This is a genomic window from Escherichia sp. E14V7, assembly GCF_004212225.1.
GTDB lineage: Bacteria > Pseudomonadota > Gammaproteobacteria > Enterobacterales > Enterobacteriaceae > Escherichia.
This window is the reverse complement of record NZ_RHJJ01000014.1, coordinates 57,672-113,188: the sequence shown is the minus strand read 5'-3', so window position 1 is coordinate 113,188 and position 55,517 is coordinate 57,672. Positions and strand designations below refer to the sequence as shown.

At 49.9% G+C, this 55,517-nt stretch carries 63 protein-coding genes (1 of these 63 only partly in view); 36 read left to right on the top strand and 27 right to left on the bottom strand.

The genetic code is table 11. The features are described 5' to 3' along the window. Positions 1-144: 144 nt before the first annotated feature. From ybiJ to mcbA, 6 genes are all read right to left on the bottom strand, one after another. Positions 145-405 carry a DUF1471 family protein YbiJ gene (gene ybiJ / locus D9741_RS16515; RefSeq protein ID WP_000849307.1) on the bottom strand — a complete coding sequence of 87 codons (261 nt, stop codon included), beginning with the start codon at positions 403-405 and terminating at the stop codon, positions 145-147. A 264-nt stretch (positions 406-669) separates the two neighbouring features. Continuing rightward, positions 670-936, bottom strand: a complete 267-nt coding sequence (gene ybiI, locus D9741_RS16510; protein WP_130214871.1) for a C4-type zinc finger protein YbiI — start codon at positions 934-936, stop codon at positions 670-672. Between the two features lie 73 nt (positions 937-1,009). After that, positions 1,010-1,687: a PKHD-type hydroxylase YbiX gene (ybiX, locus tag D9741_RS16505; RefSeq protein ID WP_130214869.1), complete on the bottom strand. Its 678-nt coding sequence runs from the start codon at positions 1,685-1,687 to the stop codon at positions 1,010-1,012. Between the two features lie 49 nt (positions 1,688-1,736). Further along, entirely contained in the window at positions 1,737-2,054 is a 318-nt protein-coding gene (locus tag D9741_RS16500; RefSeq protein ID WP_130214867.1) for a hypothetical protein, read from the bottom strand. 55 nt (positions 2,055-2,109) lie between these two features. Beyond that, on the bottom strand, positions 2,110-4,392 hold the full coding sequence (locus D9741_RS16495) for a catecholate siderophore receptor Fiu (protein WP_130214865.1): 2,283 nt from the start codon (positions 4,390-4,392) through the stop codon (positions 2,110-2,112). 264 nt (positions 4,393-4,656) lie between these two features. After that, complete coding sequence (mcbA, locus tag D9741_RS16490; RefSeq protein WP_010347475.1) at positions 4,657-4,917, bottom strand: DUF1471 family periplasmic protein McbA; 261 nt, start codon at positions 4,915-4,917, stop codon at positions 4,657-4,659. A 275-nt stretch (positions 4,918-5,192) separates the two neighbouring features. Here mcbA and rlmF point away from each other — a divergent pair, with 275 nt between their 5' ends. Further along, on the top strand, positions 5,193-6,119 hold the full coding sequence (rlmF, locus tag D9741_RS16485; RefSeq protein ID WP_001275941.1) for a 23S rRNA (adenine(1618)-N(6))-methyltransferase RlmF: 927 nt from the start codon (positions 5,193-5,195) through the stop codon (positions 6,117-6,119). On the opposite strand, the gene ybiO is transcribed toward rlmF, so the two are convergent. From ybiO to rhtA, 6 genes are all read right to left on the bottom strand, one after another. Beyond that, positions 6,116-8,341, bottom strand: a complete 2,226-nt coding sequence (gene ybiO, locus D9741_RS16480) for a mechanosensitive channel protein (protein WP_130214863.1) — start codon at positions 8,339-8,341, stop codon at positions 6,116-6,118. The two genes, rlmF and ybiO, sit on opposite strands and share 4 nt — an antisense overlap. A gap of 260 nt (positions 8,342-8,601) precedes the next feature. Further along, on the bottom strand, positions 8,602-9,324 hold the full coding sequence (gene glnQ, locus D9741_RS16475) for a glutamine ABC transporter ATP-binding protein GlnQ (protein WP_032302757.1): 723 nt from the start codon (positions 9,322-9,324) through the stop codon (positions 8,602-8,604). Continuing rightward, positions 9,321-9,980, bottom strand: a complete 660-nt coding sequence (gene glnP, locus D9741_RS16470; protein WP_061090926.1) for a glutamine ABC transporter permease GlnP — start codon at positions 9,978-9,980, stop codon at positions 9,321-9,323. The genes glnQ and glnP overlap by 4 nt, the downstream gene beginning before the upstream one ends. A 107-nt stretch (positions 9,981-10,087) precedes the next feature. Continuing rightward, the gene (gene glnH / locus D9741_RS16465; protein WP_130205139.1) at positions 10,088-10,834 is read right to left on the bottom strand and encodes a glutamine ABC transporter substrate-binding protein GlnH; all 747 of its coding nucleotides are present in this window, start codon (positions 10,832-10,834) and stop codon (positions 10,088-10,090) included. Between the two features lie 403 nt (positions 10,835-11,237). Continuing rightward, positions 11,238-11,741 carry a DNA starvation/stationary phase protection protein Dps gene (dps, locus tag D9741_RS16455; RefSeq protein WP_064530112.1) on the bottom strand — a complete coding sequence of 168 codons (504 nt, stop codon included), beginning with the start codon at positions 11,739-11,741 and terminating at the stop codon, positions 11,238-11,240. Between the two features lie 298 nt (positions 11,742-12,039). After that, positions 12,040-12,927, bottom strand: a complete 888-nt coding sequence (gene rhtA, locus D9741_RS16450) for a threonine/homoserine exporter RhtA (RefSeq protein ID WP_130205141.1) — start codon at positions 12,925-12,927, stop codon at positions 12,040-12,042. A gap of 233 nt (positions 12,928-13,160) precedes the next feature. Between rhtA and D9741_RS16445 the strand changes: the two genes are divergently transcribed. Beyond that, positions 13,161-13,226, top strand: coding sequence for a protein YliM (locus D9741_RS16445; RefSeq protein ID WP_120795379.1), 66 nt, complete (start codon positions 13,161-13,163; stop codon positions 13,224-13,226). A gap of 52 nt (positions 13,227-13,278) precedes the next feature. Further along, entirely contained in the window at positions 13,279-13,794 is a 516-nt protein-coding gene (gene ompX / locus D9741_RS16440; RefSeq protein WP_105289445.1) for an outer membrane protein OmpX, read from the top strand. Positions 13,795-13,842: 48 nt separating this feature from the next. Here the strand turns inward: ompX and opgE are convergent, their stop codons facing one another. The 5 genes from opgE to D9741_RS16415 all read right to left on the bottom strand — a co-directional run bounded on the left by opgE (position 13,843) and on the right by D9741_RS16415 (position 18,199). Next, on the bottom strand, positions 13,843-15,426 hold the full coding sequence (gene opgE, locus D9741_RS16435; RefSeq protein WP_130214861.1) for a phosphoethanolamine transferase: 1,584 nt from the start codon (positions 15,424-15,426) through the stop codon (positions 13,843-13,845). A 270-nt stretch (positions 15,427-15,696) separates the two neighbouring features. After that, positions 15,697-15,825 carry a manganase accumulation protein MntS gene (gene mntS, locus D9741_RS16430; protein WP_001001761.1) on the bottom strand — a complete coding sequence of 43 codons (129 nt, stop codon included), beginning with the start codon at positions 15,823-15,825 and terminating at the stop codon, positions 15,697-15,699. A 167-nt stretch (positions 15,826-15,992) separates the two neighbouring features. Further along, complete coding sequence (locus D9741_RS16425) at positions 15,993-17,033, bottom strand: tyrosine-type recombinase/integrase (protein ID WP_130214859.1); 1,041 nt, start codon at positions 17,031-17,033, stop codon at positions 15,993-15,995. A 3-nt stretch (positions 17,034-17,036) separates the two neighbouring features. Then, a complete protein-coding gene (locus D9741_RS16420; protein ID WP_130214857.1) occupies positions 17,037-17,606 on the bottom strand; it encodes a PH domain-containing protein in 570 nt (189 codons plus the stop codon). A 14-nt stretch (positions 17,607-17,620) separates the two neighbouring features. Next, positions 17,621-18,199, bottom strand: coding sequence for a phage repressor protein CI (locus D9741_RS16415; RefSeq protein WP_130214855.1), 579 nt, complete (start codon positions 18,197-18,199; stop codon positions 17,621-17,623). Between the two features lie 119 nt (positions 18,200-18,318). On the opposite strand from D9741_RS16415, the gene D9741_RS16410 reads away from it, so the two are divergent. From D9741_RS16410 to D9741_RS16380, 8 genes are all read left to right on the top strand, one after another. Further along, positions 18,319-18,540 (top strand): regulator, encoded by a 222-nt coding sequence (locus D9741_RS16410; RefSeq protein WP_130214853.1) that lies wholly within the window; start codon positions 18,319-18,321, stop codon positions 18,538-18,540. Between the two features lie 30 nt (positions 18,541-18,570). Continuing rightward, positions 18,571-19,074: a phage regulatory CII family protein gene (locus tag D9741_RS16405; RefSeq protein WP_130214851.1), complete on the top strand. Its 504-nt coding sequence runs from the start codon at positions 18,571-18,573 to the stop codon at positions 19,072-19,074. 9 nt (positions 19,075-19,083) lie between these two features. Further along, positions 19,084-19,257, top strand: a complete 174-nt coding sequence (locus D9741_RS23380; RefSeq protein ID WP_165383455.1) for a phage filamentation protein Fil family protein — start codon at positions 19,084-19,086, stop codon at positions 19,255-19,257. 229 nt (positions 19,258-19,486) lie between these two features. Further along, entirely contained in the window at positions 19,487-19,903 is a 417-nt protein-coding gene (locus D9741_RS16400) for a hypothetical protein (RefSeq protein ID WP_130214849.1), read from the top strand. 11 nt (positions 19,904-19,914) lie between these two features. Beyond that, complete coding sequence (locus D9741_RS16395) at positions 19,915-20,316, top strand: hypothetical protein (protein WP_130214847.1); 402 nt, start codon at positions 19,915-19,917, stop codon at positions 20,314-20,316. A gap of 67 nt (positions 20,317-20,383) precedes the next feature. Beyond that, positions 20,384-20,617 carry a DUF2732 family protein gene (locus D9741_RS16390; protein WP_130214845.1) on the top strand — a complete coding sequence of 78 codons (234 nt, stop codon included), beginning with the start codon at positions 20,384-20,386 and terminating at the stop codon, positions 20,615-20,617. 46 nt (positions 20,618-20,663) lie between these two features. Further along, complete coding sequence (locus D9741_RS16385) at positions 20,664-22,685, top strand: replication endonuclease (RefSeq protein ID WP_130214843.1); 2,022 nt, start codon at positions 20,664-20,666, stop codon at positions 22,683-22,685. Positions 22,686-22,810: 125 nt separating this feature from the next. Next, entirely contained in the window at positions 22,811-23,017 is a 207-nt protein-coding gene (locus D9741_RS16380; protein WP_130214841.1) for a hypothetical protein, read from the top strand. Here D9741_RS16380 and D9741_RS16375 read toward each other — a convergent pair. The 3 genes from D9741_RS16375 to D9741_RS16365 are packed head-to-tail and all read right to left on the bottom strand — an operon-like array spanning position 22,991 to position 26,144. Continuing rightward, entirely contained in the window at positions 22,991-23,314 is a 324-nt protein-coding gene (locus tag D9741_RS16375) for an ogr/Delta-like zinc finger family protein (protein WP_130214839.1), read from the bottom strand. The genes D9741_RS16380 and D9741_RS16375 overlap by 27 nt on opposite strands. Beyond that, on the bottom strand, positions 23,311-24,372 hold the full coding sequence (locus tag D9741_RS16370; RefSeq protein WP_130214837.1) for a phage portal protein: 1,062 nt from the start codon (positions 24,370-24,372) through the stop codon (positions 23,311-23,313). The genes D9741_RS16375 and D9741_RS16370 overlap by 4 nt, the downstream gene beginning before the upstream one ends. After that, on the bottom strand, positions 24,369-26,144 hold the full coding sequence (locus D9741_RS16365; RefSeq protein WP_130214835.1) for a terminase family protein: 1,776 nt from the start codon (positions 26,142-26,144) through the stop codon (positions 24,369-24,371). Before D9741_RS16365 ends, D9741_RS16370 begins: the two co-directional genes overlap by 4 nt. A gap of 161 nt (positions 26,145-26,305) precedes the next feature. Here D9741_RS16365 and D9741_RS16360 point away from each other — a divergent pair, with 161 nt between their 5' ends. From D9741_RS16360 to D9741_RS16260, 22 genes are all read left to right on the top strand, one after another. Beyond that, the gene (locus tag D9741_RS16360) at positions 26,306-27,109 is read left to right on the top strand and encodes a GPO family capsid scaffolding protein (protein WP_130214833.1); all 804 of its coding nucleotides are present in this window, start codon (positions 26,306-26,308) and stop codon (positions 27,107-27,109) included. Positions 27,110-27,171: 62 nt separating this feature from the next. Next, the gene (locus D9741_RS16355; RefSeq protein WP_040080377.1) at positions 27,172-28,194 is read left to right on the top strand and encodes a phage major capsid protein, P2 family; all 1,023 of its coding nucleotides are present in this window, start codon (positions 27,172-27,174) and stop codon (positions 28,192-28,194) included. A 3-nt stretch (positions 28,195-28,197) separates the two neighbouring features. Then, entirely contained in the window at positions 28,198-28,899 is a 702-nt protein-coding gene (gene gpM, locus D9741_RS16350) for a phage terminase small subunit (RefSeq protein WP_130214831.1), read from the top strand. Between the two features lie 96 nt (positions 28,900-28,995). After that, on the top strand, positions 28,996-29,448 hold the full coding sequence (locus tag D9741_RS16345) for a head completion/stabilization protein (RefSeq protein ID WP_170283460.1): 453 nt from the start codon (positions 28,996-28,998) through the stop codon (positions 29,446-29,448). After that, positions 29,445-29,951, top strand: a complete 507-nt coding sequence (locus tag D9741_RS16340) for a phage tail protein (RefSeq protein WP_130214829.1) — start codon at positions 29,445-29,447, stop codon at positions 29,949-29,951. Before D9741_RS16345 ends, D9741_RS16340 begins: the two co-directional genes overlap by 4 nt. Further along, positions 29,948-30,652, top strand: coding sequence for a hypothetical protein (locus tag D9741_RS16335; protein ID WP_130214827.1), 705 nt, complete (start codon positions 29,948-29,950; stop codon positions 30,650-30,652). The genes D9741_RS16340 and D9741_RS16335 overlap by 4 nt, the downstream gene beginning before the upstream one ends. After that, positions 30,649-31,776 (top strand): DUF2586 domain-containing protein, encoded by a 1,128-nt coding sequence (locus D9741_RS16330; RefSeq protein WP_130214825.1) that lies wholly within the window; start codon positions 30,649-30,651, stop codon positions 31,774-31,776. The genes D9741_RS16335 and D9741_RS16330 overlap by 4 nt, the downstream gene beginning before the upstream one ends. Further along, the gene (locus D9741_RS16325) at positions 31,773-32,228 is read left to right on the top strand and encodes a phage protein (RefSeq protein ID WP_000166744.1); all 456 of its coding nucleotides are present in this window, start codon (positions 31,773-31,775) and stop codon (positions 32,226-32,228) included. Before D9741_RS16330 ends, D9741_RS16325 begins: the two co-directional genes overlap by 4 nt. A gap of 9 nt (positions 32,229-32,237) precedes the next feature. Further along, on the top strand, positions 32,238-32,540 hold the full coding sequence (locus D9741_RS16320) for a phage holin family protein (protein WP_001155239.1): 303 nt from the start codon (positions 32,238-32,240) through the stop codon (positions 32,538-32,540). Then, the gene (locus tag D9741_RS16315) at positions 32,527-32,868 is read left to right on the top strand and encodes a M15 family metallopeptidase (RefSeq protein ID WP_052912098.1); all 342 of its coding nucleotides are present in this window, start codon (positions 32,527-32,529) and stop codon (positions 32,866-32,868) included. Before D9741_RS16320 ends, D9741_RS16315 begins: the two co-directional genes overlap by 14 nt. After that, positions 32,868-33,206 carry a hypothetical protein gene (locus tag D9741_RS16310; protein ID WP_130214823.1) on the top strand — a complete coding sequence of 113 codons (339 nt, stop codon included), beginning with the start codon at positions 32,868-32,870 and terminating at the stop codon, positions 33,204-33,206. Before D9741_RS16315 ends, D9741_RS16310 begins: the two co-directional genes overlap by 1 nt. 144 nt (positions 33,207-33,350) lie before the next feature. Then, positions 33,351-33,608, top strand: a complete 258-nt coding sequence (locus D9741_RS16305) for a putative phage tail assembly chaperone (protein ID WP_130214821.1) — start codon at positions 33,351-33,353, stop codon at positions 33,606-33,608. Between the two features lie 23 nt (positions 33,609-33,631). After that, complete coding sequence (locus D9741_RS23375; protein ID WP_165383454.1) at positions 33,632-33,799, top strand: hypothetical protein; 168 nt, start codon at positions 33,632-33,634, stop codon at positions 33,797-33,799. Beyond that, positions 33,796-35,763, top strand: coding sequence for a phage tail tape measure protein (locus tag D9741_RS16300; RefSeq protein WP_130214819.1), 1,968 nt, complete (start codon positions 33,796-33,798; stop codon positions 35,761-35,763). Before D9741_RS23375 ends, D9741_RS16300 begins: the two co-directional genes overlap by 4 nt. After that, positions 35,760-36,089, top strand: a complete 330-nt coding sequence (locus tag D9741_RS16295) for a DUF2590 family protein (RefSeq protein ID WP_130214817.1) — start codon at positions 35,760-35,762, stop codon at positions 36,087-36,089. Before D9741_RS16300 ends, D9741_RS16295 begins: the two co-directional genes overlap by 4 nt. Next, the gene (locus D9741_RS16290; protein WP_130214815.1) at positions 36,086-37,270 is read left to right on the top strand and encodes a baseplate J/gp47 family protein; all 1,185 of its coding nucleotides are present in this window, start codon (positions 36,086-36,088) and stop codon (positions 37,268-37,270) included. The genes D9741_RS16295 and D9741_RS16290 overlap by 4 nt, the downstream gene beginning before the upstream one ends. After that, positions 37,263-37,850, top strand: a complete 588-nt coding sequence (locus tag D9741_RS16285) for a hypothetical protein (RefSeq protein WP_130214813.1) — start codon at positions 37,263-37,265, stop codon at positions 37,848-37,850. Before D9741_RS16290 ends, D9741_RS16285 begins: the two co-directional genes overlap by 8 nt. A gap of 10 nt (positions 37,851-37,860) precedes the next feature. After that, complete coding sequence (locus tag D9741_RS16280) at positions 37,861-39,435, top strand: phage tail protein (protein WP_130214811.1); 1,575 nt, start codon at positions 37,861-37,863, stop codon at positions 39,433-39,435. After that, positions 39,435-40,022 carry a tail fiber assembly protein gene (locus D9741_RS16275; protein WP_130214809.1) on the top strand — a complete coding sequence of 196 codons (588 nt, stop codon included), beginning with the start codon at positions 39,435-39,437 and terminating at the stop codon, positions 40,020-40,022. The genes D9741_RS16280 and D9741_RS16275 overlap by 1 nt, the downstream gene beginning before the upstream one ends. Beyond that, complete coding sequence (locus D9741_RS16270) at positions 40,012-40,737, top strand: hypothetical protein (protein WP_130214807.1); 726 nt, start codon at positions 40,012-40,014, stop codon at positions 40,735-40,737. Before D9741_RS16275 ends, D9741_RS16270 begins: the two co-directional genes overlap by 11 nt. Continuing rightward, on the top strand, positions 40,709-41,254 hold the full coding sequence (locus tag D9741_RS16265; protein ID WP_130214805.1) for a hypothetical protein: 546 nt from the start codon (positions 40,709-40,711) through the stop codon (positions 41,252-41,254). The genes D9741_RS16270 and D9741_RS16265 overlap by 29 nt, the downstream gene beginning before the upstream one ends. Further along, a complete protein-coding gene (locus D9741_RS16260) occupies positions 41,254-42,957 on the top strand; it encodes a hypothetical protein (RefSeq protein WP_171020892.1) in 1,704 nt (567 codons plus the stop codon). Before D9741_RS16265 ends, D9741_RS16260 begins: the two co-directional genes overlap by 1 nt. 54 nt (positions 42,958-43,011) lie before the next feature. Here the strand turns inward: D9741_RS16260 and D9741_RS16255 are convergent, their stop codons facing one another. From D9741_RS16255 to D9741_RS16245, 3 genes are all read right to left on the bottom strand, one after another. Beyond that, complete coding sequence (locus tag D9741_RS16255) at positions 43,012-43,608, bottom strand: serine acetyltransferase (protein WP_130214803.1); 597 nt, start codon at positions 43,606-43,608, stop codon at positions 43,012-43,014. A gap of 816 nt (positions 43,609-44,424) precedes the next feature. Beyond that, a complete protein-coding gene (locus D9741_RS16250; protein ID WP_130214802.1) occupies positions 44,425-45,051 on the bottom strand; it encodes a DUF6338 family protein in 627 nt (208 codons plus the stop codon). A 57-nt stretch (positions 45,052-45,108) separates the two neighbouring features. Beyond that, on the bottom strand, positions 45,109-45,366 hold the full coding sequence (locus D9741_RS16245; RefSeq protein ID WP_240725949.1) for a hypothetical protein: 258 nt from the start codon (positions 45,364-45,366) through the stop codon (positions 45,109-45,111). Positions 45,367-46,201: 835 nt separating this feature from the next. On the opposite strand from D9741_RS16245, the gene mntR reads away from it, so the two are divergent. Beyond that, positions 46,202-46,669, top strand: a complete 468-nt coding sequence (gene mntR / locus D9741_RS16235; RefSeq protein WP_130214798.1) for a manganese-binding transcriptional regulator MntR — start codon at positions 46,202-46,204, stop codon at positions 46,667-46,669. Beyond that, positions 46,666-47,784 carry an anion transporter gene (locus D9741_RS16230; RefSeq protein ID WP_130214796.1) on the top strand — a complete coding sequence of 373 codons (1,119 nt, stop codon included), beginning with the start codon at positions 46,666-46,668 and terminating at the stop codon, positions 47,782-47,784. Before mntR ends, D9741_RS16230 begins: the two co-directional genes overlap by 4 nt. 214 nt (positions 47,785-47,998) lie before the next feature. Here the strand turns inward: D9741_RS16230 and ldtB are convergent, their stop codons facing one another. Continuing rightward, positions 47,999-48,919, bottom strand: coding sequence for a L,D-transpeptidase (gene ldtB, locus D9741_RS16225; RefSeq protein ID WP_001056384.1), 921 nt, complete (start codon positions 48,917-48,919; stop codon positions 47,999-48,001). Positions 48,920-49,137: 218 nt separating this feature from the next. Between ldtB and D9741_RS16220 the strand changes: the two genes are divergently transcribed. Next, the gene (locus D9741_RS16220; RefSeq protein ID WP_130214794.1) at positions 49,138-50,730 is read left to right on the top strand and encodes an ABC-F family ATPase; all 1,593 of its coding nucleotides are present in this window, start codon (positions 49,138-49,140) and stop codon (positions 50,728-50,730) included. A 221-nt stretch (positions 50,731-50,951) separates the two neighbouring features. Here the strand turns inward: D9741_RS16220 and D9741_RS16215 are convergent, their stop codons facing one another. The 3 genes from D9741_RS16215 to D9741_RS16205 form a co-directional block, all read right to left on the bottom strand. Further along, positions 50,952-52,211, bottom strand: a complete 1,260-nt coding sequence (locus D9741_RS16215) for a DUF1479 domain-containing protein (protein ID WP_130214792.1) — start codon at positions 52,209-52,211, stop codon at positions 50,952-50,954. A 151-nt stretch (positions 52,212-52,362) separates the two neighbouring features. Continuing rightward, the gene (ybiV, locus tag D9741_RS16210) at positions 52,363-53,178 is read right to left on the bottom strand and encodes a sugar-phosphatase YbiV (protein WP_130214790.1); all 816 of its coding nucleotides are present in this window, start codon (positions 53,176-53,178) and stop codon (positions 52,363-52,365) included. Positions 53,179-53,323: 145 nt separating this feature from the next. Then, a protein-coding gene (locus tag D9741_RS16205) for a glycyl radical protein (RefSeq protein WP_130214788.1) crosses the window boundary here: on the bottom strand, positions 53,324-55,517 show its 3' portion. 239 nt of this gene lie beyond the right edge of the window; the window shows 2,194 of its 2,433 coding nt (coding positions 240-2,433); its start codon lies off the right edge, out of view; its stop codon occupies positions 53,324-53,326.

Genomic DNA, 55,517 nt, shown 5'->3' with positions numbered 1-55,517 from the left:
AGACAGGGAAATACTTTTGCTGGATGTAGCGTAAACGCCATATCCGACCAACGGTTCGGATTTTGTAGGCCTGATAAGACGGGGTTGCGTCGCATCAGGCATCTGTTGTCGGATGCGGTGTAAACGTCTTATCCGACTTACGAATTACTTATAGATAACCGCAGTTCCGCTTAATTTATTGTTGTTGGTGGCGGAAGTAATGCTGTATCCACTAGCCCCAGCAGCTGCCGCTTTCTCAGCCAGTTTCGCTTCCAGGGCATCGAGGGTGGATGCGCCATCGGCAGAAACTACGCCGATTTTGTTCATGCTCTGTGCCTGGGATGCCGTTACCGGTTCCGCGGCAAACACGCCAAATGACAGAGTTGAAAGAGCCATAGCAGCAACAACAGTATTGATAGTTTTCATAATTAATCTCTCGCAGGTGATTTTTGTTTAAGTGACGTTGTTTCGTCGATGTGATGAGTATCACGTTTTTTTACGAGAGATAAAATCGAAGAGAATTGACCGCCTTGTTCAAATAAATTGATTGATATCTAACATATTGATAAACCATTTATTTGTTGTACTTATGGACCCGTTTTATATCGCGTGGCAGTCACGGCAGCGTTAAAGGCACGGAATGCCACGAAAAATACAAATTATACTCGCTATACATCCCGGCAGTTGCAGTTAACGTAACTGGCTGTCTTTCGAACCTCTGCGATTATATCCTGTATAAGCTGGTTTTTGTAAATCTTTCTCCTGCTGACAATGAATGCATAAGCGCACGCCAGGAATGGCTTCCCGACGGGCCTGCGGGATGGGGGCGCCACACTCTTCACATTCATACAGGCTTTCGCCACGCGGAATTTCACCCCGAGCGCGAGCGATCGCATCTTCAATTGTACTGTTGATCTGTTCGTTGACGGCGTCATCGCTAGCCCAACCGGATGCCATATCGTCCTCCCCATATCAATGCTTGTACAGTTAAGTGTAGCTAATATAGGGTCGAACTCTGGCAGTTCAAGCGTCAGATCTCCGACCATTCCCGCAGCAGATTATGATAAAGATTGAGCAGCGACAGGATCTCTTCACTTTCGCCATAGCGGCTTTTCAGCGACTGAATATTGTTGTCCAGTTCAAACAGCATGGCGCGCTTTTTATCATCGCGGATCATCGACTGGATCCACATAAATGATGCCACTCGCACGCCGCGGGTTACGGGTGTCACGCAATGCAGGCTGCTGGAGGGGTACAACACCAGATCGCCAGCCGGAAGTTTAACCCGATGTTGTCCGAAGGTATCATTTACGACCAGTTCGCCGCCGTCGTAGCTTTGTGGATCGCTCAAAAACAGCGTGGCAGAAAGGTCAGTACGCATCCAGCCGTTTTGTGGATGGCTGCGTACTGCGCCATCCACATGGAAACCATAGGTTTCATTGTTCTGATAGCGATTAAACAGCGGCGTGGAAAGGGTACGCGGCAAGGCAGCGGCAAAGAACAAAGCATGTTGGTTAACCGCGTTCAGCACCTCATTTTGCAATTCGGCGTACAGGGCGCTGCGGATATCAACTTGCTGATTGTTCTTAACTTGTGCGCCTTGTGCGCCGGTGGTGACGCGTCCATCAACCCATTCGGCTCGTTCCAGTTGTTCGCGAAACCGGGCGACGTCCTGTGGCGATAACACGCCGGGAATGTGGTACATCATACAAGTTCTCCAAAAAGTGGGGCCAGCGCCCCACACCGATTTTTAACAGTCATGCCGGATGCGGCGTGAACGCCTTATCTGCCCTACCAAATGATGTGAATTCAATGTATTGCACAACCTTGTAGGCCTGATAAGCGCAGCGCATCAGGCAATGGTACTCAGGTGCCGGATACGGCGTGAACGCCTTATCCGGCCTACAAAATGATGTGAATTCAATGTGTTGCACAACCTTGTAGGCCTGATAAGCGCAGCGCATCAGGCAACGGTGTTCAGATGCCGGATGCGGCGTGAACGCCTTATCTGGCCTACCAAATGATGTGAATTCAATGCATTGCACAACCTTGTAGGCCTGATAAGCGCAGCGCATCAGGCAGACCTGTTCTCGCCATCAACATTAGTGAGCCTTGCGCCCCACATCTGAATCAGAAATGCATATTGGCGGTGAGCAGGAACGTTCTTGGTTCGCCCGGGTGGTAACGGTAGCCGCTCTTGTTGATTGAGGCGACGTAATCGGTATCAAACAGGTTGTAGACGTTTAGCTGGAAGTCGAGATTGCGATTAACCCGATATCCCAGTTTGGCATCGGCGACCCAATAACCTTCGGTAAATGCTGGCGTTCCCACCGCGCCGTCTGAACCTTTATGCATACTGCCGATGTAACGCGCGCCCGCGCCAACGGAAATATCATCGGTTGCCTGATATTGGCTCCATAAGGTAAAGGCGTGCTCCGGCGTATATGGCAGTGATGATGAACCATCCTGAGCCACGTCCGCGCCATTTTTAATGGTCGCTTTTTGCTGGGTATATCCGCCAATCACCTGCCACGCGGGCGTGATATTCCCGGCCACGGATATCTCATAGCCTTCGACGCGTTTCTTACCGTATTGTGAGTAAGTCCCGTCATCGTTTTGCTCAACTTCATTTTCGATATCAGTACGGAACAGCGCGGCGGTAAGTAGCAGGCGTTTATCCAGAACCTGCCATTTGGTGCCAATCTCGCTGGTGTTGGCTTTTTGCGGTTTAAAGTCGGTGCGGCTGGCGCTGTTACCGCTGCCAGACTGCGCAAGGGCGAAGTTGTTGCCGCCCGGCGGCTGCTGGGAAACGGCATAGTTAATATAGATATTGCCGTTTTCCGTCAGGTGATACAGCGCCCCGGCTTTCCAGTTGACCAGATTGCCCGACTTGGTAGTGTCGACGGTGGTGACCGGAGAACCGTTTGCCACGCCAGCAGGGCAGGTGACTGCGCCGCGTCCACTGCCGCCGCAGGCGGTGGCACTGTCATATTCAGTATGATAATTATCCAGGCGGATCCCGCCGTTCAGCTCAAAATCACGGGTGATTTGCAGCGTATCGAAGGCATAAATTGCGAAGGTATCCGTCTGACCATTGGCGTTTGCGCCATTGCGTGTCAGGCCGCCGGGATGAATGCTGCTGTCAGGATGATAAATATTCACCGCCGGTAACGTCACCGGATTAACGCCGTAGTTGGTCTGCGTTTCACGGGTAAATTCCACGCCGGTACTGACATCATGACCGATAGAGCCGGTATAAAACGTGGTAGTCAGGTTGGTCTGGTTGGTGAGAATTTTATTACTCACATCTTTGGTGTTCGCCGTACGTGACCAGGTCCAACTATTCACATCGCTGGTAGGCTGGGTAATATTCGACGCCCCGCCCATAATCGCCGTCATCAGGTAATCCTGCTTCACGCGCGACCATCGGGTCGTATTGCGAATGGTGGTGTTATCGTTGATGTCGTGCTCAAAACGCATGGTGGCGGTATCGGTGGTCGAATCGTCGTAATCGGAATCCGTGCCATAAAAGTTATGCGTATCAACTTTTCCGGAATGATTCAGTGCCGCCGTTCCCGCAGATGGTGCAGAATAGCCCGGCAAACCGATGGTCGGAATGCCGCCGTCTGGCGTGTTGTGCTGGGTGACATGCAGATAATTAAGATACAAACGATTCGCTGTGCCAAGGCCAAAAGCTACGGAAGGGGCGACGCCGTAACGCTCATTTTTGACTTTGTCGCGTCCGGCATCGTGCGTTTTTTCGCCCATCACATTCAGACGCACCGCGGAGGTATCGCCAATCACCTGATTGACGTCCAGCGTGCCGCGGCGGAACCAGGCGCTGCCAATACTGGCGGAGGCGTCAATGCCGGAATCATTGCGCGGCTGCTTGCTGATCATATTGATCGAGCCCGTCGGCGCGCTGCGCCCGTAGTCGGTACCGGACGGACCTTTAATCACTTCGACCTGCTCAGTATTGAAGGTGTCGCGCGAGACGCTGCCGATATCGCGAATGCCATCAATATAAATACTGTTAGAGGTATCGGCACCGCGCATATAAATGGCGTCGCCAGTGGTGGAGTTACCGTTCTCACCAGCAAAAAATGCGCCTACGCCGGGGACGTTTTTGAGCGCGTCGGTAAGGTTGGTCGCGCCCTGATCTTTAATCACTTGTTCAGAAATCACCGTCATCGTGCGGGTCGTATCCGCTACCGGACGCGAGAATTTCGGATCGGCAGATTGTTGTGGCGCATAAAGCGAAGGCGTTGATGCTTCGACAACCAGCGTGTCATCCGCGTTAGTTTGCCCTTCGGCGGCGAGTGCCTGTGCTACAGGCGTGATGCCAATACAAAGACCGGCAAAGAACGTGAGCGAGTGAAATTGTCTGGCAGGGAAATTGCGATTGTTTTCCATTTGGCAGGTGACTTTTTCTTATATGTTTAAGTTTTCACTGTCACGAGAAAGCATCTCTGCGGATGCGATGCCACTGTTAATCCCGTAATAGTGTTCATGAAAGTGATAATAATTTTGATAAGCATTATCACTTAGCGCGATTTTCTATCACCCATTGCGCGAAAAAGAAATACATTTATTTACATTGCGTTCATATTTGATGTTTTTTGATTACAAAACAGGCGAAAACTGCATCCAGAGGCGAATGCAGTTACGTTGGTGGGGTTATTTGTAGATGGTTGCAGTACCGAACATCTGGTCATTTCCGCCCGCGGAATTAATGACATAACCTTTCGCGCCTTGTTCGCGCGCTTTTTCTGCCAGTTTATCCTCCAGATCGCTTAGGTTTGATGCGCCAGTTGCCGAAACGGTACCGGCGGGCCGTAGCTGACCGCTGTCCTGGTTACTCAGAGGCTGCGCGGCATAAGCCGTGAAGGTGATTCCGCTCAGGACGGTGGCAATCAGTAGTGCGAGGCACTTTTTCATAATGACATCCTCAGAAATACAACGAGTAGTGCCTGATAAGTGTAGGTCGCCTGTGCGGTGCAAATGACGCAAAAAATTGACAGAGATGTGCTTATTTTTTGAACGATATATTTTTACAAAACAAGACAAATCAATGACATGCATGATGCTGATTTTTATGGTGAATTGCTATAAGCCATAGTCATGTTAAGGTCTTTCGAAATGATAAACGCAGCCAGATATTTACCCTGTCGCGTTATGCGGGTATCTTACGCCGCTGCTTAAAGGAGAATGCTATGTCCGCCCAGAAACCGGGGTTGCATCCGCGCAACCGTCATCACAGCCGCTACGATCTCGCCACGCTTTGTCAGGTCAATCCTGAACTCAGGCAATTCCTCACGCTTACACCCGCCGGGGAGCAAAGCGTAGACTTTGCCAATCCGCTGGCGGTGAAGGCGCTCAATAAGGCGTTGCTGGCCCATTTTTACGCCGTAGCGAACTGGGATATCCCGGACGGTTTTCTCTGCCCGCCAGTACCGGGCCGGGCGGATTATATTCATCACCTTGCCGATTTACTGGCTGAAGCAAGCGGAACAATTCCAGCTAATGCCAGCATTCTGGATATCGGCGTTGGTGCGAACTGTATTTACCCGCTGATTGGCGTACATGAATATGGCTGGCGTTTTACCGGCAGCGAAACCAGCAGCCAGGCGTTAAGCAGTGCGCAGGCGATCATCAGTGCTAATCCAGGGCTTAACCGCGCCATTCGTCTGCGTCGGCAAAAAGAGAGTGGGGCGATTTTTAACGGCATCATCCATAAAAACGAGCAATACGACGCGACCTTGTGTAACCCGCCATTCCACGATTCCGCCGCTGCGGCACGGGCAGGTAGTGAGCGTAAACGCCGTAACCTTGGGCTGAACAAAGACGATGCACTGAACTTTGGTGGTCAGCAACAGGAGTTGTGGTGTGAAGGCGGTGAAGTCGCCTTTATCAAAAAGATGATTGAAGAGAGCAAAGGTTTCGCGAAGCAGGTGATGTGGTTTACCTCGCTGGTATCTCGTGGTGAAAACTTACCGCCATTGTATCGTGCTTTGACGGACGTGGGCGCGGTGAAAGTGGTCAAAAAAGAGATGGCCCAGGGGCAAAAGCAGAGTCGCTTTATTGCCTGGACCTTTATGAACGACGAGCAGCGTCGCCGTTTTGTCAATCGCCAGCGTTAAAGCGTTGGCTCCCCCGGCGGCAGCGGTTCTGCCGGGGCCGCGCCCGGAGCAGGCAGCACCTGATAAGTCTGTACTGGTGCGCGAACACCCTCCAGGTCGAAATGCTTTTTCACCTGGCTGTCGAGGGCAAAGCGTACCGTCCACTGTTTGAGTGGCAGCGTGGTGAACGAAACACGCAGTGTAAATGCGGTATTGCTTAAGCCGACAATCCCGGCAAAGTTCGGTTCACCAATAACCAGCCCGCGAATTTCTTCGTTTTCCATCAATTCCGCTACCGCATCTTTCAGTGCCTGATTGGCTTTATCAGCATCTTCATGGCGATCAACATCGTAATTTGCCACCACCGAACCAATGCCGCGGACGAAGTTAGCAAAAGTGGTAATCGAAGACCACGGAATGATGTGATACGCCCCGGTATCCTGACGCACGCCCACGGAGCGAATCGACATCCGTTCCACAGTGCCGGTCAACGGCCCGATAGTCACCAAATCTCCAGTGTTCATGCCGTTTTCAAACTGAATAAATACCCCGGTGATAATATCTTTCACCAGCGTTTGCGAACCAAACGAGATAGCCAGACCTAATGCTCCGGCACCTGCCAGCAATGGCGCGATATTGACGCCGATTTCCGACAACACAATCATGATGGTGATGGTACTGATAATCACCGCCAGCGCGTTACGGAACAGCGTCAGCAGGGTACGCGTGCGGGCGCTCGGTAGCGGGCGGCCATGAATATCCGAAGCCAGCCGGTTTTCGATCAAACTGGCGAGCACCGTCCAGCCAACCGCCGAGAAGAAAAGAATGAGTGCGATACGGATCAGGATATCTACGGTTTTCTGCCCCGCGCCGTTTTGCAGCCAGTTCCAAAAATCGAACAATCCCCATGCGCTCAACAGCAACATTACCGCCACGCAGACTGTCAGAATACGCGCCGTTTTCAGTGCCGCCGAAAGCCAGCCATTCAGCCGTTTTTGCAGCTCCGGATAGTTACGCTGAGTATGTGGCGAGAGGGTGATGGTTTTCGCCAGCCAGCGGGAAAACATACCGGAAACAAACGCTGCGATACCAATAATCGCCAGGCTGCGCACCGTTGCACCCATCATAAATTTCAGGCTGTTGCCTGGATCGAACAACGAAAAGAAAAACAGCACGATAAAATAGGCGCTTGCCAGCCAGTGCCACACCAGCGCAAAGGCGCGGATAAACAGGCTGAAAAAGGCCAGCGAATGCTCCGCAAAGTTGAGCAAATGTTGGGTAATCTCTTTTTTATTACGAAAGATCAGGTACAACGCCCAGACGGTCATGCACAGCATAATGATGACGTTCGCCAGCGCACCTATCTGTACATTCACCTGATTAGAGATAATCGGCACGGCCACAATCAGGCCATAGCCAATCAGGCTGCTTAACCAGCTCAGGCGACGGCTCCAGTAACGGGCGCTCTCGTCCTGAATCGTGAACGGGCGCAGCTCCGCCACGTTTGGGCAAAAAATCAGGCGTAGTACAGCTTTGAAAAATTCAATCAGGGCAAAGGCGTTGAGAAACAAACTTTGTTGGAAAGCGATGGTGCGACTGCCCGCATTCAGGTTGTCGCTTAAAACCTGACCGACAAATAATGTCAGTGCCAGTAACAGCAGGTCGATAATAAACGCCCCGATAATCATCGCCGGAAGCTGCAACCAGTTGCTGCGCTCACGATTTTTTTGCCGCGCCCACTGACCCATTTTGCGATACAGCGGCAGTGCGCACAGACGAATCAGCCAGTAAAAACCAAACACTAATACCGCTAACATTGAAAAATGGCTCAGCGCATTGCTGAAGGTTTGTGGATTAAACGGCTTATGCGGGGAGCCGGTGATATTGCGATAAAGTTGCCCGAAGCGGGCGGAAAGGGCTTCACCATAATGGCGGCTGACTTCGGTGACCTTTTGCAGCACGGTTTGCTCTTCAACCAGCGTCGGCGGCACGATCTTCGGTACCGGTTCCGCAGGGGGCGTAGCGGCGACGGTGCGCAACTGGTCGATCAACTCTTTACGCGAGGTGTCGTTATCCAGCACATCCGCCAGTGCGCCATAGGCCGCTTTTTTTTGTTCGATATCCGGTTCCGGGGCCGGTTCAGTCGTTGAGTCCGTTGTCGTTGTGGTTGTAACGCCGGGTATGGATACCGCGTGGGCAGGTGCGCCCAGCAGGCAGAAGAGGATGAACAGGATCCACCGCATGACTCCTCCAGTGAGAAAACAGAGCAAAAAGATAAGTATAGATGCTGGGGGAGGGGCGATTTTAAATGAGAGGAATCTGGTGTGCCTCCCTTTCGGGTGAAAGGGAGGAAGGGATATTAAGCAGGTTGCTGACAACGTGCGGGCTTTTTTGCCGGATGCGGCGTGAACGCCTTATCCGTCCTACACGTTCATGCAATTTTAATAAGTTGCCATATATCCTGTAGGCCTGATAAGCGTAGCGCATCAGGCAATGTGTCTTATTAAGAGACGTGCTGTAAAAATTCCTGCAAGCGCTGGCTCGGCGGATTCTTGATCAACGCCTGCGGATCGCCATCTTCCGCAATCCGGCCTTTGTCGATAAAGATCAGGCGCGAAGCTACTTTCTCGGCAAAACCGATTTCGTGGGTCACGATCACCATCGTCATCCCTTCTTCAGCCAGATCCTGCATAACCTTCAGCACTTCATGGCGCAGTTCCGGGTCAAGAGCGGAAGTCGGTTCATCAAACAGCATCATTTTCGGTTTCACCGCCAGCGCGCGGGCAATCGCTACACGCTGCTGCTGACCACCAGAAAGTTCGGAAGGGTAGTGATGGGCGCGTTCCGCCAGACCGACTTTCGCCAGCAGTTCACGTGCCAGTTTTTCCGCCTCTTCTTTGTTCGCGCCACGCACGCGTAGCGGACCAAACATGACGTTTTCCAGCGCCGTCAGATGCGGGAAAAGGTAAAACTGCTGGAACACCATACCCGCTTCCTGGCGAATCAGGCGCTCGTCAACTTTCGGATCGTTAACCTTCAGACCATCGACAATCAGATCGCCGGAGGTGATTTCTTCCAGTTTGTTGATGCAGCGCAGCAGGGTCGATTTACCGGAACCGGACGGCCCGATAATCACCACGACTTCGCCCTGGGCAATATTCAAATCGATATTGTGCAGCACCTGGGTTGGGCCAAAGTGCTTGGAGACGTTTTTAAATTCAATCACAGGATTTTCATCCTTCTTTCCAGACGACGCAGAATAAAGCTCAGCACCAGGGTAATAATCAGATAGAACACCGCCACGGCGCTCCAGATCTCAAGGGCGCGGAAGTTACCGGCAATAATTTCTTGCCCCTGACGGGTCAGTTCCGCCACGCCGATAACAATAAACAGCGAGGTATCTTTAATGCTGATGATCCACTGGTTACCCAGCGGCGGCAGCATGCGGCGCAGTGCCAGCGGTAAAATGACGTAGCGAATGGTTTCCCAACGTGAAAGGCCGAGCGCCAGTCCTGCTTCACGAAAACCTTTGTGAATTGACAGCACCGCACCACGCGTGATTTCCGCAATGTACGCGCCGGAGTTGATCATGATGGTGACCACCGCCGCAGTAAACGGGTCGATGCGTAAGTCGTTAAACGCCATCGGCAGGGCGAAGTAGATAAACATCACCTGGACGACGATAGGTGTGCCGCGGATCACTTCAATAAAGACCAGCGCGACGTGGTTGGCTATCCAACCACCGAAGGTGCGTGCAAAACCTGCCGCCAGTCCGATAACCAGGCCGCCAGCCAGACCGAGGACCGAAATCCACAGGGTCATTTTGGCGCCTTCAATCAGAAGCGGAATGGCAGGCCAGATGGCACTCCAGTCAAACTGCATATGTTGTTCCTGTTACCGTGGTGTAAATACCCGAGCCAGAAGGCTGGCGGGGCGAAACGCTGGCCCGGTATGCAAAAGGCCACCGGGCCATAAATTAAAGGCAATCATTATTTCGGTTCAGTACCGAACCATTTTTTGTAGATTTCGTTGTATGTGCCGTTCTCGCGCAGGGTTTTCAACGCGCCGTTGATTTTGTCACGCAGCTCGTCGCTACCTTTCGGGAACGCAATACCGTATTGCTGTGCTTCCAGAGAGTCGCCTACCGCTTTGAACTGACCGTTACCGGCGGTTTTGATGAAGTACAGAATGTTTGGTGTGTCGTGCAGGACGGCGTCTGCGCGGTTAGTCCCCAGTTCCATATAGGCGTTATCGATGTTCGGGAACTGACGCAGATCTTTAGTTTTGATGTTTGCTTTTGCGTAATCAACGGAGCCAGTGCCGCTCTTCACAGCAACCACTTTACCGTCGAGATCTTTCACGCTTTTCACATCGTTATTGTTGGCTTTCACCATCACTAACAGGCCGCTTTTGTAGTAGCCGTCAGAGAAATCGATCGCTTTTTTACGCTCGTCGGTAATGGTAATGCCCGCCAGCGCCAGATCGATGTTTTTGGTTTGCAGTGCTGGGATGATGCCACTGAAATCCATTGGTTTCAGTTCGTAATCCAGCTTCAGTTCTTTGGCGATAGCAGCCCACAGATCCACATCAAAACCAACGTATTTGTCGCCCTGTTTAAATTCAAACGGAACGAAGGCGGTATCCGTCGCCACAACCAGTTTTTTATCCGCGGCATGAGAAGAAACCGCAAAAGCCAGGGTCAGTGCAGCCAGTGAAACTTTTAATACAGACTTCATAGCATTTCCTTTTTTCTATCCACGGGACGATCCCCTGCGTGACATTTACGTATATGAAAAAATCGTGCCAGTTTTACAACTCTTTGATTTTTATAGGAGCAGTAAAAACGGGTTGCACAATTTATGGGGCAACATCTCCGGTCTGCACCATATTGGGGCGCCAAAGTGGTGCGCAAAAATAGTGCACTCAACACATAGGTTATTTAGCGTAAATTCTGATGAAAAAACAATCTTTATGTAACGATTGTGTGATGTTGTTGATACAAGTATTTTACTTTAACAGGCGGAGAAGGCGATGAGTTGCACTAAAAAAGTGCGTAAAGGCGGGCAGCAATACAAAACGGCCTCCTGTCAGGAAGCCGCTTTTATCGCTTACTTAAGTTTTGCACCATCTGCGATGGATTTATTCGATATTAGATTCGATAAACCACAAGAATTTATCCAGGTCGCGGGAAGCGGCGGTCAGGATATCTGCGGTGTCGTCATCTTTCGCTTCGCCAATCGCTTTGCGCACGTCGTTGGCAACAATCGCGTAACGGTCAGCCAGCTCTTTCAGGTGATCCTGAACGCTGTGGATGTCCAGCGGGTAGCTTTTCAGCGGAGTTTTGCTGTTAATAACTTGAGTGGTACCAAGGGCAACGCCACCCAGCTGCACTGCGCGCTCTGCCATAGTATCCAGGTGATCGGTCAGTGCGGTACGGAAACCATCCAGCATCTCATGTACGGCAATGAAGTTAGCGCCGCGCATGTTCCAGTGCGCTTGTTTGGTAATCAAAGAGAGATCAATAAACTGGATAACCTGGCGATTCAGCAACTCAACTGTCGCTTTCTTCTCGCTGTCAGAGACATCGTTGCGGGTATAAAGCAGATTGGTCGCTTTTGCTTTGACTAATTTAGCGGTACTCATAATTTCATATCCTCTTGATGTTGTGTCCCAGTAATTAACGAGACTAAGTATAGCACCGCCCTGGTGTTCTGCTATTCTGGCTGTCCCTATCACACTAATAGCGGTAACAAGCGTGAAAAATAAAAACTATATAAATTCACATAGTTATGTATATTGCTGGAGACGATTCTTATTTTCTTTTTTACGCGAACTATTCACAGATAATAGGTTTTGGGATAACAAGATATATAAAAAAGGAAGGGATGAGGATTCGTGTCATATTCTGCATGGTTATGCATAACCATGCAGAAAGGTAGGTTTAATTAATATCTAATTCTTTAATTTTAGTCTCTTTGCGCGCTGTCAGCGTTGAGCCCATTGAGGCGGCAATAATCGCGCCGAGGGCCAGCAGTTGTATTGGCGCCAATGTCTCACCGAGGAAAATCATTCCGGAAACGGCAGCCAGTGCTGGTTCCATACTCATTAGCGTACCAAATGTCCGGGTCGGCAGACGGGTGAGGGCAATCATCTCAAGCGAATAGGGCAGAGCGGTAGAGAGGATAGCGACAGCCAGACCCAATGGAACAACTGACCAGTGCCAGAGCGCCTCTCCAGCCTGGAATGCGCCAATCGGCACGAAAATAAGCGCCGCAATCAGCGAACCGATAGCCACCGTTGCCGGGCCGTGTTCCGCACCGGCGCGTTGCCCACTTAATATGTAGATAGCCCAACAAGCACCGGCACCGAGCGCCAGCGCACAGCCGGTTAGGTCGACATGCGAAACATCCTGCCCCAGCGGCAGCAGGAACCACAGGCCGAGTACCACCAGCACAACCCAAACAAAGTCTACGGGGCGACGAGAAGAGAACAGCGCCACTGCCAGTGGCCCGGTGAACTCCAGCGCCACCGCAATCCCAAGCGGTACGGTCTGAATAGCAAGATAAAAAAGATAGTTCATTCCACCCAGTGAGATGCCGTAAAACAACAGCGGCAAGCGCTGTTCTTTGGCAAACCGCAGTCGCCACGGTTTAAAGAATGCGATAAGAATCAGTGTTCCCAGCGCCAGACGCAGTGCAGTCACGCCCGGCGCGCCAACCAATGGAAAAAGCGACTTTGCTAATGAGGCCCCGCCCTGAATAGACGCCATGGCAACGAGCAATAATAATATCGGTAACCAGACCGGCATTTTACGTAATGTCCCTGGCATCCGTTCCCCCATAAATTTGTATAGTCAGGTAAAGCGAGGAGTGTACTGGATATAACTAAAACTGGTTGAGCATTTGTTGAAAAAATTTTCCCCGTTTTGACTAAAATGCGCCAGGATTGATTGATTCATCAGCTTGGTGATTAGGAATAATCTGGATGAACGGCAGTGAAAATATGCGTAATACTTACGCAGCTCACTGAAAAAATGATTTAAATTTAGATGGATAGCGGCATGTGGAAACGTTCTGTTACATGAAATGGCCCGTTAGACATCACAAATCGCGAAGAGTTTCCCATTAATTTTTGATATATTTAAAGCTTAGGACTTATTTGAATCACATTTGAGGTGGTTATGAAAAAAATTGCATGTCTTTCAGCACTGGCCGCAGTTCTGGCTTTCACCGCAGGTACTTCCGTAGCTGCGACTTCTACCGTAACTGGCGGTTACGCTCAGAGCGACGCTCAGGGCAAAATGAACAAAATGGGCGGTTTCAACCTGAAATACCGCTATGAAGAAGACAACAGCCCGCTGGGTGTGATCGGTTCTTTCACTTACACTGAAAAAAGTCGTACTAACAGTGCAGGCGATTACAACAAAACCCAGTACTACGGCATCACCGCTGGTCCGGCATACCGCATCAACGACTGGGCGAGCATCTACGGTGTTGTAGGTGTGGGCTACGGTAAATTCCAGGACACCAACTACCCGACCTATAAACACGACACCAGCGACTACGGTTTCTCTTACGGCGCAGGTCTGCAGTTCAACCCAATCGAAAACGTTGCGCTGGACTTCTCTTACGAGCAGAGCCGTATTCGTAGCGTTGACGTAGGCACCTGGATTGCCGGTGTTGGTTACCGCTTCTAATCACTTCGGTGATATAAAAAATCCGCCCCCCGGGGCGGATTTTTGTTTTTAAGGTTTCGGGTCGAAAATATCGGTTCCGAGATGGTTGTAATCCACCTTCTGTAACTGGAAGTTGGTGATGTATATCGGCCCGGCTTTCTTCTCGGAAATAAACGGGTAGTTGATGTTGATTTCCTGCGCTTTAATTCCCGTCCACTGTGAGAAAAAACCTAAGAAATCATTGGCTGAACGGCGGGCTTTAATCACCCGATGCGCTTTATCGTCGCTGGAAATGACCATAAAAGGCACCTGAAAATTCTGCTGATATTTATCATCGTGGGCCAGGTATTGCACTTCTTTTCCGCGTTCTTTAAAGGCTAAACCGTGGTCTGAAAAATAAACCATGGAGAAACTGCTGCCGCTGTTGCGTAACTGGTCGTACAGTTTGCGCAGTAAATCGTCCGTCTGCGTCATGGTGTAGAGATAGCACGATGTTTCTTTCGATTGTACAAAGGTTTCGTATTTGCCTTGTGTCCGGTCACAGGCCTGAGGATGTGAACCCATCAGATGCAAAACAATCAGTTGCGGCTGCGAGTGTTCTTCCGCCAACACCTGCGCGGTCATTGTCAGTAGTTCTTCGTCTTTAGCGTTCTTATCTGCTTCAAAATTACCGTTTTTCAGGAAGTGCACTTCATCTGCACGTTTAGCGATGCTGGCGATAGCCGTATCGTATTCGCCTATTTGCCCCTGATTAGAAAACCACCAGGTCTGGAATCCTGCTCGGTTGGCCAGGGTCACAAAGTTATCCTGAAACTGTGGCTTGCCATCGACTACGCGGTTAAGCGTTAATCCGAGAGATTTCTGTGTGGAGCCACTGGCAGCAATATAATCAGAAAAAATCAGGCCGTTAACGCTGCTGGCAAACGGGGTATTGTTCCAGTGACCACCAAAGGCACCGAGGGCATCGCGACGTGCGCTTTCGCCAATGACCACCACATAAGTGTGATATTTTGGTTTAACCGCAGTGACTGTCCAGGTATCTTTCATCCCGGAAAGTTTCGCCATCCGTTCTTGCTCTTCAATCACCTCGTTATTATTGACGATGACATCCTTAGCAAAACGAAATACCGGATAACCGGTGTCTTTCAGTTTAAATACGCCGCCCCAGGCGAGATTTTGAACCGGAGCGACAAAAAATGTCGCCACACTGAATACCAGACACAGGGTGTCGAATTTATTCCAGCGTGCTTTTTCATCCTCTTTTTTCCGCCTGATCGCAATCACGCCGAGCGCAAAAATAAATAAGCCGACCAGATAGCTATACCACGGGAAGATCGTAAGAATTTCGGTCGACTCTTCCATATTGGTGGAATGCAGCGCCAGCAATGTATTGAAGTTAGGCGCACCGTACGCCTGAGCAAAAGGAAAATAACAGGCCGCCACCAGCGAACAGACACCTATTAAGGTTTTTTGCACACGCGGCAACATCCGCCATAACAAAAGCAAAACGGCAGTAAAAGCGGCGGTATAGAGAAAACTAAAGGGATAACCTAAACCAAGGTTAATCAATAGCGACTGTAAAAAGTAGAACGCAGTCCACGGGCTAAAAACCCGGCTACGGGAAACAAGCGATTCTTTAAGGGTTAAGTTCATATGCCACTATCGTAACAAACGCCATGTGCTTACCCTGGCGTCAAGGGTCAATACCTGCAAGAGTGCGTGAAGAGGGGGAAGGGTCCGCATCTGCGAGCCGCAATATACGCAGGGCTGCAAGAAGATAGAGCGAGCTGCCGTTCAGGTCAACTACTGAGGAACAAATCTTTTGCGAAGAGAATAGCAAATCCGATAAAAAGTGGGGTTTTTCAATCCAGAACAATCTATGCCTGCAATAAAGCAGGAGTAAAGCGGCGTACCGCGACGCCGCTATTTATCGGAAGGTTTATCTTGCTGCGGTTTGTTGTTGACCATATCGCACAACATCGAGAGCAGCATTAACCGTACTTTAAAGGGAGAGTGACTAAACACGCGCATACACCTCTTGAACTCATTCATAAGACCTCCTGACTTGCTAATCCCGTCGATCCATGAGGGATGATTGCATTACATACAGATATAGCACAGGCTATATTATAAAGCATCAACTATCTACGAAAAACAATAACTTACAGTGTTATCAATAAGTTACGTTAGTTAATGTCTGTGAGTATTCGGCAGTATTTCTAAGCTGCAGCGACATTTTTGCGACATTTTAAGGGGTTAAGTCGCATAGCATCTTCAAGGTGGCTTGGGGCGAAATGGGCATAACGCATTGTCATAGTGATGTCAGCGTGGCCGAGAATTTTTTGCAGAACCAGAATGTTCCCGCCATTCATCATAAAGTGGCTGGCAAATGTATGGCGTAATACGTGGGTTAGCTGACCAGAAGGCAATTCAATACCTGCACGTTCCAGGGCGGAACGAAAAGCGTTATAGCAGGGCTTCGGAAACAGAGCGCCTTTTGTTTCCGAAATTTCAGCCAGAAGTTCATCATCTAAGGGAATGGTACGGTTCCTTTTCCCTTTTGTTTTTATGAAGGTGACTTTTCCGCCAGCAATCTGGGAGCTTTTGAGTGTCGCCGCTTCATTCCACCTTGCGCCGGTCGCCAGGCAAATTTTTACTACTAACTCTAAGTAACTTACTTTACTGCGTTTGCATTCCAGCAAAAGCCGATCAATTTCTTCAGCAGTGAGGAAAGCCATTTCGGTTTCATCAGTGCGATACTGTCTGACGTTTTCCAGTGGGTTAGGGGCTGACCATTCTCCAATCCGTTTAAGCTCATTGAACATAGCCAGAAAGTAAGCATGTTCAAGGTTCATTGTTTTCGGGGAAACCTTGGATACTCTGTTAGTGCGGGCATAATGCCCATCAAGCCTTTTTGCGCGGTATGCTGTAAACAGTTGAGCATTAAACTCTGTGGCCAGCGGGAATCCCATACACTCTGCCGCCCATGTCATTGCGTCTTTACGCTTTTGACCGTTGCGCAAAGCTACGCCGTGGCGTTCGTACCACATGTTGATTAGGTCGCTTAGAGTACGGAGGTCTTTACCCTCGCCAAGCCAGGGGGAGTTCTCCACTTGCTGAAGCGTATAGTTCTCGTAGGCCAGGGCTTCACCTTTTGTAGCGAATTTTTTACGAATACGCTTACCGGCTTTACCATTGCTTCGATCCACCGTGTAGAAATCGGCAATCCACTGGCCATTTGTTAATTTTCTTACAGACATAGCTTAGCTGTTTAAAATGCGTTGTTTTTGCTGCTGAAATTCTTCTTCAGTAAGAATGCCTTCTGCTTTCATTTCAGCCAAACGTTCAATTTTATCCATGACATCATCAAATGAAGATTTTTCGTTGGAGCTTGTAGGAGCGGTGATAACTTGTGGCTTGTCCAGACTATTCCTTGTCTCATTAACAAGGTTGGTAAAAGGAATTACGGAGGATTTTATAACGTTTTTTATGGTGTAATTCTGTCCACTTGTTGAAATCATTATCTCACCAAATATCAGTCCAGTCTTTCCGCCAACGCTTACAATGTTACGAAGGCTAATATCGACCTGCTTAACACCAAATATCATCCCTTTATCGAGGAAGATAACGCGTTGGTTAGTTAAAGTTATTAACCAGGTGTTGCCATCCATCATACCGCTTACTATGCCAAGCGGTTCCTCGCCGGTGTTTAAAACTTCGGGAAGATGAAAAAATTCTTTTTTTGTACCAAATGGCGTATCTGAAACAGCGGCGGACAATCGTTTCATTTCTACTTTTAATTGGTCTTTAGATGCAGTCTTGTAATCTATCATTATAATTTTCCTTATTATTTTATAGTTAAGATAATACGACCTAAAATTTTTATATCTTCGATAGCGCAATCAAATGCCATCCCAACGCCACTCACTCGAACTTTGCCTACGGGGATGCGCGTAAGGGTTCTCACACTTGTTTTTCCTTCAATTTCAACTAACCAATCATCGTCGTAAACTTCGGGAAAGTGTTGATCAACAATGTACTGCATTGCGTTGTCAATCACACAGATTGGATTCTGTGGTAAAGGCTTACCAGGTAAAAAAGTAACCTTATCGAGCATTAGCAAACCGGAATCATAGAGTTTTCCGTCCACAATCTTCTTACGCGGCAGTTTCATGATGTCTAATTCGTCATCGTTAAACTTTCTTCCTTGCCCAGTCGCAAGCCATTCCAGAGTTGCTCCCGTTTCAGCCATGCATCTAACAACGATATCTGCTGGAAAAAAATCCCTCTTGTAGCGATTAGCCAGGCTGCTACTTGCTATATCAAGATGTTCGGCCAGGGCTAATTTTGTGTTGAAACCATACGCCTGGATGACTCTGTCCAAGACTTCTGATCCGCCATGAGAAAATTCAATTTGTAGTTTCACGAAAATTTTTCCTTGAAATCTTTCTCAAAGCGAGTTTAAACTCTGCTTTGTAGGTTTAAGTGAATATTGACAGTTACAGCCCTGTATTACCGTACAGGTTGACTAATGGAGTTTGCCTTATGCGTCCGAGCATTACAATCATCATACCGGAACCTTACCTGCCTTTAGACGAATATTGCCGTCGTACTGGTACAAACAAAGAAACTGCCAGAAATCTGATCGAATACGGGAAATTGCCCATTAAACCTAAGGGTAAGCAGAAGAAAGGCCTGGTTGAGGTCAACATGGCCGCGCTAACCATTCAGGCTTTAAGTGAATGTGATATTTCACTTAACGCGTAATTCATCCTACGGATTAGCGAGAGGCAAACAATGTTTGATTACCAGATCTCTAAACATGCGCGATTTGATGCGGCTTGCCGAGCATTTGCAATTGAGCACAATCTTGAAGATGTGGCTGTTGCCGTTGGTATAAGGCCGCAGATCCTGCGCAACAAACTAAATCCAGCGCAACCGCACCGTTTAACATGCGATGAGCTTATATCCATTACGGATTACACCGAAGATGCACGTTTACTGGATGGGATGTTAAGCCAAATTAACTGCCTGCCATCCGTGCCTGTGAATAATGCCACTGAAGGCAACATGCAACTGTGTGCTCTAAGCGCCACTGCGTGCGTGGGGGCGATTGCTGGGGAAGCCGTATCAACTTGCCATATGACTGCCGCTCGTCGTACTCAAATTCTGGATCGCGCCCGCGATGCAATTCGTAGCTTATCCGTGCTGGCTTATACCGTGGAAAGTCGTTTTCACTCTACGCCCGTCCTGGCCGCTGCGGTAGCGCTGGTCACAATCAATGCCACCGGCCTGATATGAGGGAGCACTATGAAAGCGTTTGCCACCTACCTGAAAAATGAATCACCAGCAATGCAGTTGCCAAGTGGATCAACGGGTTGGATAGAACTGCCCAACGGGCAGCGTTGGAACCCCGGTCACATGTACAAATTCAATGGCCAGCAACAGCGCCGCCCGTGGTGGTGGCGTTTGATGGGGTTATAAATCTAAAGGGGAATAATATGCGCAAGCCTAAAAAAACCAGCGGCACGATAGTGTATTTCACCATAAAGCGCCATCTAGAAAGTAGCCGCCAGGGAGATGAACGCGGGCGCGTGTGGTTTCACAATCACTCTTGTTTGGACGTTCCGTTTTGTCGCGCGCCACGTCTTGTCCGTCGTCTGTCTTTCAACTTTGATCGTTAACTATCACAGCACGGTGGGAAGAGGGCGCTATGGCGATTAGTCAGGAACAGCAAAAGCGTGGACTTGAGCAATTAAAACAGATCCGCCGTAAATATTTCAGCGAAAGCAGTAAGGCCGCTGAATGGTGGGACGACTTAACACCAGAATGGCGCGGTGTGGTTCTTCATGCTGCTGCGATTACTTCAGGTTCCAGAGTATTTAAAGCTCATTTATGCAAATGCTGCTGGCGGGAGATTTATGAACGCCTGGGCTATCGGTACATGATTCAACTGCGTCAGGGGATATCACGGGCGCGATTAACATTTGACGGTTTTGGCAGTTTACGTGACAGCGATTTTTCGAAACGTACCGCGAATCGGCCAATAAAAAAAGCACATCCAATTTGTAGTAATAGTGGGGTGCAGATGGTGATCGCGCCTCATATCGTCCATAAGTTCCAGCAATAGAGGAATCACTAATGACCATTATTTCCGTTGAGGGTAAATCGTTGCGGGAAGAACTCGCTGTATGGGGCGTCCCTCATATCTATGTTGTATCGTTTGCAGCGAAAAACACCAGTGAAAATGGTCGCATCGCTTTGCATCCTTTCTTTTTCAATGACGCCGAACACATGATGAATCTGCGCCACTGGTTAGCTATTAATGCCGCTTTCTGGTGCTGCGTGTACCGCGAAGCACAGAGCAAAGATGCGCAGATCGAAGCGCTGGCAGGGATTCGCGCGATTTTCTATACAGCCGGGGCGCTGGGTGTTGGCGAGATAAAATCAATAATCCAGGAGTGGTGGCAGACAACCTATGAGCTGCATCTGATTCCGGCACCGAACTATTCAGCCGCCACAGTACTAACCCATTTTCACTAATTAACTGTCTGAATTTTTGGTCACAGTTCAAGTGGCCGGGGATTCTTTTGCCTTAAGGGAACCCAAAATGTATATGACACATCAGGATTTACCCGCAACAAAGCTTGGTACTGATCTACTGGACATGCTTGCTAAAGCCACGCAGGAAGGTAAAGCCGCAGTTGCTGACCTGTGTTCCATCCGCCTGGATAAGCTGGCCACTCATGCAGCAAATGAAGGTTTAAGCGCAGCGGAAATCGTTGAGTTGATCCGAGAAGAGGCCGAGGCTATTTGCAGCAAAGGCGGTGCGGCATGGCAATAAAAACACCACTAAAATGTCCTTCGCCATCGCTTCTTGAGGCCAGCATATGATGTTGGCTATAAAGGAACACTTCTATGCTGTCGATACGTGGCGGCGTGAAACTTTCGCATCTTGCATACCGGCAGACGCGACAATCACAGAACGCCGTTTGTGGGCTGTAAATCCGCAGGATCATGAATGGAGAGCCCGGTACCTGCATGAGATACCCGACTGGTTAGCCGGGTATTTTGGCCGTCGTTACGAAAAGCTGTTTGCTGGTCGTGACGGGCGTTGTCGTGCCAATACATTCCTGCGCCAGACTATCGGCGGGAGTGTATTGCCACGTCTGCGCAAAGTGGCTGCGCGTTACTCGCTGGCCGCTGACGCTGCTGATCTTACTTTTGGTAAGTCGCTGGAGCGCTTGCCGTCACTAGACCGTCCTGATCTTAAAAAACTGGCTGGCCAGGTATCTGGTTGGATTTCCCAGTCACTTTATGACTTCACCGAACAGTTTGACTCCGGCACTGACGACGCCAGAGAGCTGCATCGCCGCACCTTGGAATCATACCGCCATCTTTGCGCGGGTTGCCTGATGCTGAATAACCAGCCGCCGTACTGGGCTGAACATGAGGCCAATGAAGGTCAACTGGAAATGCGTAAGGCGGAATCCGGGATACTGCGCATGATGGCGCCGGAATGGTGGTACCTACGTCTTAAACGTGCGCGTGATATGCAGCGCGAACATATGGCCATCGCGGTGGGACAGGTACAAAAAGCGGCCAGCGCTTATGTATCCCGCAAAACACTGGACGAATGGATAGACCAGAAAAAGCGGAATCTGGAGTTCTTTAAAAAGTTTGATCTGCTGAATGATGAGGGGCTGCGCATTGCACTGGACAGCATGGTGCACCGCAGCATTGCAAATCCGGCGATCCGTCGATGTGAACTAATGGTAAGAATGCGAGGGTTTGAAGATATGGCCAATGAAGAAGGGCTGGCCGGTGAGTTTTACACCATCACCGCGCCATCACGTTTCCACGCAGTGCACAGCAAAGGTGGCTTTGTATCGCAATGGGATGGATGTACACCGCAGGATACCCAGCGCTATTTATGCGGCGTATGGGCAAAAGCACGCGCAGCGATCTCGCGTGCGGGTATTCATGTATTTGGGTTTCGGGTTGTTGAGCCTCACCATGACGGGACACCGCACTGGCATATGTTGCTTTTTATGCGTCCGCATGACGTGGACACGGTACGCGATATTCTTTGCTATCACGCCAGAATTACCGATTCTGAAGAACTGCAATCTGAAAAGGCGCTGAAGGCGCGTTTTCATGTTGAAGTTATCGATCCCGCCAAAGGTTCGGCCACGGGCTACATCGCGAAATACATTTCAAAAAATATTGATGGTTTTGCGCTGGATGGTGAGCAGGACGAAGAAACCGGCGAAAACCTGCGTGATATGGCTAAGTCCGTTTCTGCATGGGCTTCACGCTGGCGTATTCGTCAGTTTCAGCAGATTGGTGGTGCGCCGGTAAGTGTCTGGCGTGAGCTGCGTCGGTTGCGGGATCAGGTGCTGACCGATCGCAGAATGGATGCGGTTCTGGCCGCTGCTGATGTCGGGGACTGGGCTGCATATACCCAGGCGCAGGGCGGTGCACTGGTTGCCCGCCGTGATCTGGTTGTTCGTCTGGCCTATGAAATTACGGAACAGGGCAACGAGTACGCAGAGGACGTGCAGCGCGTACAGGGGGTTTATTCTCCTTTGGTTCCTGATTCGGAAGTTTGCACCCGTCTGGTTAAGTGGCAAAAGGTTGCGAAGTTGGCCGAAGCGCCAGCGGAGGCGGGGTTTTCTGGCGGCAACGCCGCCCCTTGGAGTTCTGTCAATAACTGTACGGAGGGGGGAATCCTCAGACGGTTAAAACTGGAATTATGCAGTCGGGGTTTTAACGGTTCTAATGAAGAAATAGCCATTCTCCTGCGGGGTAGTGGTTTGATGTTTGGCCAAGGGGGACTGGTTTACCGTAATGGGTGGCTTAAAGAGATTCAAAACGAGCCATTAAACGAGTTATGGCCGGGGTGGGTCTAGCAGGGTAAATATGTGAAATGCATGCATTTCTCAGTAGATGGAAGGAAATTAAATTTCACTATTCGTGCTTTACGGTGTACGGTATACTGGATACTTATCCAGTCACTATTGCTTGTGGGGGCTAAATGGATCTTTTGGAGGCGTCGGCACAGCTGGAACGCATTGAATTATTAGCTAAAATTGCCCATGATTACGAAAGTAACCAGAGAGAAAAAACAATCGCTTTGGCCTGGATTGGAGAACTTGCGGAAGAGGTTCACAAAATGGTTAAAAAGGAAGGGAAAAGCCCTCATTCTGGGGGCTTTTTAGGCAGCGGGAGTCACTTTCAGTAAATCGAATGCCACCTGGCGCTGAGCGGGAGAAAGTGCACTCAGTATTTTTTGCACCACCGCATCACCCGTTTTAGCGCTGGGGCTAAGAGTGTGGGAAAATGTCAGATTCATAACAAATGTGTGGCCACATTCAACATCTGAGCAGGCGCAGTAAATATCCGCAATTTGTCGGTGCTTCCTGTTCGTTTTACGAATAACAGCCTTTGAGCCGCATTCCGGGCATTCGATTTTCAGAACTCGCATATTCCATGCTCCCGCTGTTAAATGAAGCATGGATTTTAGCCAGTTTCGCATCATGCCGCACCTTTATCTATTGATTCTATGTAACTTAAATCAAAGTTTAGGTGCAACCTTTCCGGTATTTCGGGATCGTTGTTAACGGCCAGCATGAAACGGCGCTGGATGGGGGCAATTTCGCTTTTCTTATAAATGCGTTCAGCCTTTTCAACATCCCCCAGTCCGGCAGTGTTCTGCGGGACAATACCGGCGAGGCCGGCAGGGAAACGGTGCGCGTTCAGAATGTCCTGTGCGCTGATGTTCTTGATGTTGGCAAATTCATCCTTAGCAGAAATATCACCCATTTCAATGAACTTGATGGCGTCGCCGTCTCCGCCGGGAATGTTTACAAGGATGGTGGAGAAGTTCCCGATCCCTTTGCTGTCACGCAGCTGCTGTTCAATTTCTTCCTCCATTTCGTCCGTCATGCTGGGATCGCGGGTATAAAGAATTCCGCCTGTGTGCGCACCGTTGTGGTAGTAGCGGCGTCGGAAAATGACCGCTTCACTGTTAAGTAACGCGGAATGCACACCGCCGATGTAGTCCGGAAGTCCGTAGATATGCTGTTGTGGGTCATAAATTTTGATAAAGATAATATCTTCTTCTGGCCATATCTGCGGTTCCCCTTCCTGTAACACTACGTAGTCACCGGGCTTATCCAGGGCGTTATCTCTGACTTTGCGGCGGCGAATATACAGACCGGGTAAGGGTTCAAGTGCGATAACGTCTCCCCAGCCGTTACGAATTTTGGCAATCGCAATATCCCCAAAGGTTATATAGTCATACGCTGCCGCTTCCAGCTGGTCGTGAATAAGTCCGCCCCCCTGGTAATCTGAAACAATCATGTTTTTGCGGGCGTGAATGATGCCGCCGTGCTGACCGTTCAGATTAATCAGTTGCGCGAGTGCCAGCCGGTCAATCGGCTGGGTGAAGTGATCGGCGGCATTGTCGTACCAGATATCACGGTAATCTGTGCCGGTAGTCAGAACCGGTTCAGGTTTGCCGAATGTGATAATGCTCATCTTTTTTGATTTGTCGCCGCGCTGGTCGCGCTTAACAAAGCGTTTCTTTTTACTCATGCAGCCTCTTTCCTTACACCCCAGCGGGATTTAGGTTTGTTTTCATAGTTAAGGGGTTCGTTATGCAGACCGTGGGTAATCGCCCAGAACGCCTCCGCGTGGCCAGTATCCTGGCTGCGGTCAGCGACAAACGTCATGGCGTTGCCGCTTTGTGTGGTGGTTCGGCGCACAGACATAAAGCTGGCAGCGATCTCTTTCAGGTTTTTATCCCACTCAATACGCTGGCTTTCCACCACGTCTACCGCTTTCAGTACCAGTTGATTTTTGGTGTTCAGGTCGTAACGAATAGGGACGGCCACGCGCATGGCAAAATGCTGAATGTTGTCAAAAACACCCTGGCCAATGCCGGTAACGTCCACACCCAGATAAGTGAAGTTGTATTTTTTAAACAATTGCTCGATCTGTTTTGCTTGGTACCGGAAGTTCATGCCTTTCCAGTAAATCACCTTCAGAACGCGGAATTTCTCCACGGCGAGTATCGGCGGCGCGATGATGACAAAACAGGACAAATCACCGCTGCGAGCCGGGTCAAAGCCACCCCATACCGACCTGTCACCAAATGGCCGCGCTGCATCAGGGTTGTGATCCTGCCAGGTGTCGATTTCAACACCGCAGGCTTCCAGATCGGAAAAGCTGAAAACGGAATCTTTGCTGTCAACGAACACGCACATATAGAGCATGTTAAAAGTGGCGTCGTTGTAGCGATTGCGAAGTTTCTCGATGTTCGCCAGGTTGAAACCGCCTGCAATGGCATCTTCCATCGTAATGGCGTAGCGCCATTGCCCATCCGGGCAGAGTCGCCCGCCGTCACGCATTTCGTTAAAGGACGGAAACTTAATGGCCGCACGTTTTTTACTGCCCTGTTTCCACTCATCGCCCGTCCAGAACGGGTAAGCCTGGTGCGTTTTTGCCGATGGCGTTGAAAAATAGGTGGTGCGCCACTTGTCATGTGTGGCCATTGCGCTGGCCACTTCGTTAAGTTTTGCAAAGTTTGGCACCCAGAAATATTCGTCACAGTACAGGTGGCCACTGTAGGACTGGGCGGTGTTTTTGTTGGTGGAGAGAAAACGTAGTTCTGCGCCGTTGCTTAAGCGGATCGGGTTGCCGGTTAGCGTAATACCGAAATACTGCTCTGCAATATTCACGATGTAAGACCGGAACACTTCAGCCTGTGCCTTTGACGCTGACAGAAAGATTTGCGGATCGCCGGTCATCACCGCGTTTTCAAACGCTTCAAACGCAAAATACCAGGTCGCACCGATCTGGCGGCTTTTCAGGATGTTCCTGACAAGCTGGCCAATGTTATTGCGCAGGTGTTTCTGATATTCAAAAAGATGTTCTTCAGCCCATGCGTCAAAGTCCTCCTGCGTCAGCGACGTAATATCGTTTTTCTTGTATTTCCGTTTGCTGCGTGGTTCGTCGTCATTGTTGTCCCGCGCAGCTGCTTGCCCGGAACTCTGACCGCTGGCCATTTTCTCTTTGTGTTTATTACTCTGCGCACGCAGTTTCGTGGCATGAGCAATGAGCATGTCCATTTCTTTCAGGTCGAGATCGGTTTTGTTATCGCGGCTGGCCAGCAGCTGGTAACGGCGTTCAATTGCTTCCTCTGTGCTTTCAAAACTGAGCAAATCCGCCCAGCTGTATTTCTCCGCCCAGTAGTAAACGATCCGCGCATTCGGCAGATTTAATTCAGATGCGATTTCCTTTGGCGTATAGCGGCGCAGATAAAGTGCACGAACAACGCCTTTTAATTCTTCAGAGTATTTAGCCATGCGGATAATTATGCCGTGGCTGTGATGAAAAAACGGTGGTGTTAATTCGTGTCTGTTCGGTAAAGCGTTATAACCGAACTGTTCAGAATAAAGCGTAATGCGGTGGTGGTTTTATTTGGCAATAATTGATTTGCAGCGTCAGGGAGTGGAACAGGGGGGATATGTCACATTTAAAAACTGACTGGCTGTGTGTTGCTACTGAAGGGGATACCGTTGATGGCAGGGTAATTCAACGGCAGTGGATCATTGATATGGGGGAAACCTATGACTATAGCCACTATGTCGCTTTAATCTGGCCAGAACATGAGGATGATTGCGGGAATTTTGGTGAAGTGCTGGAAGCTACCTGGAATGATGGTGAAGATGGACTGGCAAGGTTATATGTCAGCCTTTGCCCGAATATGCGTCTGATTTTCGCAAATCATGAAGATCAGCTTTTGTTCTTCTCCATTGAGCCGGAAGAAAACTGGCGCGGTAGCGGGCGTACTTACCTGAAAGGGCTGGCGGTAACAGATACACCTGCCAGCGTTGGCACCACACGGCTGCGCTTTAGTCGTCGGCGCAATAAATTAACAAAGCAGGGATATTACAGCTGTGTAATTTCCCGCGACGGAAAAATTAAACAGGAAGCAAGAATGAAGAACTGGCAGAAACTGTTTGGTATTAAGCCAAAGTTTGAAGATGAAACGCCGCAGGATAATCTTGCTCCGGATGAAGATAAATTACAGGCGCTTGCCAATGTGGTGAACGATCTGGAAGCGCGAGTGGCGAAAATTGAAACTCAACTGAATGACGTTCAGGGTGATGTTGACACAATTGCTGAAGTGGTGGATACGCAGGAATTTGCGGCAATTCGCGATAATGCAAAAGAAATCGTAACCCGCTTTAACGAACTGGGTAATAAAAACACCCGTACACCGGGGCGTACTATAAAAGATCAAGCCGGGAAATTTAATTTCCTGTAATTCGCTTTATTGCTAATTAGCCCAGAATATATTTTTAAATCGCTTAATTGCGAGGGAGTTTTATGCACCTTAATAATCGTGCGCGGGATTTACTGGATAAATATTCGGCGGGGATGGCGCAGCAGTTTGGTGCGCGTGATACCAGTCGATATTTTTCCCTGAATGACCCACAGGAAAATGCGCTGCGTCTTGCGTTGCTGGAGTCCGTCGAGTTCCTGAACATGATCACCTGTCTGGATGTTGACCAGCTGAGTGGCCAGGTGATCTCTGTCGGTTCCTCTGTGCTGCATACCGGCCGCAGCGAAAATGGCCGTTTCATTCGTCAGGTAGGCGTTGACGGTAATGACTATTCCCTGGTTGAAACAGACAGCTGTGCCGCGTTGCGCTGGGATCTGCTTTCTGTCTGGGCAAACGCCGGTAAGGACGAAAACGAGTTTTACAACCTGGTACAGGCATTCACCACGCAGGCTTTTGCGCTGGATATGTTGCGCATTGGTTTTAACGGTAAAAGTCGCGCGAAAACCACTGATCCGGAAACTAACCCGAACGGCGAGGATGTGAACGTTGGCTGGCATGAGCGTATGAAAACGCTGCTGGGCGGCAATCAGATTATGACGGATGCCGTGGTGCTTGATGAGGCCGGGGATTACAAATCACTGGATGCAATGGCGTCCGATCTGATTAACGCCAAAATCCCGGCACAGTTCCGCAATGACCCGCGTCTGGTTGTTCTGGTTGGTGCCGATCTGGTCGCAGCTGAACAATACCGACTGTATCAGGCAGCAGACCGTCCGACTGAAAAAATCGCGGCGCAGATGCTGGGAAGCACCATTGCTGGCCGTCCGGCTATTATCCCGCCGTTTATGCCGGGTAAACGCATGGTGGTTACGCCGCTTTCTAACCTGCACATCTACACCCAGCGCAATACCCGTATGCGTAAGGCGGAGTTTGTTGAAGATCGTAAGCAGTTCGAAAACAAATACCTGCGCAATGAAGGTTACGCGGTGGAAGTGCCGGAGCTGTATGCGGCTATTGATGAATCCGCTGTGACAATCGGCAAAGTCTCCGAACCGGTGGAGGGTTGATAAATGGCACTTTCCCCTGCGCAGCGTCACAGCCAGCGTATTGCGATGGAACAAAAGCTGAAACGTCGGCAGGCACTGGAAACCACGGAAAGTATGCACCTACTAGTCAGGGCGCTGGAAACGGATGTGGAACATGTTCGAAGTCTGCCGACCATCGCTGATCGCGTCAAGTACAAACGCGATGTGCTGTTGCCACGCTGGGGTTCCACTGTGGAAGCCTATCTGGAGAGTGGTCAGGTGTACGCCAATCCGGTTTTTGCCTGGTGTGTTATCTGGCTGTTTGACGTGGGCGATCTGGATCAGGCGCTGGACTGGGCTGACATTGCTATCAGCCAGCAGCAGGCAACCCCGGATCGGTTACGCAGCAATTTTCCCACTTTTGTGGCGGATACGATGTTGGCATGGGCGCAGGAAACCACAGGGCGCGGGGAAAGTGTGGAGCCTTATTTCACCCGCACGTTTGAGCGAGTGGAAAACACCTGGCGACTACATGAGCAAGTGACGGCCAAATGGTTCAAGTTTGCCGGTCAGGAGTTGCTACGCAATGACGATGGCCAGAAAACGGCGGCGGGCGTGGATGATATTGAAACGCTGGAAAAGGCCGATCATCTGCTGGCTATTGCAGAAAAACACTACTCAAAAATTGGCGTCAGAACGGCACGGCAGACAATCGCTGCCCGTATCCGAAAACTGACTCAAGGGTAAAGACTACCGCAAGCCAGGCGGACGCGGTGGAGGGCAGAACACCTTGTGTGTAACTGCGCCGTGGAAACCGGCCAGTCCGCCTTTTTCGGGGGATTTATGTTTAGCGGAAAGCCGCTGGATTATCAGGATGAACCGCTGACCAATAACGGATTCTGGCCAGATCTGAATCTGAAGGATTTTCAAGCGCAGCGGTCACTACCGCCAGATATTGACGCTGACACCATCAGCCAGGCGTTGCTTGCAGCGGTGGCGGAGGTGAATGCGGAGCTGGAAAACGTGGAGTCCAGTTGGATAGCGAAAGGCTACACGCTGGCGGCAGAGGTACCAGGTGTAAAAATGGGCGGACTGAACAGCCTGTGCGCCCAGTATATGAAGGCCGTTTTTGCCAGGGCAAAAGCGGATCTGCTGGGGGAGTTCGCCACTATCGGGCGGCGCGATACTCATCCGGGACAGGAAAGTATGGAAACCCGAGCGGGGTTACTGGCTGAAGCATCGGTGGTGATCCGCCGTATGAAAGGGCTGAAACGGGCAACGGTGAAAAAAGTATGAGCCAGACGCAGATCCAAAGCCTGACCACATTTTTTAAAGATAACGTCCCGCCCCGTGCGATGCAGTCATTTGACAGTGTGCTGGATGAGATGAAGTTCATCCCTGCGGCGAAGGATTACGGGCTGGGACAATATCGCCAGGCGGTTATCCGATATGACGCGGTTCTGAGCTGGGAGCGTTTCCCGTATCGCCTTTGCCCGCCGCAGTTGCTTATGTCCTTACTGGCTGCATGGCTGGATGATGCTGACAGGGAACTAGTGGATGAAGTGGGGCTGAGTGAAGCTGAACCTGACTGGGATGTGTCGGTGGAGGATGAGGAAGTGGCCACTGTGGTGCTGACTGTTCCGATGGTAGAAGAACTGGTGATCAGGCAGGACGAAAACGGGGCTATTCCGTGGCGGGGTGAGCGCTGGTCACTGGTTGAGCCTGAAATCTGGACGGCACTGACCGCCAGTATTTACAGCGTGGATGAGGCCGGTGCGCCGGTGGGGGATAGCGAATGATTGCTGGTGGCGAGCTGAATAAAAAACAGCTGGCCGAATTGCGCAAGGCACTGGCCAGCATGGAGCTGCCGCCGAGAAAACGGCAGCGTCTGATCTGGCGTCTGGCCAAATATGGCGTGATTGCTGCGGCAAAACGGCATGTGCGCAATCAGGAATCCCCGGATGGCAAGTGGCCGGGACGTAAGACAAAACGCAAAGGGAAGATGCTGCGCAACCTGCCAAAGCTGCTGCATATCCGTGAAATGCCAGAAATTCAGGCTGTGCGGATCTATTTACAGGGTGGTGGATACCGGAACGGGGAAGCGCCGGTACCAGCCGGAACGGTGGGGTACGCGCAACAAAACGGAATGCGCGTAAAGGTCAGCCGCAGTAATCAGCCACGGAAGGCAGAGGCCGGGAAAATGGCGACGCCTGCCCAGGCCAAAAAATTACGGGCGCTGGGGTACCGGGTGAAAACCGGTAAGAGATGGAAAAAGCCCACACTGGGCGAAATCACCAAAACGATGCCATACAGCCAGGCGGGGCTGCTGATTCGAAAACTCAGTAGTAAAGCCGTGAAAACCAGCTGGACAGTGGATCTTCCTGCTCGTGTGTTTCTGGGCATGAATGATGATGAATTTGACAAGGCGCTGGCGCGTCAGCTTCAGGCCATCGGCTTTGGCTGGGACGTTAAGGCGCAGGATATTAAGGGGAAAGCATGACCTGGCCAATTGTGACCGTAAACCAGGTAAATCAGCTGATGGGTGAAACCAATGAGGTGGAACGCACACTGCTGTTTATCGGCACGGGTACCAAAAATGTGGGGAAAACGCTGGCGGTGAATGCCCAGAGTGATTTTGATTCACTGCTGGGCGAGGAAGCCAGCCCGCTGAAAAATGATGTTCTGGCTGCGCTGGCGAACGCTGGCCAGAACTGGTGGGGGTTCATTCACGTCCTGCCAGCTGACGCGGAGGCGGACGCCTGGGTGAAAGCGGTTTTAGCCGCGCAGGTGGTGTGCTCTGTGGAAGGCGTGGTGCTGTCTGACGATGTCACTGCTAAAGCGCAAGTAAATCAGGCAGTGACGTTACGAACCACCCTGATTTCAAAGTATGGCCGCTGGGTGTGGTTCATTCTGGCCGCACAGGGAGTGCAGGACGAAGAAGCCCAGGCGGATTACTTGGTTCGCTTGGCCACTCTTCAGGATGGGATTGCAGAAAAGTCGGTTCAGTTGGTTCCCCGGCTGTGGGGAAATGAACCGGGTGTGCTGGCTGGTCGTCTGTGTAGCTGTATGGTGACTATTGCAGATAGTCCGGCGAGGGTTAAAACCGGTGCGCTGATGAATCTGGGCAGTGACGAAATGCCGGTTGATGGTACCGGAGAAGTTCTTGAGTTGGCCACACTTCAGGCGCTGGAAGCACAGCGTTTCAGTGTGCCAATGTGGTACCCGGATTATGACGGTTTTTACTGGTCAGATGGCCGCACGTTGGACGTTGAGGGCGGCGATTATCAGTCGATTGAAACTTTGCGCGTCGCGGATAAAGCTGCCCGCCGTGTTCGTTTGCTGGCTATCAGTAAAATCGCTGATCGTTCGCTGAATAGCACGCCAGGAAGTATCGCCGCACATCAGACACTGTTCGCCAGTCCACTGCGCGAAATGTCTACTGCGGCCAGCATTAATGGGGTGTCATTTCCCGGAGAAGTGAAGCCGCCGCAGGATGGTGATGTATCCATTGTCTGGAAGAACAAAAAGGCAGTTGATATTTACATTGTGGTACGTACCTGGGAAGTGCCACTGCAAATCACCATCAGCCTGTTACTGGATGCCAGTCTGGAGGCTATAGCATGACCAAACGTATTTCGGGTATGTCGTTTGACACCTATATGGACGGCGATCTGATCCATATCGAGAAAATCACGCTCGATATTACGGATAACAGCGCTGCCGCCCAGACGCGTGGCGTCCCTGATGGGTATGTGGATGGCGATGTTGCCGCTGAGGGGGAAATTGAAGTCAGTTCAAAAACACTTCAGGTGCTGACAGCCAAAGCCCGTGCAGCGGGTTCATGGCGTGGGCTTCCACCACTTGATTTTCTTTTCTATGCCAAAGCCAGTAGCGAAGAAATGAAGGTGGAGACGTTCGGCAATAAATTGCAGGTCAGCAACCTGCTGGATATTGATCCGAAAGGTGGCGGTGTGACCACGCACAAAATCAAATATTTCGTGACCAGTCCGAAATTCGTCAACATCAACGGTGTGCCGTATCTGGAAGCGGAAGCCACAGAAAACCTGATCGGATAAGGGGCAGGGATGCAGGAACATGAAAAGAGCCTTTATTCACTGCTGATCATTGGCGCACTGATTGCCATCGGCAATGTGCTGACCAGTAATGACCCAATCACGCCGCGCCTGTTTGCCGGTCGCGTGATCCTGGGCAGTCTGGTTTCAGTGGTGGCCGGGGCGGTACTAATTCAGATCCCGGATGCCAGCCCGCTGGCCATTCAGGGGCTGGGGGCGGCGCTGGGGATTGCCGGTTATCAGGCGGTGGAAGTGTGGCTGCGCAGACGTGCAGCGGGAAAGCAGAACGGGAGCAAGACAAATGACCCTGAGTGAAAAACAGCAATTATTCACAGTCATGGTGGCCAGTCTGATCCACTGGGCAGAAGAACATGGCTACAGACTGACGTTCGGTGAGGCTTACCGTACACCAGAACAGGCCGCGCTGAATGCGAAGAAAGGCAGCGGCATTTCTAACAGCCTGCACACCCAGCGGCTGGCGGTGGATTTCAATCTGTTCGTGAACGGTCAGTACAAAACCCGTACAGAAGATTATCTGCCACTGGGGGAATACTGGGAATCACTGGGTGGTTCCTGGGGCGGACGCTTCAAATCCAGACCTGATGGTAATCATTTCAGTCTGGAACATAACGGGGTGCGCTGATGAGCAGCGGGCAGTGGTTGGTTGTGGTGGCGCTGGCGTTTGTCTGGGGCTGGCTAACCGCTGACTGGCGGCGTGATAGCTTAGAGCTGGCAATCAATACAGCGGCGCAGGTGGCCGGTACTGAATCGCGAAAAGCAATGCAGGGTATTGCCAGTGATTCGGCCAGAGCGCTGGAAGATAAACTGGAGGCGTTAAAAAATGTGGCACCGCGAGAGATACGCACTGAAGTGCTTAAGCCTGTTTTTACCAGTCGTTGCCTGTCTGATGAGTTTGTCAGCATGTACAACCGTGCCGCAACCGGTACCGAACGTGCGTTATCAGGAAAATCTGAAAACTAAATGTGCCACGCAGTTGCCGCGCCTGAATGGTGCGACAGGAAAAGACTCAGCGGAATTACTGACGATTTATCTTGAGTTATATGGTCAGTGTGCTGCACGTCATAATCAGTTAGTGGATGAAATTATTTTAAGAGAGAGTTATTGATGGAACAAATTAAACTGTGTGTTTGTGGTGTTGAAATTATTTTTGAACCAAACCAGACTGCCTACAATAAATTTATTAATGAAATGGCAATGGACAATAAGGTTGCTCCTGCGCATAACTATCTGACACGAATTGTTGCGATTGAAAGTAAAGCCTCACTTTGTGAAGTATTAAAACGTCCGGGTGCTGCACTTCAACTGGTTGGCAAAGTAAATGATATTTATGCGCCTGAACTAGAAATTGAAGTAAAAAACTGACAAAGCGAGTCCATGAAATTGAAATGAATGGACTCGAACAATATTTAATTCTACGCCGTCATTATTTACCACATGGTCAGGATTCCGTTGATGATATCGCCGCCGCTATCTGGCTGGACAATCGTCACTGGGAATATACGGGAATAGCCGTGGCCAATGGTGTGGCAAAAGCATTTAAAGGCAATGAATGAAACAATTAGATTTTACATTAAGCCTGATTGATAAATTATCCCGCCCGTTAAAACAGGTGCAAGGTAACGTCACCGGCTTTGCGGAAAAATCAAAAGCAGCCTTTATGCAGATCGGTGGTGGCGTTCTGGCGCTGGCAGGCATCGGGATGGAGATCAAAAGTGCTTTATCACCGGCAATTGAAATGTATGACGCGCTGAATGATGCTGCCGCAAAAGGTATTGATGATTCAGCACTTAAGACAGTTCAGCGTGATGCCCTGCGCTTTAGTACAACCTATGGTGCCAGTGCGGTGGAGTTTGTTAAATCCACGGAAAATATTAACGCTTCCATTGCCGGACTGACGGGTAATGAACTGCCGAAGGTGACGAAAGTCGCCAATACCCTGGCGTTTGCGCTCAAGTCCACAGCGGCGGACACGGCGGAATTTATGGGGCAGATGTTCGGTAACTTTTCCGCCGATGCCGCCAGACTGGGCAAGGTGGAATTTGCCGAGCAGTTGGCAGGCAAGATGGTTTATATGCGCAAAACCTTTGGCACAGAAATGGCCACTATCAAGGATTTGATGGAAGGTGCGCGCGGCGTCGGGACTAACTACGGTGTGGGGCTGGATGAACAGCTGGCCGTGCTGGGGCAACTTCAGCGGACGCTGGGAACGGAAGCCAGCAGCGCCTATGAAGGATTTATGACCGGCGCGATTGATGGCGCTAAAAAGCTGGGGCTGTCCTTTACTGACTCCACCGGCAAAATGCTGTCCATGCCTGAAATGCTGATCAAGTTGCAGGGCAAATATGGCAAAAGCCTTGAAGGGAACCTGAAAGCCCAGGCGGAGCTGGATGCAGCCTTTGGTGACAGTTCGGCAGTGGTTAAACATCTTTACGGCAATGTCGCGTTACTTCAGCGGAACATCACCGAACTGGGCGGCGCGGACGGCCTGAAGCGTACCCAGGAAATGGCACAAAAAATGGTTAAGCCGTGGGATCGCTTTGTACAAATCCTGAAAGCCATTCAGACCGTGATCGGACTGACGCTGATCCCGGTGCTGTATCCGGTTCTGAATCGCCTGGCTGATATGGGGCAGACCTTTGCTCGTTGGATGCAGTTGTTTCCTAACATTGCCCGTGTGATTGGTTATGCGTCGGTGGCACTACTGAGCTTTGCCGCCGTGGGTGCGGTTGCCAATATCGTGATGGGGGTATCCAGATTCATCATGATGGGATTACGTGGGATCTGGGGGGCGTTAACGGCGGTTACGAAAATCTACACGGCGACTGTCTGGCTGGCGCAAATGGCGGTAATCGCCTGGAATACCACGCTGAAGTTTTTACGCGGCGCGTTACTGGCGGTACGCATGGCCGCAATGATGACCGGAATTGGTATCAATCTGATGAGCTGGCCAATCCTGCTTGTGATTGGTGCCATTGCGCTGCTTGTTGCTGGTTGTTATCTGCTGGTTAAGCACTGGAACACGATAAAAGCATCGGTGATGAATACCGAAGCCTTTCAGGTATGCGCTGCCGTAGTGAAATGGCTAGCGGGGATCTTTGTTATAGCCTGGCAATATGTCAGTGATGGATGGAACAGCTTCATTTCTATGCTGACAGGATTTTCGCCATCTGAGGCATTAAAGGGAATGGCCACCGGTATTATGTCGCTGTTTGATATTGTCTGGAACTCAATCAAAGAGGGATTTCTTAAGTCGTGGAACTGGATTGTTCAGAAACTGAATGAAATTCCCGGCGTGGATATTTCTCTGGCCAGTGAAACCTTACAGCCATTAACTGGTAATACGCTGTCTACGGGGGGCGATTTAAAAGGTGTGGATAATGGTGGTATCAGTAAAACAATCAGCAGCAACACAACATCTGTAATCGATAACAGCCGGAAAATTGGTGAAGTGCATTTCCATACCAAAGAAGCATTTTCTCCACTCCAGCTTATGGAATGGCAGGAGCTTGGTGCATGAGTAATGTTCTTTATATTGATTTGCTGATTCAGGGCGGTGATTTTGTTCTGAATACCGGTAATGAACCTGAATTATGTAATAACCGAAAAAGCATCGGGCAGGACATTATTCATTCCATTATTGAAAGTGGTTTGGCTACGGAATTAATAGCCGAACGTAGCCCGACAATGAGAGCGGATATTTTTACCCGTATGGAATTACTGATTGAATATGATGAACGCATTGTGCCGGGTACGGTGGAAATCAGTGAAGAAAGTCAGAAGCGGCTGTGGGTAACCGCGAGTACATACGATTTTGGTGGGATCTCTGCGCAGGTGGATTTATGACGGAAAAACCGCAGGTCGATTTTGAAGAAGTGGTGAAGGACAGCGGTATGCCGGTAACGGAAGCCGAAGTGTGGGAACACTTCAATGCGATTGCAGCGGATGAGGGAATTATCACCAATACATCCCGAATGTCACCGTTCTGGCGATTAATCACCGCCATTGTGACCGCTCCGGTGATGTGGCTGAAAGACGTTCTGGTATTGACCGTGCTGGCTAATATGTTTGTGGCCACGGCCAGCGGGAGCATGTTGCGTCTGCTGGCCTGGGCTGTGAACGTCACGGCAAAACCTGCGAGCGCTGCACAGGGGGTAATTCGGTTCTTCAAAGAAGACACAAAGGCTGTTGTGACGGTCAGAGCTGGGACGGTTATCCAGACAGAACGCATTAACGGGCGAGTTTATGAGCTGGCCACCACTGAAGATGTGGTGATCGCTTCCAGTGCAGCCAGCGCATTACTGCCGGTGCAAGCCACTGGTACCGGGGGCGCTTATAACCTTGCGCCTGGATACTACCGCATTCTGCCGGTGGCGGTCAGTGGTATCAGCCATGTGGCCAGTGAGGAAAACTGGCTGACCGTGCCGGGAGCTGACGAGGAGAGCGATGATGAACTGCGCGAGCGTTGTCGCAATCAGTTCAATCTGGTGGGGAATTACCACACTGATGCGGTTTATCGCTCAATGATCGCCAGCGTTGCTGGGTTGAGTATCGATAGGATTTTCTTTGAGCATGAAGCACCGAGGGGACCTGGAACAGCAAACGCATTTCTATTGCTGGATAGTGGGGTGACATCGGCACCGTTCTTGGATGCAGTGAATGACTATATCAACACCCAGGGGCATCACGGACATGGTGATGATATGCAGTGTTATCCCATTCCGGAAACGTTTCACGATCTGGCCGTTACGGTTTATGTCGAGAATCTGAATAATTTCAGCGATGAGGAAAGGAAAAGCCTGAAGGATGGCGTTGAAAACATTATCCGCTGCGCTTTTCGTGAAAATGCTGATTTTGACGTCAGAAAGACGTGGCCATATTCACGGTTTTCATTTTCGCAACTGGGGCGGGAAATTCATAAAACCTTTGCACAGACGGAATCACTGACATTTTCGCTCGGAGACATTACTAGTGAACTGGGCGTGCCGCGTCTGAAATCACTGACGGTGAATATTGATAATGAATGAGTTTATGGAAAAGCTGGCCGGGATGGTCTTGCCTTCCTGGATGAATAAAGGCGAACCGGGGAAATTGCTGAAAACGGCGCAGCGTTTTTGGGCTGAGGTTTACAACTGGGTTACCTGGCCAATAAATCAGTTTGATCCGCTGACGTGTACACCGGCATTACTGAACCTGCTGGCTTATGACCGGGATATTACCCGTTTTGATGGTGAACCGTTGAGCCTGTTTCGCAAACGCGTGGCTTTTGCCTTCGTGAATGCGCGGGATGCTGGTTCAGTAGAGGGGTTTATCAATATCTTTGACCGGTTGGGCATCGGTTATGTGGAACTGTTAGAACGGCAACCGAATATCGACTGGGATGTGATTCTGGTTCGGGTTACAGACAGCCAAATTGCAGACAACACGCAGCTGCTGATCCAGATAATCCGCCAGTACGGGCGAACATGCCGCCGTTATCAGTTTGAGGTGATCACGTCTGAAAACCTGGTAATCCGGGCTGGGTGGGATCATGGGGAATATGTGGTTTACCCGGCGACGTTAGCAGGGACGGAAGCCCGCAGCGCAACATTCAGCGCGAGTTTGTAAGGAGATTTTTATGTCACAGACAGCCATCACACTGGCGTTTGAAAACTGGAAAGCACAGCAGGGCGCAACAGGTGAACCGGTACTACTGGACGAATTTGTTTTTGCCAGTGTGCCGGATTTAAACGCGGATATCCCTGTTGATCGCAATGAAGGGTTGCCCCCGACAGCACAGATTGTTCACCGGCAAGCTGTTACCCGTACCGGTGTGGTGGATGAAAACAGGGTGGTCTATTCCGTAGTGCTGGGCGCAGATGTGGGGGATTTCAGTTTTAACTGGATTGGTCTGCTCAATAAGGCCAGCGGTACGCTGGCAATGATTGTTCATGCACCAGCACAGCAGAAACTGAAAACAAAAGAAGGGCAACAGGGGAACGTGCTGACCCGCTCGTTTCTGATGGAGTACAACGGTGCACAAACAGAAACTGGGATTAATACGCCCGCTGAAACCTGGCAGATTGATTTTACTGCACGTTTGGCCGGAATTGATGAGCGCCAGCGTCTGGAAAATACAGATATTTATGGCGCGGCGGCGTTTTTTGGTAACGGGTATCTGGTAGCCAAAACCGGCAATCAGTTTTATGTCACGAAAGGCACGGGGTATGTGGCTGGACTGCGTGTGTCACTGGATGCGAATCAGGATATTACAGTGACGACAAAGTCGGTAAAAGTCTGGCTGGATGTGTGCTGGACAGGGATTCTGAGCAGTGTCTGGAGTGTACAGAGTAAAGTCACGGTTGTAGAAAATCTGACTGATTATGTTCAGAACGGTATTCAGCATTTTGTATTTGCGGTGGCCAGCATTGATGTGGATGGCAACATCACGGATTTAAGGCCAAAAGGCAGTCTGAGCGATCAACAGGCCAGCAGCGATTTTTTGCGTAAGGATGCAAACCTTGCCGATATCAATGACAAGGCGGAAGCCAGAAAAAATCTTGGGCTGGGTGAGCTGGCGGTCTTAAGCATTAGCGATGTTGTGCCGGTTGGAGTACCATTTCCTTGGCCGACTGATATTCCACCAGCGGGTCACGCAATCATGCAGGGGCAGGTGTTTGATCCAGTGGCTTACCAGCGACTGGCTATTGCATACCCATCGGGTGTTCTTCCTGATATGCGCCGCCAGACGATCAAAGGAAAACCTGATGGCCGTGCAGTTTTGTCCTATGAAGATGATGGCAATAAATCCCATGCCCACACCGCTAGTGCATTCAGTACCGATCTGGGGACGAAGTCAACATCATCCTTTGACTACGGCACTAGAGCTGTGAGCACATTTGATTACGGAACCAAAACAACCGATACAACTGGTGCACATACTCATACATATGTTAAGGGGCAGGCCACTCAAAACGGAGATATCAATAGAGGTCAGGGTGGCGATAACGTAACAACTGGTAATACGGATTTGGCTGGCAACCATGCTCATATTGTAGGGATTGGCGCACATAGCCATTCTGTAGGAATTGGAGCTCACTCTCATACCGTAGCAATAGGCGCACACAGTCACACCATTACTGTCGCCGCGTCGGGCAATGAAGAAACGACCGTTAAAAACATCGTATTTAACTACATAGTGAGACTCGCATAATGACTTTTAAAATGAGTGAAACGGATCAAACAGTTACCGTTTATAACCTGCGTTCTGACACGAATGAATTTATTGGTTTGGGTGACGCTTTTATACCTGCGTATACCGGACTGCCAGCCAACTGCACCACAATAAAACCACCGGTAATAAAAGCGGGGTTTGTGGCAATTTATGATTCAGAGAAGCAAAAATGGGTTTCTCGTGAGGATCATCGTGGTGAGGTGTTGTTTGATACAGAAAACGGTAATGAACTGGTGATCTCCGAGCCAGGCGCTTACCCGGAAGGGACAACCACGTTAGCACCGGCTAATGCCTGGCAAAAATGGAATGGTAAGACGTGGGTGGATGATGCGGATGCCATGCGAATTGCATTAGTCAGCGAGGCAGACGCCGAAAAGAAAAGACTACTTAAACAGGCCAATGACGCTATTGCCACATTGCAGGATGCCGTTGATTTAGACATGGCGACCGAAGAAGAAGCACTGCTGCTTACCGCCTGGAAAAAATACCGCGTTTTACTGAACCGTATTCAACCGGAAGATGCGCCGCAAATTGTATGGCCGGAGATACTTGGAAATGTGGCGTGAAGCACGTCTGGCCTTCACGGATTCTGTTGCTGCGCTGAACTGTTCGATCGTCCCTGCGCATCCGTGGATTTATGGGCTGGGACAGCAGACAGCGAACGGGGCATATCTCAGCCCGGTTAATGCCGTTCGCTATCTTGCTGAACGCCTGGCCGGAACTGGGGGGAATGCGGACGTGGTGATTATGATGGTCACTGGACAGACGCAGGAAAACTTTATGACCAGCCTGAATAACCTGGCCGGGATTTTCCCTGCCCCGGCATTCACGCAGGTCAAACGGCTGGTGCAATCCGCCGCAGCGCTGGCTATTGAAAAGATGCAGATCCCGGCGAAAGCCGCCGCAGCGTTACCTGCGTCCATTCCACTGTCTGTACCAACCACCAGGGCAGCTTTATCTGCTGCGGCAATCAGCCAGGCACAAAAGGCGGCGGGTGCCGGGTTTGATATCGAAGGGCTGAAAAAACAGCTGGGCGAGTTCACTCAGCTGCGTGACCAGCTTATCAGTGATGTGGCCAGCGGCCTGAATGATTTACAAGGTAAAAGTGCCAGAGTATGGGTTTTTACTGCCAGCGGAGACACCGGCACCTTGTTACTGGAATTGGTGAAGGACATTCCGCAGCAGTCTGCCGTTTACACCGCAGCCATGATGCTGGTTGGCGATAATCTTGATGGAATAAAGGGAATGATTCATGACTTCGATCCCGACACTGGCGCTTAATGGCGAGGCCATCCAGCTGAAAAACATGCGGGTGACTGTTTCACAGCAATTTCAGGATAAAGATCAGTCCGGCCAGACCAGTGCCACAACAAAATCAGAGCAGGGAGCAAAGGGAAAGGAACTGCGGATCAGCGGTGAAATACCTTTTAAACAGCCTGAAGTACTAAAGCGTATTTTTGAGCTGGCCAGTACTACCGATGCCAGTGGTAATCGTCAGAAATATCGCGTGGTGCATGAAGTTGCCCGTGCTGTTAACTTTCGTGAAGCAACGTTCAGCGGAACGGTGGATGCACCCCAGCAGGACGGGAAGATGTCCTGGTTGGTGACATTCACACTGGCGGAACATATCAGCGTGCAGGAAAAGCAAGAGGCTAGGGCAACAGGTAAGACGACCGCAAAAAAACAGACTGCCGGTAGTGCGGGACAGTCCGGTGGCCAGTCTGCCGGAGAAGATGAAGAAAAACTGACGTGGTTTGAACGCAAGGTACTGAAGCCCGTCAATGATGCTTTGGGTTAATGATGAAACCAGTAAAACGCCTATACCTTTCAACGGATGAAGTTCACCTGGTGGATGCCAGCCTGGTACTGGAGCTGAACAGCTGCGGCCGGGGCTTCATCACCGCAGAGACAACAACCGATTACACCGGAAAACTGGTGAGGCTGGATGTGGGGTATACCGATCTGCTTTTGCGCTGGTTTACGGGGTATGTGGAGCGATCGCAGCCCGCTGAAAACGGTTTTCAGCGCCTGTTCATTCGTGAGTTGGCAGGTGTGTTTGAAAGGATGTGGCCATGTTCGTTTCAACACCCGACTTTGCGTGAAATTGCGGTCTGGTTGGAAGAAAATAGCGGGATCACGGTCAGTGTGCCTGACGCACAGTACAGCGATACCCCTATCCCACATTTTACCCATAACGGTACTGGTTATCAGTTGCTGAACAATCTGGGAAGGGCGTTCAGTATCCAGGATTACATCTGGTACCAGTTTCCTGATGGTTCGCTTTACGTCGGTGGCGCAGAAAAGTCATTGTTTGCCGGTCGTCCCGTAGAAATCCCATCAGAGTTCAGCCAGGGGGCCGCTGGCGGTAACTCTGTGACATTACCAGTGATCCAGACTATGCGGCCAGGGGTGGAGATGAACGGTGAACGCGTGACTAAGGTTCATCTGACGAATGACACGATGGCGATCACATGGATGCCGAGAAACCGCGTAACGGGTAAACCTTTGCAGAAAACACCGGCACAAAGGCAGATTGAAAGCCATTACCCTGAACTGGCATCTGGGCTTCATTTGCCAAAGATGGCCAGAGTCGTGGCGTATTCAGAGCCGGTAAAAAGCGGTAACTTTGCCGATCCCTTCCGACCACGTTACGCCGTGGACGTGCAGCTTCTTGACGCAGACGGAAACCCGGACAATCAGACACCTGTTTATTCAGCGGTGCCGTTGCCAGTACCGATGGCTGGGAATGATTCAGGTATGTTTCAGTTTCCGCCAGAAGGGACGCTGGTTGAGGTTGCATTCACGGGAGGCAGACCTGATAAACCCTTTATCAGGCAGACGCTGCCGGATGGTACCAGCCTGCCGGACGTTAAACCCGGTGAGCAATTGCAGCAGCAGCGGGAAGAAGTATCCCAGAGGGTGACTCAGGCTGGAGACTGGGTAAGGCAGACCGATCAGACCATCAGTGAAACATCGATGGTGCGAACGGTAAAAGCCGATACGGAACAGCGCGAACTGGTCAGCCGTGAAACCGCGGTGAAAGCTACGGATAAAACTACGGTACTGGGAACCGCCATATTGCTGGCTGGAGCCATCCAGCAGGTCAGCGCCGGTGATTATAGCCAGGCGGTGAAAGGTAACAGGCTGTCCAGTATTGAAGGAAACGAAGAAACGGACATAACAGGACTGCAGTCCACTAAAGTGGGGGGTGCTGTAGTCGTGGAGGTTGGCGAAAGCCTGACAGAGAAGATTGCAGCACTGCGTAAATCAGTAGCCACTGGAGGTCAGCAGGTCATGGGGGCAACTGTCCATATTGGCAGTGAGAGTATCAACGCCCTGACCATGATGCTGGACACCATTGATTTACTGGAAGAGCTGGCGCAGCTATGTGCGAGCCATTCTCATCCCTCCGTTGGGATGCCAACCAATGCCGCCGCGTTCACCCAGACAGGGACGAAAGCCGGGCAGACCCGGGAAAAATATCAGGTGATTATTGCCTAATGCTGACACTCACATGATAAGTTGAAACGTTCTGGACTTGCTGATAGCAGTATTTCAGTTGTTGTGTAGTTCAAGATAGTTAGAGGTGGAGTGCGTATCAAGCGGTAGTAGTTGTGCGGCTCTGCGGGTTATAAAGACACTATTGGCAGGAATGTTTCGGTTAACGAATGACATAGCACCAATTGTCACATTATCACCAATGGTCAGATCATCACCGATGATGCATGAATTTGCGCCAATCTCGACATTGTCTCCGATCCTGATGGCTTTGATTCCTTCAACTGTTTTTAATCCAATCGTTGTGTTTTGTCGGATACGAACATTTTTTCCAATCACAGCCTGGGGACAAATGACTATTCCAACGAAGTGATAAATTTTGAATTTTTCCCCGATCTGTGCCCCCAATCCAATATCAGTATTGTATTTTGAAACAAGTCTCCGGTGGATTCTTCGTGCCCACTTAATACTTGATTTCCCTCCCTGACAGTAAAGGCAATTCGCTATCCTCCACCAACACATGAATCTGTGTCCGGGTTGTCTCCAGCAACGTAGTATGATTCTCCTCCAGGAGAATTTTTTACTGCTGTGCAGTATGTCCGCGCACAACAACTTCTTCATATCCTCATAATGAGACTTTTTGTTGTTACTCATAAATTATTCTCCCTAATAATCCTGAGGATTATCGTAACATGAGAATGATCTGATTTTCTGCCTACAATATTAAGTTATGTGGTCGGAACTGATAATTGGCTACTTAATCCCAAATAATTAGTTGAATTACTAACAAAACATCTTTCTTATCTTGTCATAGACATCTGCAGACGGATTATTAACCCTTTAATAACAAATATAACTCGGTCACTAAGTATAAAAGATCAGAATTGTAGCGTTGCGCTGGTATGGTGATATGGTGACAAAATAAATCCTTCGCAGACAAAAACGGCGCTACACCGCACCCGCCTGCGGTTTCTGGATCGATAAAATTTTTCATTTTGCTTTTTCTTCAAACCACCAACACGGACAGCGTCATTACTGAGAGATTAGTGGCTAACGTGAACTGAAAAGATGGAAAAGAATTTCAGTATTTTTCAGTGGAAAGGATCGACGGTGGATATGATGAAGTTTCTACCGTGTTGATATTTAATTGGTAATTTAGTTTTATGCGGGAGGGGGAGGATACTTTCGTGCTGAATGGTTATGAGAACATGAAGCCCGTGAAGATAGGAACTACGCGGGCTGTACATACTTTGTGTATGATTTCAAAACTGAAATTTATCAGTTGTGGCATCAACAACTGGTTTTAACTAACGTTTTTTAGGTGGCGGAGCAATATGTTGGGTTTGCTGGGTCTGGCGTGGTGGTTGGTAGCCATTGTTTTGTTGGTCTGGCCTGCTTGTAGGCTGGTAACCTTTTTCTACAGGTTGCCAGCCATCGTGGATAGTTCTTGTATTGTTAGCAGGTTTATCTTCAACCATTTTCAGCCTCACTTTTGCTAGGATTACTACTATGTACTTTAATAAATTCAACACTTTCTATTTCATTAGTCAATATAATTATCCCTAATGTATCGGTTAGTTCGTGATCGAAATCACAATTGTCATCTAGTGCCCAATGTTTTTCTAGATATATTTGCTCCGGTTCGGGACTACTTGATGCAAATGAAGCACTACCATAATAGCCACCATATTTTTTACCATTCTTAAGTGTAACCAGCACCCAACAGCATTGTCTGGTTGAAAAAAAGTAGTCCCATGAACGCCCAATAGGGTGAGGTAGGAAACGTTTGACCATTTCACAGTTGCGAATAAATATTAAAAACATAGGTAGTAGTACAGGGATAACTATTAATACACAGAAATAAAATAAATAATAAAGGATTGGACTAGTAAGGAATATATCATTTTCTTCAATTAGATATATTGGTATTAATAGGAATGCATAATTTATGCAGCTATAAGAAACTACATCTATCAGAATTTTTGAAGTGTCAGAATCCGCAGATGGGTGAAAGAGTCTGTAAACTCTCATGCTAATAAAGCCGGGCATGATGAAAAGCACAAATAACAGTAGCTTACCCTTTTCAAATATGTCCATTTTTATATCCATGAAATAAATATTTAAGCCGAATTGATTATAATTCGGCAATTAACATTAGAAATCTTCAATATCGAATGAATTAATGTCAGCAGGTTTAGTCTGGGGACGTTTACCAACGAGATTTTCTGTTTCTCTGAAAAGGACATCTTCTGCCCCACCTCTTTCGCGGTGAGAGTCCTCTTTAATGTAAAGACGTTCTTGTTGCATACGAAGAATTGTTCTTTCAATTAGCTCATACAAATCGCATCCTGAGTGATTTAACTCTGTTAATAATGCCTTTAGGGCAAGCTCAGTTTGGTATCTGGTAGCCATTTGCAAATATCCTTAAGTGAAGGTTAATCTGGCTGCGGAATTGCTACAGCTTTTCTTCCGAAATCTTGAAGTCCACAACTCCTTTAGTTTGCAGATCAAGTGTGCAAGCATAAGTCATGGTCATTTTGGTATTGAAGCCATTGGTGAATTTGACCTTATCACCAATGAAGGTTAACTGGTTCTTTTTGCTATCTATTCGGTCATGTGAAAACATAGGATCTAACATTCCATCAGTCCATTAAATTCATATTTTACCAAACGTTCAATCAATGGTTTGCATTTGGTCACCGTATCGAGCAGGTTCTGATCAAAGTTTCTCTGAGTGTCTGTGTTAGAGCATACCTTCGTGGCCTCAGCTGCTTTATCGTCATCGCTATTGCCAACGAAGTACATGACTATCCCGGCAATAATAATCAGTATCAGGCAGCCTATTTAGCACCAAAGACCGGATCTTTAACGCCGCAGTGAAGGCAGGTTTTTGCAGAGGATAATACTTCTTTTTTGCATTCTTTGCATTTAGTGAGTGCCATAAACATGCCCTTATTAATTAAGCAGCTAGATGATAACCAGCTAAGCTGTGTGCTTACAAGGAACAAATGGCCATTGAGAAATACTGCTGGGAATAGCGGCAATGAAGATTGTGAGACATTTTTGCGACACTTAATGAATTGTATTATCTATAATCTGCCTATTCATGGGGTGTTTTGTGTATAACGAAAGCTATATTATATAGCTATTGCTAAAACGTTAAATTTTTGTGCCTTAGCAACTCTGGTTTACAATGTGTGCACGAAATGAGAACGCTATCCATGCGTCACCATAATGAGGAAGCACAATGAGTCGTCGCGCAGGTACGCCAACAGCAAAAAAAGTGACGCAGTTAGTGAACGTGGAAGAGCACGTTGAAGGATTCCGCCAGGTCAGAGAGGCACATCGCCGTGAACTTATCGACGATTACGTTGAGCTGATTTCTGACCTGATGATGGAGGTGGGAGAAGCGCGCCAGGTTGATATGGCCGCCCGTCTGGGAGTCTCTCAACCTACGGTGGCTAAAATGCTTAAGCGCCTGGCAACAATGGGATTGATTGAAATGATCCCCTGGCGTGGCGTGTTTTTAACGGCGGAAGGAGAGAAGCTGGCACAGGAAAGCCGCGAGCGGCATCAGATAGTTGAAAACTTCTTGCTGGTATTGGGCGTTAGCCCGGAAATCGCCCGTCGCGACGCGGAAGGTATGGAGCACCATGTCAGTGAAGAGACGCTGGACGCTTTTCGTTTGTTTACCCAGAAACACGGTGCCAAATGAGTCTGCCTTTTTTACGCATGCTGCAAGGCGATCGCTTTTTTCAGTTATTAATTCTCGTTGGCATCGGATTAAGTTTTTTCGTTCCTTTCACACCTAAGTCCTGGCCTGGCGCTATTGACTGGCACACCATCATCACCTTAAGTGGCCTGATGCTGCTGACCAAAGGCGTCGAGTTAAGCGGTTATTTTGATGTGCTTGGGCGCAAAATGGTGCGCCGTTTTGCTACTGAGCGTCGACTGGCGATGTTTATGGTGCTGGCAGCGGCGCTGCTTTCTACGTTTCTGACCAACGACGTCGCGCTGTTTATTGTTGTTCCGCTGACCATCACGCTAAAAAGACTGTGTGAGATCCCGGTTAATCGGCTGATTATTTTCGAGGCGTTGGCGGTGAATGCCGGATCGTTGCTGACGCCGATTGGCAATCCGCAAAATATCCTAATCTGGGGACGCTCTGATCTTTCGTTTGTCGGTTTTATTGCTCAAATGGCGCCGCTGGCTGGTGCGATGATGCTGACACTACTGCTGCTGTGTTGGTGTTGTTTCCCTGGAAAGGCGCTGCAATACCATACTGGTTCGCAGATGCCGGAGTGGAAACCGCGGCTGGTGTGGAGTTGTCTGGGGCTGTATATCGTCTTTCTTACGACGCTTGAGCTAAAACAAGAGCTGTGGGGGCTGGTGATTGTGGCGGCGGGCTTTGCGCTGCTGGCGCGTCGCGTGGTGCTGAGCGTGGACTGGACGTTGCTGCTGGTGTTTATGGCGATGTTTATCGACGTCCATTTACTGACCCAACTTCCGGTATTACAGGGCGTGTTGAGCAACGTGAGTCATTTATCTGCCCCTGGATTATGGCTGACGGCGATTGGTTTATCGCAGGTAATCAGTAACGTGCCGGGCACGATTTTGCTGCTCAATTATGTGCCACCGTCTTTACTACTGGCATGGGCGGTAAACGTAGGTGGCTTTGGTTTATTACCCGGATCGCTGGCAAATTTGATTGCGCTACGGATGGCGAACGATCGCCGTATCTGGTGGCGTTTCCATCTCTATTCAATACCGATGCTGTTGTGGGCGGCGCTGGTGGGATATGTTTTGTTGGTTATGATCCCGGCGGGGTAAGGTCGGGCAAATTAAAAAGGCGGGTTATTAGTCCGCCTCTGATTGTTGGTAATACGCGCTTTGTTTATGCCGGATGCGGCCTACAAAAACTTGCGGATTCAATATATTGCAGGTTCTGCGTAGGCCTGATAAGCGTAGCGCATCAGGCAATTATGTATTGCCATCAGCATCCTCAGGCGGATTATCACTCCGCCTTTTGCTTAAGTTTTAACGATTAATTCAGACGAACCGGCATCCCGGAACGGTTTTTAATCGCTTCATCCAGAACAACCTGATCAACGTCTGGCTGACCAGTCACTGTCTGCACGCTCTTCGTCAGAGTAATCGGTACAATTTCCTGACCTTCAAACTGGGCTTCAGTGGTAGACAGCGGGTTATGGACTTCAATATAACGGCTGCCGTCTGGCTCGGTAGTCGCTTTTACCGGCTCATCAATAAACTGCACGCGAGTACCGACTGGCACTTTCTCGAACAGGAATTTGATGTCTTCGTTACGCAGACGCACACAGCCATGACTTACACGCAGGCCGATACCGAAGTTAGCGTTGGTGCCGTGGATAGCATACAGGCGACCGATGTACAGTGCATACAGCCCCATCGGGTTATCCGGGCCAGCCGGAACGACAGCTGGAAGCGGTTCGCCTGCTGCGCGGTACTCGGCGTGCATTTTGGCGGTCGGTGTCCAGGTCGGGCCAGCTTTCTTACGCTCTACTTTGGTGGTCCAGTTGATAGGTGTGTCTTTACCTAACTGACCAATCCCGATCGGCAACACGATAACGGTGTTGGTCCCTTTCGGGTAGTAGTACAAACGCATCTCTGCGCTGTTAATGACGATACCTTCATGCACGGTATCTGGCAGGATCAACTGCTGTGGAATGTTCAGTACGGTGCCGCCTTTCGGCAGGAAGGTATCCACACCAGGGTTCGCTTCCATCATGTTGGAAAGACCCATCTGGTACTCGGCAGCAAAATACTCCAGCGGCTGAGTGTTACCTTCAGGGATAGTGATCACCTGATTCTGACCAACCAGGCGACTCCCGTCGGTTGGCAGAGGATAAGTTACCGCAGAGGCGGTACTGCAAAAGCCGACAACAGCGAAGGCCGCTGCGAATAATGTTTTCAATTTCATATTCATGTTAAGCGAGATTTAGTGCCTGGCAGGCCATTAGGTTGAGAATATTAGAGTATTGGAAGCGCATTATATGTTCATTCCAGCTAACAGTGAAATCAGATGTGTACTAAATCACATTTTTTGCCTTTGGGAAGAGTGTAGACCTTAAGCGGGGGACGGGATCTTCTTTCAGACTTATGGCATAATACGCGGTTTGTCATATATCTTTTCAGGATACGCCTGTGTTAGTTTCCAGTAACGTCACCATGCAGTTCGGCAGTAAGCCGTTGTTTGAAAACATTTCCGTCAAATTTGGCGGCGGCAACCGTTACGGCCTGATTGGCGCGAACGGTAGTGGTAAATCCACCTTTATGAAAATCCTCGGCGGCGACCTTGAGCCGACGCTGGGCAACGTTTCCCTCGATCCGAATGAGCGCATTGGTAAGCTGCGCCAGGATCAATTTGCCTTTGAAGAGTACACCGTGCTGGATACGGTGATCATGGGGCATAAAGAGTTGTGGGAAGTGAAGCAAGAGCGCGACCGCATCTATGCTTTGCCGGAAATGAGCGAAGAAGATGGCTACAAAGTGGCCGATCTGGAAGTGAAATACGGCGAAATGGACGGTTACTCTGCAGAATCGCGTGCGGGGGAATTGTTGCTTGGCGTCGGTATTCCACTGGAACAACACTACGGCCCGATGAGTGAAGTTGCTCCTGGCTGGAAACTGCGTGTGCTGCTGGCGCAGGCGCTGTTTGCTGACCCGGACATTCTCCTGCTCGACGAACCGACCAACAACCTGGACATCGACACCATTCGCTGGCTGGAGCAGGTGCTGAACGAGCGTGACAGCACTATGATCATCATTTCGCACGACCGTCACTTCCTCAACATGGTTTGTACTCACATGGCGGATCTGGACTACGGCGAACTGCGCGTTTATCCGGGCAACTACGATGAGTACATGACGGCCGCGACCCAGGCGCGTGAACGTCTGCTGGCTGATAACGCCAAGAAGAAAGCGCAGATTGCTGAGCTGCAATCCTTCGTTAGCCGCTTTAGCGCCAACGCCTCGAAATCTCGCCAGGCGACTTCGCGCGCGCGTCAGATTGATAAAATCAAACTGGAAGAGGTAAAAGCCTCCAGTCGTCAGAACCCGTTCATTCGTTTTGAACAGGATAAGAAACTGTTCCGTAACGCGCTGGAAGTGGAAGGTCTGACTAAAGGGTTTGATAACGGTCCGCTGTTTAAAAATCTCAACCTGCTGCTGGAAGTCGGTGAAAAACTTGCGGTACTCGGCACCAACGGCGTCGGTAAATCGACCCTGTTGAAAACGCTGGTGGGCGATCTGCAACCGGAAAGCGGCACCGTAAAATGGTCTGAGAACGCGCGCATTGGTTACTATGCCCAGGACCACGAATATGAGTTCGAAAATGATCTGACCGTGTTCGAATGGATGAGTCAGTGGAAGCAAGAAGGCGATGATGAGCAGGCGGTACGCAGCATTCTTGGTCGTTTACTGTTCAGCCAGGACGACATCAAAAAGCCTGCGAAAGTGCTTTCCGGTGGGGAAAAAGGGCGGATGCTGTTTGGTAAGTTAATGATGCAGAAGCCGAACATTCTGATCATGGACGAACCGACCAACCACCTGGATATGGAATCCATCGAGTCACTGAACATGGCGCTGGAACTGTATCAGGGTACGCTGATCTTTGTTTCTCACGACCGTGAGTTTGTAAGTTCACTGGCGACCCGCATTCTGGAAATCACCCCGGAACGCGTGATCGACTTTAGCGGTAATTACGAAGATTATCTGCGTAGCAGAGGGATCGAGTAAGTTATTGCCCGTCACCCCGATACAGTCGGGGTGACGGCTGCTGAGGACAAACGCAAGATTGCCTGATGCGCTACGCTTATCAGGCCTACGCAGTCCCTGCAATATATTGAATCTGCAAGACTTTGTAGGCCGCATTCGGCATGAACAAAGCGCACTTTGTCAGCAATCTGAGCAACATCGAACCTACTTCCTTAACCTCACTTCCAATAATCCATCAACTCTTACACGTCCATGCCCAGTGCGCGCTTACCGTGAATGTTCAGATCATCCAGCGTAAAGCGGTCTTCCCAGTTTGCTTCATAATCTTCCCGCGGGAAGTCGCCCGGTGATGCGCCTTTTTCCAGCGCCATTTTGACTTTGTGTGCATAAGCCCGATTTTTCTCGCACATTGGCGCAGCAGGGATATACATCACGTTGCCCCAACCCTGTTGATTGTCTACTGGCGCGACGGAGTGAATCACATCGCAGTGCCACCAGACGGAATCCCCTGCTGTTATCGCGGGAATGGATGTCAGCGCTTTAATCAGTAGCGGATGCCATTTCTCTGAAATGGGCAGAACTTTGCCAGGTGCAACCCCGCACAGTTCATCGTCCGGTACGTCATCCAGCAGCGGGCGCAATAAAACATACGCCATCGCTTCCGGGATAGGCACCACATGCAACAATCCCTGACCCGATAACATATCAGAGAGCGCAGTCCAGCCTTGAAACGTGCGGAACACTGAACATTTGGTCGTGTTATCCACCGTGTACTCTTCGACATCGGTCCGGTGTGCAGCATCCCAGGGATCGTAATCATCGAAATTACCATTGAACACATTGGCAAAAACGCGCTGATAAGCGGGTAATAACCACCGTTCCAGCGCACCAGAATCGGTATGTGCGCCCAGACCTTTAGATGTAGTACCTGGAGGACGACGACGGATCCTGTCCGGGTAAATCACACTGATATCAGGATCAAACCACTGCTTGCCGTTGCTTTCAGACTTCCACAGGCGGTTCAGGAAAGATTGCACAGCAGCCATATTTTCGCTCTGCCGCGCCTGCATCTGTGCTTGTGACCAGTAAATGGGATAGATTTCGGGACGAGAAGCCTCCAGTGAGCCGAAAAAACTGTCGCCAGGACCTTTATAAACATCATCAAAATGATTGATATCGAGATAATCGAGCATGGCATGATCCCACGCCAGCGCCTGCTCGCGAGGGAAATGACCTTTTATTACTGCACAGCCGCGACGTTTAATTTCATTGCGAGTGGTATCGCTTACTGTACCTGCGGCAATATCGCTATAAGAAACTTCTGGCCAAACCGGCAACCCTTGCGCTTTTAGGGCATCGATTTCAGCAACACGCGTTTCGATTTTTGCAGAGAGTGTATCGAAAACCTGTTGTACATCACCGAGCTGTTCCCGCAGCGCAGCTTTCATTTCTCGGATAGCCGCTTTCGCATCTGTGGGCAGCGTCTCACAGGAAAAAGTCATATCAACCTCTCATCTTTCGTTCGAAAGTAAAATGATTACGATTGATACTTTAAGTTAAAAATAAGTTAACGCAAGATAAAGATCTTGAGTCACCGCACAAAGCGAGCAAAAAGGCGAGAGGCCGAAGTGGTCACTCCGGCCCGGGGGAAAATCAACGATTGAAAGGAGCGATGTTATCCAGCACCGCCTGAATTACATTCAGCGCGCCTTCATGATTATTGTCATCCGTAGCGTAATGAGCGATTTGTTTAATACTTTCAGCAGCATTGCCCATTGCAAAAGAGTAATAAGCCATTTTTAACATTTCGGCGTCGTTACCGCTGTCACCAATTGCCACGATATTTTGCGGCGACAGATCCCAGCGTTTCAGTAACCGTGAAATACCGTTCGCTTTATGCAGGCCAGGTATAATCAGGTCAATAAACCCAAAACCACTGGTCACCGGTTTCATAATGCCGTCGAGTGCAATGTGCAGTTTGTCGATCACCAGTGGGATCTGTTCATCCGGCAGGTTCAGAGAAAATTTGAACAGTACGTCGTCAATGTCCTGGTAATCCTTTACAGGTTTCAGGCGATGGTAGTGTTTTGCCATCAATGCAACGAATGATTCCGGGGCATTTTCACTGATGTATGCACTTTGCAGACCACAGGCGACAAAATTCAGTTGTTTATCTTTCAATAACTCGCCAATAACAATCCGCGATTCATGTCGAGTCAGTTCGCCGTGAAAAAGCTGCTTGCCGTGTTCGTAAACCAGAGCGCCGTTTTCTGCAACAAAAGAGATTTCATCTTTTAGCTCAGGGAAGAAGGAAATGAGCTGGTAATACTGGTTACCGCTGGCGACAACGAACTCAATATCGCGCTTTTTCAGTTCCTGATATTGCGCCATAAAACGCTCATGATTGTACGTTTTGGCGTCGTTTAGAAAAGTACCGTCCATGTCTGTGACGATAACTTTTACGCTCATAAGAAGTGCTCCTGGCAATGAATGCAAACCGCCACAGTGTAATAACAATGTGACGCAGGGCACAAATTTATTTCGAATGTAATTGAGCGAGAAATTGATAGCGTGAATGATATGGCCCGGCGACGGTGGCCGCCGGGCGGAAGAGTTACAGCATATGTTCGGTACGGGCGATGATATCGTCCTGTGCGTCTGGAGAGAGCGCGGTGAAGAAGGCGGAATAGCCCGCGACACGCACCACCAGATCGCGGTATTGATCTGGATGTTTTTTCGCTTCCAGCAATGTTTCGCGGGAAACGATGTTGTACTGAATGTGCCAGCCTTTATGCACTTCGAAGAAGGTGCGCAGCAGGATCATCAGTTTCTGCTTGTCAGACTCGTTCTCCAGCGTCGCCGGGTTCAGTTTCTGGTTGAGCAACACACCGCCGAGAATCGCTGCGGTAGGCAGTTTACCCACCGAGCCAATGACCGCCGTTGGGCCGAGATGGTCGGTACCGGAGGCCGGGCTTGCGCCTTCTGCCAGCGGGGTATGCGCTTTACGTCCGTCCGGCGTTGCCATAGTTTGCGCGCCGAATGGTACGTTGGCGGAAATAGATGATGTACCTGCGTAATAATTGCCGCCAACCGGACCACGACCGTAGCGCGGGTTATGGTACTGCTTCAGTTCGTCGATATAGGTCTGATAAGCGCGAGCCAGCAGCGTATCGACGGTATCATCGTCGTTGCCGTACTTCGGCGCGCCGTTAATCAGACGCTGACGCAGCTGCTCGTGAGTCAGACCGTCGAAGTCTTCCGCCAGTGCGGCAGCCAATTGTTGCTGACCAATCGCGCCCTGTTCAAATACCAGTTTCTTCACTGCCGCCAGGCTGTTGCCGAGGTTAGCAATACCGACCTGTAAGCCAGATACCCAGTCATATTTCGCGCCGCCTTGCTTGATACTTTTCGCTCGCTCAATACAGTCATCCACCAGCGCCGAGCAGAGAATATCGTGCACGTTCTCTTCCAGCATGGTGTCGACCACATATTCGATTTCGATTGATTTGCGGGTGTAGTAACGGATTTGCGTATCCCATGCGTCCATTACTTCATCGAAGTTGTTGAAGTTACCCGCTGACAACGCTTTTTCTTGTGGCAGGAACACTTTGCCGCTGGTGGCATCACGACCGCCTTCCAGCGCCGCCAGCATTACGCGTGCGAAGTTGATAAAGCTCATGCCGGTGCAGCGATAGCCCCATTTACCGCCGACGGCGGTTTCGATACAACCAATCGCTGCGTAGTCGTAAGCGTCCTGCGGTTCAATACCGAGTTTAATAAATTCCGGAATCACGATTTCGTCGTTGTTAAACGCGGGCATCCCGAAGCCGCAGCGGATCACCTGCACACAGGCATCGAGGAAATCGTTGCTCATTCCCGCATGGTAACGCACGCTGAGGTTAGGCTGAGTCGAACGCAGGCGACCGCAGGATTCGAGGATCGCGTAAGAGAGTGGATTCACCGCATCCATCGGCTGACCATCAACCAGATTTTGCCCGCCAATGGTGACGTTCTGATACAGCGGACTTCCCGCAGAGGCTTTTGAGTGCGAGCCGGAGCGGATCTTGTTCACTTCCAGCAGTTTCAGCCAGCAGCTATGCAGCAATTCGATGGCGTGTTCGCGATCCAGTGTCTGGTTGAGTTCAACGTCGCGGCGATAGTACGGGTAGAGATACTGATCCATACGACCAAACGACACCGAGTGACCGTTAGATTCAATCTGCAAAATCAACTGGATGAAGTAGCACAGTTGCAGCGCCTGCCAGAAAGTTTGCGGCGGCTGGTGGGCGATGATGTCGCAGTTTTCTGCCATCGCCAGCAGTTCATCGCGACGACTTTCGCGGGATTCAGTGGCGGCCATTTCTCGCGCCAGAGCAGCGAAACGTTCAATGTGTTCACTGACTGCCACCAGCACGATATCAATCGCTTTCAGGAACTGCTCGCCGTGCAAATCTTCCAGCACTGTCAGGTTGATACGCGAGCGACGCTCTGCCACTTTCTCGCGCAGACCATCAAGCCCTTTTTCCAACAGCAGCGGGAAATTGACCGCCAGGTGCGCATCGCCGGAGGTCATATTGCCTTCCGCTTTGATGATGCCGGTTGCCAGCAGACCTTTTTGCTCATCGGTAAACATGCCATAGCAGCGATCCTGTACGGTCTGACCGCGCCACCACGGGCACACTTCATGCAGAACACGTTTGTTCTCTTCGCTCACCGCAAAACCAGCACCCGGACGATCCGCCAGATCATCAATCTCTTTTTCGATCCAGGAGACGGTATATTCCGGGAAGATCGGCGCGGCACGGACT

What these genes read in the sequence shown, in the direction of transcription:
- ybiJ (WP_000849307.1), bottom strand. Translation starts at nt 405, where the DNA reads ATGAAAACTATCAATACTGTTGTTGCTGCTATGGCTCTTTCAACTCTG.
- ybiI (WP_130214871.1), bottom strand. Translation starts at nt 936, where the DNA reads ATGGCATCCGGTTGGGCTAGCGATGACGCCGTCAACGAACAGATCAAC.
- ybiX (WP_130214869.1), bottom strand. Translation starts at nt 1,687, where the DNA reads ATGATGTACCACATTCCCGGCGTGTTATCGCCACAGGACGTCGCCCGG.
- D9741_RS16500 (WP_130214867.1), bottom strand. Translation starts at nt 2,054, where the DNA reads ATGCGCTGCGCTTATCAGGCCTACAAGGTTGTGCAATGCATTGAATTC.
- D9741_RS16495 (WP_130214865.1), bottom strand. Translation starts at nt 4,392, where the DNA reads ATGGAAAACAATCGCAATTTCCCTGCCAGACAATTTCACTCGCTCACG.
- mcbA (WP_010347475.1), bottom strand. Translation starts at nt 4,917, where the DNA reads ATGAAAAAGTGCCTCGCACTACTGATTGCCACCGTCCTGAGCGGAATC.
- rlmF (WP_001275941.1), top strand. Translation starts at nt 5,193, where the DNA reads ATGTCCGCCCAGAAACCGGGGTTGCATCCGCGCAACCGTCATCACAGC.
- ybiO (WP_130214863.1), bottom strand. Translation starts at nt 8,341, where the DNA reads ATGCGGTGGATCCTGTTCATCCTCTTCTGCCTGCTGGGCGCACCTGCC.
- glnP (WP_061090926.1), bottom strand. Translation starts at nt 9,980, where the DNA reads ATGCAGTTTGACTGGAGTGCCATCTGGCCTGCCATTCCGCTTCTGATT.
- glnH (WP_130205139.1), bottom strand. Translation starts at nt 10,834, where the DNA reads ATGAAGTCTGTATTAAAAGTTTCACTGGCTGCACTGACCCTGGCTTTT.
- dps (WP_064530112.1), bottom strand. Translation starts at nt 11,741, where the DNA reads ATGAGTACCGCTAAATTAGTCAAAGCAAAAGCGACCAATCTGCTTTAT.
- rhtA (WP_130205141.1), bottom strand. Translation starts at nt 12,927, where the DNA reads ATGCCAGGGACATTACGTAAAATGCCGGTCTGGTTACCGATATTATTA.
- ompX (WP_105289445.1), top strand. Translation starts at nt 13,279, where the DNA reads ATGAAAAAAATTGCATGTCTTTCAGCACTGGCCGCAGTTCTGGCTTTC.
- opgE (WP_130214861.1), bottom strand. Translation starts at nt 15,426, where the DNA reads ATGAACTTAACCCTTAAAGAATCGCTTGTTTCCCGTAGCCGGGTTTTT.
- mntS (WP_001001761.1), bottom strand. Translation starts at nt 15,825, where the DNA reads ATGAATGAGTTCAAGAGGTGTATGCGCGTGTTTAGTCACTCTCCCTTT.
- D9741_RS16425 (WP_130214859.1), bottom strand. Translation starts at nt 17,033, where the DNA reads ATGTCTGTAAGAAAATTAACAAATGGCCAGTGGATTGCCGATTTCTAC.
- D9741_RS16420 (WP_130214857.1), bottom strand. Translation starts at nt 17,606, where the DNA reads ATGATAGATTACAAGACTGCATCTAAAGACCAATTAAAAGTAGAAATG.
- D9741_RS16410 (WP_130214853.1), top strand. Translation starts at nt 18,319, where the DNA reads ATGCGTCCGAGCATTACAATCATCATACCGGAACCTTACCTGCCTTTA.
- D9741_RS16405 (WP_130214851.1), top strand. Translation starts at nt 18,571, where the DNA reads ATGTTTGATTACCAGATCTCTAAACATGCGCGATTTGATGCGGCTTGC.
- D9741_RS23380 (WP_165383455.1), top strand. Translation starts at nt 19,084, where the DNA reads ATGAAAGCGTTTGCCACCTACCTGAAAAATGAATCACCAGCAATGCAG.
- D9741_RS16400 (WP_130214849.1), top strand. Translation starts at nt 19,487, where the DNA reads ATGGCGATTAGTCAGGAACAGCAAAAGCGTGGACTTGAGCAATTAAAA.
- D9741_RS16395 (WP_130214847.1), top strand. Translation starts at nt 19,915, where the DNA reads ATGACCATTATTTCCGTTGAGGGTAAATCGTTGCGGGAAGAACTCGCT.
- D9741_RS16390 (WP_130214845.1), top strand. Translation starts at nt 20,384, where the DNA reads ATGTATATGACACATCAGGATTTACCCGCAACAAAGCTTGGTACTGAT.
- D9741_RS16385 (WP_130214843.1), top strand. Translation starts at nt 20,664, where the DNA reads ATGATGTTGGCTATAAAGGAACACTTCTATGCTGTCGATACGTGGCGG.
- D9741_RS16380 (WP_130214841.1), top strand. Translation starts at nt 22,811, where the DNA reads ATGGATCTTTTGGAGGCGTCGGCACAGCTGGAACGCATTGAATTATTA.
- D9741_RS16375 (WP_130214839.1), bottom strand. Translation starts at nt 23,314, where the DNA reads ATGATGCGAAACTGGCTAAAATCCATGCTTCATTTAACAGCGGGAGCA.
- D9741_RS16370 (WP_130214837.1), bottom strand. Translation starts at nt 24,372, where the DNA reads ATGAGTAAAAAGAAACGCTTTGTTAAGCGCGACCAGCGCGGCGACAAA.
- D9741_RS16365 (WP_130214835.1), bottom strand. Translation starts at nt 26,144, where the DNA reads ATGGCTAAATACTCTGAAGAATTAAAAGGCGTTGTTCGTGCACTTTAT.
- D9741_RS16360 (WP_130214833.1), top strand. Translation starts at nt 26,306, where the DNA reads ATGTCACATTTAAAAACTGACTGGCTGTGTGTTGCTACTGAAGGGGAT.
- D9741_RS16355 (WP_040080377.1), top strand. Translation starts at nt 27,172, where the DNA reads ATGCACCTTAATAATCGTGCGCGGGATTTACTGGATAAATATTCGGCG.
- gpM (WP_130214831.1), top strand. Translation starts at nt 28,198, where the DNA reads ATGGCACTTTCCCCTGCGCAGCGTCACAGCCAGCGTATTGCGATGGAA.
- D9741_RS16345 (WP_170283460.1), top strand. Translation starts at nt 28,996, where the DNA reads ATGTTTAGCGGAAAGCCGCTGGATTATCAGGATGAACCGCTGACCAAT.
- D9741_RS16340 (WP_130214829.1), top strand. Translation starts at nt 29,445, where the DNA reads ATGAGCCAGACGCAGATCCAAAGCCTGACCACATTTTTTAAAGATAAC.
- D9741_RS16335 (WP_130214827.1), top strand. Translation starts at nt 29,948, where the DNA reads ATGATTGCTGGTGGCGAGCTGAATAAAAAACAGCTGGCCGAATTGCGC.
- D9741_RS16330 (WP_130214825.1), top strand. Translation starts at nt 30,649, where the DNA reads ATGACCTGGCCAATTGTGACCGTAAACCAGGTAAATCAGCTGATGGGT.
- D9741_RS16325 (WP_000166744.1), top strand. Translation starts at nt 31,773, where the DNA reads ATGACCAAACGTATTTCGGGTATGTCGTTTGACACCTATATGGACGGC.
- D9741_RS16320 (WP_001155239.1), top strand. Translation starts at nt 32,238, where the DNA reads ATGCAGGAACATGAAAAGAGCCTTTATTCACTGCTGATCATTGGCGCA.
- D9741_RS16315 (WP_052912098.1), top strand. Translation starts at nt 32,527, where the DNA reads ATGACCCTGAGTGAAAAACAGCAATTATTCACAGTCATGGTGGCCAGT.
- D9741_RS16310 (WP_130214823.1), top strand. Translation starts at nt 32,868, where the DNA reads ATGAGCAGCGGGCAGTGGTTGGTTGTGGTGGCGCTGGCGTTTGTCTGG.
- D9741_RS16305 (WP_130214821.1), top strand. Translation starts at nt 33,351, where the DNA reads ATGGAACAAATTAAACTGTGTGTTTGTGGTGTTGAAATTATTTTTGAA.
- D9741_RS23375 (WP_165383454.1), top strand. Translation starts at nt 33,632, where the DNA reads ATGAATGGACTCGAACAATATTTAATTCTACGCCGTCATTATTTACCA.
- D9741_RS16300 (WP_130214819.1), top strand. Translation starts at nt 33,796, where the DNA reads ATGAAACAATTAGATTTTACATTAAGCCTGATTGATAAATTATCCCGC.
- D9741_RS16295 (WP_130214817.1), top strand. Translation starts at nt 35,760, where the DNA reads ATGAGTAATGTTCTTTATATTGATTTGCTGATTCAGGGCGGTGATTTT.
- D9741_RS16290 (WP_130214815.1), top strand. Translation starts at nt 36,086, where the DNA reads ATGACGGAAAAACCGCAGGTCGATTTTGAAGAAGTGGTGAAGGACAGC.
- D9741_RS16285 (WP_130214813.1), top strand. Translation starts at nt 37,263, where the DNA reads ATGAATGAGTTTATGGAAAAGCTGGCCGGGATGGTCTTGCCTTCCTGG.
- D9741_RS16280 (WP_130214811.1), top strand. Translation starts at nt 37,861, where the DNA reads ATGTCACAGACAGCCATCACACTGGCGTTTGAAAACTGGAAAGCACAG.
- D9741_RS16275 (WP_130214809.1), top strand. Translation starts at nt 39,435, where the DNA reads ATGACTTTTAAAATGAGTGAAACGGATCAAACAGTTACCGTTTATAAC.
- D9741_RS16270 (WP_130214807.1), top strand. Translation starts at nt 40,012, where the DNA reads ATGTGGCGTGAAGCACGTCTGGCCTTCACGGATTCTGTTGCTGCGCTG.
- D9741_RS16265 (WP_130214805.1), top strand. Translation starts at nt 40,709, where the DNA reads ATGACTTCGATCCCGACACTGGCGCTTAATGGCGAGGCCATCCAGCTG.
- D9741_RS16260 (WP_171020892.1), top strand. Translation starts at nt 41,254, where the DNA reads ATGATGAAACCAGTAAAACGCCTATACCTTTCAACGGATGAAGTTCAC.
- D9741_RS16255 (WP_130214803.1), bottom strand. Translation starts at nt 43,608, where the DNA reads ATGAGTAACAACAAAAAGTCTCATTATGAGGATATGAAGAAGTTGTTG.
- D9741_RS16250 (WP_130214802.1), bottom strand. Translation starts at nt 45,051, where the DNA reads ATGGACATATTTGAAAAGGGTAAGCTACTGTTATTTGTGCTTTTCATC.
- D9741_RS16245 (WP_240725949.1), bottom strand. Translation starts at nt 45,366, where the DNA reads ATGGCTACCAGATACCAAACTGAGCTTGCCCTAAAGGCATTATTAACA.
- mntR (WP_130214798.1), top strand. Translation starts at nt 46,202, where the DNA reads ATGAGTCGTCGCGCAGGTACGCCAACAGCAAAAAAAGTGACGCAGTTA.
- D9741_RS16230 (WP_130214796.1), top strand. Translation starts at nt 46,666, where the DNA reads ATGAGTCTGCCTTTTTTACGCATGCTGCAAGGCGATCGCTTTTTTCAG.
- ldtB (WP_001056384.1), bottom strand. Translation starts at nt 48,919, where the DNA reads ATGAATATGAAATTGAAAACATTATTCGCAGCGGCCTTCGCTGTTGTC.
- D9741_RS16215 (WP_130214792.1), bottom strand. Translation starts at nt 52,211, where the DNA reads ATGACTTTTTCCTGTGAGACGCTGCCCACAGATGCGAAAGCGGCTATC.
- ybiV (WP_130214790.1), bottom strand. Translation starts at nt 53,178, where the DNA reads ATGAGCGTAAAAGTTATCGTCACAGACATGGACGGTACTTTTCTAAAC.